General features: G+C 63.4%; 49 protein-coding genes (2 of these 49 running past the window's edge). 31 read left to right on the top strand and 18 right to left on the bottom strand.

Features of this window, described 5'->3' with window-relative positions:
• From F753_RS35290 to F753_RS35255, 8 genes are all read left to right on the top strand, one after another.
• Window positions 1-204, top strand: partial view of an OprD family porin gene (locus tag F753_RS35290; protein WP_023445191.1) — the 3' portion only. 1,065 nt of this gene lie to the left of the window's left edge; the window shows 204 of its 1,269 coding nt (coding positions 1,066-1,269); its start codon lies beyond the left edge, outside the window; it ends in the stop codon at window positions 202-204.
• Between the two features lie 48 nt (window positions 205-252).
• Window positions 253-612 (top strand): IS66 family insertion sequence element accessory protein TnpB, encoded by a 360-nt coding sequence (gene tnpB, locus F753_RS35285; RefSeq protein ID WP_023445190.1) that lies wholly within the window; start codon window positions 253-255, stop codon window positions 610-612.
• Between the two features lie 18 nt (window positions 613-630).
• The gene (gene tnpC, locus F753_RS35280; RefSeq protein WP_023445189.1) at window positions 631-2,208 is read left to right on the top strand and encodes an IS66 family transposase; all 1,578 of its coding nucleotides are present in this window, start codon (window positions 631-633) and stop codon (window positions 2,206-2,208) included.
• 265 nt (window positions 2,209-2,473) lie between these two features.
• The gene (locus F753_RS35275) at window positions 2,474-2,875 is read left to right on the top strand and encodes an ElaB/YgaM/YqjD family protein (protein ID WP_003298345.1); all 402 of its coding nucleotides are present in this window, start codon (window positions 2,474-2,476) and stop codon (window positions 2,873-2,875) included.
• Window positions 2,876-2,889: 14 nt separating this feature from the next.
• A complete protein-coding gene (locus F753_RS35270; protein WP_003298343.1) occupies window positions 2,890-3,270 on the top strand; it encodes a phage holin family protein in 381 nt (126 codons plus the stop codon).
• The gene (locus F753_RS35265) at window positions 3,267-3,587 is read left to right on the top strand and encodes a hypothetical protein (RefSeq protein ID WP_023445188.1); all 321 of its coding nucleotides are present in this window, start codon (window positions 3,267-3,269) and stop codon (window positions 3,585-3,587) included. Before F753_RS35270 ends, F753_RS35265 begins: the two co-directional genes overlap by 4 nt.
• A 164-nt stretch (window positions 3,588-3,751) precedes the next feature.
• Window positions 3,752-5,083: a deoxyguanosinetriphosphate triphosphohydrolase gene (locus F753_RS35260; protein ID WP_023445187.1), complete on the top strand. Its 1,332-nt coding sequence runs from the start codon at window positions 3,752-3,754 to the stop codon at window positions 5,081-5,083.
• A gap of 5 nt (window positions 5,084-5,088) precedes the next feature.
• Entirely contained in the window at window positions 5,089-6,183 is a 1,095-nt protein-coding gene (locus F753_RS35255) for an FUSC family protein (protein WP_023445186.1), read from the top strand.
• On the opposite strand, the gene F753_RS35250 is transcribed toward F753_RS35255, so the two are convergent.
• Window positions 6,167-6,511 (bottom strand): YggL family protein, encoded by a 345-nt coding sequence (locus F753_RS35250; RefSeq protein ID WP_014820690.1) that lies wholly within the window; start codon window positions 6,509-6,511, stop codon window positions 6,167-6,169. The genes F753_RS35255 and F753_RS35250 overlap by 17 nt on opposite strands.
• Before the next feature lie 276 nt (window positions 6,512-6,787).
• Between F753_RS35250 and dacB the strand changes: the two genes are divergently transcribed.
• Entirely contained in the window at window positions 6,788-8,245 is a 1,458-nt protein-coding gene (gene dacB, locus F753_RS35245; RefSeq protein ID WP_023445185.1) for a D-alanyl-D-alanine carboxypeptidase/D-alanyl-D-alanine endopeptidase, read from the top strand.
• Window positions 8,246-8,280: 35 nt separating this feature from the next.
• Here the strand turns inward: dacB and rlmKL are convergent, their stop codons facing one another.
• A complete protein-coding gene (gene rlmKL, locus F753_RS35240) occupies window positions 8,281-10,461 on the bottom strand; it encodes a bifunctional 23S rRNA (guanine(2069)-N(7))-methyltransferase RlmK/23S rRNA (guanine(2445)-N(2))-methyltransferase RlmL (RefSeq protein ID WP_023445184.1) in 2,181 nt (726 codons plus the stop codon).
• Window positions 10,462-10,820: 359 nt separating this feature from the next.
• On the opposite strand from rlmKL, the gene rmf reads away from it, so the two are divergent.
• The gene (gene rmf, locus F753_RS49080; RefSeq protein ID WP_003280740.1) at window positions 10,821-11,036 is read left to right on the top strand and encodes a ribosome modulation factor; all 216 of its coding nucleotides are present in this window, start codon (window positions 10,821-10,823) and stop codon (window positions 11,034-11,036) included.
• 92 nt (window positions 11,037-11,128) lie between these two features.
• Here the strand turns inward: rmf and F753_RS35230 are convergent, their stop codons facing one another.
• Window positions 11,129-12,160, bottom strand: coding sequence for a quinone-dependent dihydroorotate dehydrogenase (locus F753_RS35230; RefSeq protein ID WP_023445182.1), 1,032 nt, complete (start codon window positions 12,158-12,160; stop codon window positions 11,129-11,131).
• 111 nt (window positions 12,161-12,271) lie between these two features.
• Window positions 12,272-12,493 (bottom strand): DUF2835 domain-containing protein, encoded by a 222-nt coding sequence (locus tag F753_RS35225; RefSeq protein WP_003298332.1) that lies wholly within the window; start codon window positions 12,491-12,493, stop codon window positions 12,272-12,274.
• Window positions 12,494-12,651: 158 nt separating this feature from the next.
• Here F753_RS35225 and F753_RS35220 point away from each other — a divergent pair, with 158 nt between their 5' ends.
• Window positions 12,652-13,566: a DUF6685 family protein gene (locus F753_RS35220; RefSeq protein ID WP_023445181.1), complete on the top strand. Its 915-nt coding sequence runs from the start codon at window positions 12,652-12,654 to the stop codon at window positions 13,564-13,566.
• A gap of 152 nt (window positions 13,567-13,718) precedes the next feature.
• Here the strand turns inward: F753_RS35220 and F753_RS35215 are convergent, their stop codons facing one another.
• Entirely contained in the window at window positions 13,719-18,569 is a 4,851-nt protein-coding gene (locus tag F753_RS35215; RefSeq protein WP_023445180.1) for an NAD-glutamate dehydrogenase, read from the bottom strand.
• Between the two features lie 210 nt (window positions 18,570-18,779).
• On the opposite strand from F753_RS35215, the gene F753_RS35210 reads away from it, so the two are divergent.
• The 10 genes from F753_RS35210 (at window position 18,780) to F753_RS35165 (ending at window position 29,234) form a co-directional block, all read left to right on the top strand.
• Window positions 18,780-19,739 (top strand): AAA family ATPase, encoded by a 960-nt coding sequence (locus F753_RS35210; protein WP_003298329.1) that lies wholly within the window; start codon window positions 18,780-18,782, stop codon window positions 19,737-19,739.
• Window positions 19,739-20,701: a DUF58 domain-containing protein gene (locus tag F753_RS35205; protein WP_023445179.1), complete on the top strand. Its 963-nt coding sequence runs from the start codon at window positions 19,739-19,741 to the stop codon at window positions 20,699-20,701. The genes F753_RS35210 and F753_RS35205 overlap by 1 nt, the downstream gene beginning before the upstream one ends.
• Window positions 20,698-21,192 (top strand): DUF4381 domain-containing protein, encoded by a 495-nt coding sequence (locus F753_RS35200; RefSeq protein WP_023445178.1) that lies wholly within the window; start codon window positions 20,698-20,700, stop codon window positions 21,190-21,192. The genes F753_RS35205 and F753_RS35200 overlap by 4 nt, the downstream gene beginning before the upstream one ends.
• Window positions 21,185-22,204 carry a vWA domain-containing protein gene (locus F753_RS35195; RefSeq protein WP_023445177.1) on the top strand — a complete coding sequence of 340 codons (1,020 nt, stop codon included), beginning with the start codon at window positions 21,185-21,187 and terminating at the stop codon, window positions 22,202-22,204. The genes F753_RS35200 and F753_RS35195 overlap by 8 nt, the downstream gene beginning before the upstream one ends.
• Window positions 22,201-23,925, top strand: a complete 1,725-nt coding sequence (locus F753_RS35190; RefSeq protein WP_023445176.1) for a VWA domain-containing protein — start codon at window positions 22,201-22,203, stop codon at window positions 23,923-23,925. Before F753_RS35195 ends, F753_RS35190 begins: the two co-directional genes overlap by 4 nt.
• On the top strand, window positions 23,922-25,550 hold the full coding sequence (locus F753_RS35185) for a BatD family protein (protein ID WP_023445175.1): 1,629 nt from the start codon (window positions 23,922-23,924) through the stop codon (window positions 25,548-25,550). Before F753_RS35190 ends, F753_RS35185 begins: the two co-directional genes overlap by 4 nt.
• A gap of 177 nt (window positions 25,551-25,727) precedes the next feature.
• Entirely contained in the window at window positions 25,728-26,948 is a 1,221-nt protein-coding gene (locus F753_RS35180) for a CmpA/NrtA family ABC transporter substrate-binding protein (protein ID WP_023445174.1), read from the top strand.
• A gap of 14 nt (window positions 26,949-26,962) precedes the next feature.
• A complete protein-coding gene (locus F753_RS35175; protein WP_023445173.1) occupies window positions 26,963-27,541 on the top strand; it encodes an ANTAR domain-containing response regulator in 579 nt (192 codons plus the stop codon).
• Window positions 27,542-27,841: 300 nt separating this feature from the next.
• Complete coding sequence (locus tag F753_RS35170; RefSeq protein WP_023445172.1) at window positions 27,842-28,564, top strand: hypothetical protein; 723 nt, start codon at window positions 27,842-27,844, stop codon at window positions 28,562-28,564.
• 226 nt (window positions 28,565-28,790) lie between these two features.
• Entirely contained in the window at window positions 28,791-29,234 is a 444-nt protein-coding gene (locus F753_RS35165) for a thioesterase family protein (RefSeq protein WP_003280718.1), read from the top strand.
• Here F753_RS35165 and F753_RS35160 read toward each other — a convergent pair.
• A complete protein-coding gene (locus F753_RS35160) occupies window positions 29,218-30,168 on the bottom strand; it encodes a 1-phosphofructokinase family hexose kinase (protein WP_023445171.1) in 951 nt (316 codons plus the stop codon). The genes F753_RS35165 and F753_RS35160 overlap by 17 nt on opposite strands.
• Before the next feature lie 357 nt (window positions 30,169-30,525).
• On the opposite strand from F753_RS35160, the gene F753_RS35155 reads away from it, so the two are divergent.
• On the top strand, window positions 30,526-31,737 hold the full coding sequence (locus F753_RS35155; protein WP_023445170.1) for a NarK family nitrate/nitrite MFS transporter: 1,212 nt from the start codon (window positions 30,526-30,528) through the stop codon (window positions 31,735-31,737).
• 67 nt (window positions 31,738-31,804) lie between these two features.
• Window positions 31,805-33,478 carry a bifunctional protein-serine/threonine kinase/phosphatase gene (locus tag F753_RS35150; RefSeq protein WP_014820707.1) on the top strand — a complete coding sequence of 558 codons (1,674 nt, stop codon included), beginning with the start codon at window positions 31,805-31,807 and terminating at the stop codon, window positions 33,476-33,478.
• A gap of 3 nt (window positions 33,479-33,481) precedes the next feature.
• Here F753_RS35150 and F753_RS35145 read toward each other — a convergent pair whose 3' ends face one another.
• Window positions 33,482-33,790, bottom strand: coding sequence for a hypothetical protein (locus F753_RS35145; RefSeq protein ID WP_023445169.1), 309 nt, complete (start codon window positions 33,788-33,790; stop codon window positions 33,482-33,484).
• 484 nt (window positions 33,791-34,274) lie between these two features.
• Between F753_RS35145 and nirB the strand changes: the two genes are divergently transcribed.
• The 4 genes from nirB to cobA are packed head-to-tail and all read left to right on the top strand — an operon-like array spanning window position 34,275 to window position 40,591.
• Window positions 34,275-36,725 (top strand): nitrite reductase large subunit NirB, encoded by a 2,451-nt coding sequence (nirB, locus tag F753_RS35140; RefSeq protein ID WP_023445168.1) that lies wholly within the window; start codon window positions 34,275-34,277, stop codon window positions 36,723-36,725.
• 24 nt (window positions 36,726-36,749) lie between these two features.
• Entirely contained in the window at window positions 36,750-37,079 is a 330-nt protein-coding gene (gene nirD, locus F753_RS35135; RefSeq protein WP_014820710.1) for a nitrite reductase small subunit NirD, read from the top strand.
• 43 nt (window positions 37,080-37,122) lie between these two features.
• Window positions 37,123-39,828, top strand: coding sequence for a nitrate reductase (locus tag F753_RS35130; RefSeq protein WP_023445167.1), 2,706 nt, complete (start codon window positions 37,123-37,125; stop codon window positions 39,826-39,828).
• Between the two features lie 25 nt (window positions 39,829-39,853).
• Complete coding sequence (cobA, locus tag F753_RS35125; protein WP_023445166.1) at window positions 39,854-40,591, top strand: uroporphyrinogen-III C-methyltransferase; 738 nt, start codon at window positions 39,854-39,856, stop codon at window positions 40,589-40,591.
• Window positions 40,592-40,669: 78 nt separating this feature from the next.
• Here cobA and F753_RS35120 read toward each other — a convergent pair whose 3' ends face one another.
• From F753_RS35120 to F753_RS35085, 8 genes are all read right to left on the bottom strand, one after another.
• Entirely contained in the window at window positions 40,670-43,036 is a 2,367-nt protein-coding gene (locus F753_RS35120; RefSeq protein WP_023445165.1) for an efflux RND transporter permease subunit, read from the bottom strand.
• Between the two features lie 16 nt (window positions 43,037-43,052).
• The gene (locus F753_RS35115) at window positions 43,053-44,051 is read right to left on the bottom strand and encodes a WD40/YVTN/BNR-like repeat-containing protein (RefSeq protein ID WP_023445164.1); all 999 of its coding nucleotides are present in this window, start codon (window positions 44,049-44,051) and stop codon (window positions 43,053-43,055) included.
• Window positions 44,052-44,461: 410 nt separating this feature from the next.
• Window positions 44,462-47,122 (bottom strand): aminopeptidase N, encoded by a 2,661-nt coding sequence (gene pepN / locus F753_RS35110; protein WP_023445163.1) that lies wholly within the window; start codon window positions 47,120-47,122, stop codon window positions 44,462-44,464.
• Window positions 47,123-47,342: 220 nt separating this feature from the next.
• Window positions 47,343-48,176, bottom strand: coding sequence for a DUF2797 domain-containing protein (locus tag F753_RS35105; RefSeq protein ID WP_014820716.1), 834 nt, complete (start codon window positions 48,174-48,176; stop codon window positions 47,343-47,345).
• A complete protein-coding gene (locus F753_RS35100; RefSeq protein ID WP_003298300.1) occupies window positions 48,176-48,454 on the bottom strand; it encodes a YeaC family protein in 279 nt (92 codons plus the stop codon). The genes F753_RS35105 and F753_RS35100 overlap by 1 nt, the downstream gene beginning before the upstream one ends.
• Window positions 48,455-48,515: 61 nt before the next feature.
• Complete coding sequence (locus F753_RS35095) at window positions 48,516-49,385, bottom strand: rhomboid family intramembrane serine protease (protein WP_031297604.1); 870 nt, start codon at window positions 49,383-49,385, stop codon at window positions 48,516-48,518.
• Window positions 49,382-50,353 carry a metallophosphoesterase gene (locus tag F753_RS35090; RefSeq protein WP_023445161.1) on the bottom strand — a complete coding sequence of 324 codons (972 nt, stop codon included), beginning with the start codon at window positions 50,351-50,353 and terminating at the stop codon, window positions 49,382-49,384. Before F753_RS35090 ends, F753_RS35095 begins: the two co-directional genes overlap by 4 nt.
• The gene (locus F753_RS35085) at window positions 50,353-51,240 is read right to left on the bottom strand and encodes an NAD(+) kinase (RefSeq protein WP_003280695.1); all 888 of its coding nucleotides are present in this window, start codon (window positions 51,238-51,240) and stop codon (window positions 50,353-50,355) included. Before F753_RS35085 ends, F753_RS35090 begins: the two co-directional genes overlap by 1 nt.
• 212 nt (window positions 51,241-51,452) lie before the next feature.
• Between F753_RS35085 and F753_RS35080 the strand changes: the two genes are divergently transcribed.
• The gene (locus F753_RS35080; RefSeq protein ID WP_023445160.1) at window positions 51,453-52,418 is read left to right on the top strand and encodes a DUF1853 family protein; all 966 of its coding nucleotides are present in this window, start codon (window positions 51,453-51,455) and stop codon (window positions 52,416-52,418) included.
• Between the two features lie 63 nt (window positions 52,419-52,481).
• Window positions 52,482-53,699 (top strand): chromate efflux transporter, encoded by a 1,218-nt coding sequence (gene chrA, locus F753_RS35075; protein ID WP_023445159.1) that lies wholly within the window; start codon window positions 52,482-52,484, stop codon window positions 53,697-53,699.
• Window positions 53,700-53,721: 22 nt separating this feature from the next.
• Here the strand turns inward: chrA and F753_RS35070 are convergent, their stop codons facing one another.
• Entirely contained in the window at window positions 53,722-54,474 is a 753-nt protein-coding gene (locus tag F753_RS35070) for a sulfite exporter TauE/SafE family protein (RefSeq protein ID WP_023445158.1), read from the bottom strand.
• 109 nt (window positions 54,475-54,583) lie between these two features.
• Here F753_RS35070 and F753_RS35065 point away from each other — a divergent pair, with 109 nt between their 5' ends.
• Entirely contained in the window at window positions 54,584-55,540 is a 957-nt protein-coding gene (locus tag F753_RS35065; RefSeq protein ID WP_023445157.1) for a LysR family transcriptional regulator, read from the top strand.
• A gap of 11 nt (window positions 55,541-55,551) precedes the next feature.
• Here the strand turns inward: F753_RS35065 and F753_RS35060 are convergent, their stop codons facing one another.
• Together F753_RS35060 and speE are read right to left on the bottom strand one after the other, a co-directional pair.
• Window positions 55,552-55,893, bottom strand: coding sequence for a ribonuclease E inhibitor RraB (locus tag F753_RS35060; protein WP_023445156.1), 342 nt, complete (start codon window positions 55,891-55,893; stop codon window positions 55,552-55,554).
• A 330-nt stretch (window positions 55,894-56,223) separates the two neighbouring features.
• The gene (gene speE / locus F753_RS35055) at window positions 56,224-57,084 is read right to left on the bottom strand and encodes a polyamine aminopropyltransferase (protein WP_023445155.1); all 861 of its coding nucleotides are present in this window, start codon (window positions 57,082-57,084) and stop codon (window positions 56,224-56,226) included.
• A 188-nt stretch (window positions 57,085-57,272) separates the two neighbouring features.
• On the opposite strand from speE, the gene F753_RS35050 reads away from it, so the two are divergent.
• A protein-coding gene (locus F753_RS35050) for a DNA-3-methyladenine glycosylase family protein (protein ID WP_023445154.1) crosses the window boundary here: on the top strand, window positions 57,273-57,671 show its beginning. Its footprint extends 486 nt past the window's final position; only the first 399 of its 885 coding nucleotides appear in the window; its start codon is at window positions 57,273-57,275; the stop codon falls past the right edge of the window.

Genomic DNA, 57,671 nt, shown 5'->3' with positions numbered 1-57,671 from the left:
TTCGATAGAACTGACGGCTCCAACGGTGGTAAAGAGTGGGAGCGCGACACCGATATCACCTACGTATTCCAAGAAGGCGCCTTGAAGAATCTCGGTGTTAAATGGCGTAACGGTACATATCGCAGCACCAACACCCGCGATATTAATGAGAACCGTCTGATCGTCAGCTACGTAACCGCTCCACAAACCACACCTTCAAGTTAAGTGAAGGCCCACAGATGCTGTGCTCCCGATTTTCCTGGAGCCCAGCCCATGATGCGTCCCGACCCCAAGGTCAAAGCCGTTTACCTTTACCCCAAGCCGGTCGATTTCCGCAAATCCATCAACGGTCTGGCCGCCTTGGTCGAGTTGGATATCAAGGTGGCGGTGTTCGACCCGGCGTTGTTCGTTTTTCTCAACCGCACGCGCAACCAAGTGAAAATTCTGTATTGGCATCGTAACGGTTTCTGTTTGTGGCTCAAGCGCTTGGAGGCCGAGCGGTTCAAGACCAAACCGGATGCCGGTGACGAAGCGATCGAGCTGACGGTGCGGGAATTGAATCAGTTGCTGGAGGGCATCGACCTCTGGGGCAATCAACCGCACAAGGTGCTGACACCACGTTTCGTGACTTGAGCCGGTATAATCCATGGCATGATTTCCGTGCCTGAACCCCTTCCTGACGACCCCGCAGCGCTCAAGCAATTGCTCGCTGAGGTGCTGTCTTCTGCACAGAAATTGGCCAAGGACAAGGACGGGCAGATCGAGCACCTGCGCGAACAAAACGCACTGCTGATCCAACGCCTGTTCGGTCGCAAATCCGAGCAGACGGCCGATCCTGACTCGCCGCAGTTGGAGATTTTCAACGAAGCCGAAAGCCTCACCGAAGCCGAAAGCCTCACCGAAGCCGCGCCCGAAACTACTGCCGAAGAGATCGAGGAAGACGTCGTCGCGCCGGTCAAACGTCGTGGCAAGCGTAAACCACTGCCGGCTGAGTTGCCGCGCGTTGAGGTTATCCATGAGCTGCCCGAGCACGAGCTGACCTGTGCCTGCGGTGCTTGCAAGCAAGTGATCGGTGAGGAAACCAGCGAACAGCTGGAAATCATCCCGATGCAGGTGCGGGTCATCCGCCATATCCGTAAGACCTACGCCTGCAAAGCCTGCGAAGCCGCCCCGATCACCGCGGACAAGCCCGCGCAACTGATTGAGAAAAGCCTGGCTACGCCCAGCGTGTTGGCGATGCTGCTGACCACCAAGTACGCCGACGGCATCCCGCTGTACCGCTTCGAGAAAGTCCTCCATCGCCATGGCATCGACATCCCGCGGCAGACCCTGGCTCGCTGGGTGATCCAATGCGGTGACTATCTGCAACCCTTGCTCAACTTGATGCGCGACACGCTGCTGGATTATCCGGTGTTGCACTGCGACGAAACCCGGGTGCAGGTGCTCAAAGAACCGGGGCGCGGCCCGAGCAGCCAATCCTGGATGTGGGTGCAAACCGGCGGCCCGCCAGACAGGCCGGTGATCCTCTTCGACTACACAACCAGTCGTGCGCAGGACGTACCCTTGCGCCTGCTCACCGGCTATTGCGGTTATTTAATGACCGACGACTACTCCGGCTACAACGCCGTGGCCGCGCAAGCGGGCATCGAGCGGCTGGCCTGCTGGGCCCATGCGAGGCGCAAATTTATCGAGGCGCAGAAGGTGCAGCCTAAAGGCAAAACTGGGCGAGCCGACATGGCCCTGAACCTGATCAACAAACTCTACGGTATCGAGCGCGAGCTGAAAGACGCCAGCGACGCTGAACGCCTGAGTGCCCGCCAACAGCGCAGTCAACCAGTGCTCGACCAGCTCAAAGCCTGGCTCGACAAAGCTCAGCCGCAGGTCGCCGGACAGACCTCCCTGGGCAAGGCGGTGAACTACTTGGAGAACAACTGGAGCCGCCTGGAGCGCTACATCGAAGGCGGAAACCTGCCCATCGACAACAACCGCGCCGAGAACGCCATCCGCCCGTTCGTCATCGGCCGCAAAAACTGGCTGTTCAGCGACACACCCAAAGGCGCCACGGCCAGCGCACAGATCTATAGTCTGATCGAAACCGCCAAAGCCAATGGCCAGGAGCCCTACGCCTACCTGCGCCACATCCTTGAGCGCCTGCCTCAGGTCAACAGCGTCGAAGGCTACGAAGCGCTGTTGCCGTGGAACTGCTCGCCAGCGCCAGCTGCTTCCTGAAAACAACCCCGTCCGCTAGGACGGGGTTTATGGAGCGCTTACTCAGCTACACCATCCCGCTGATGTAATAGCGGCTACTGCACTCTCTGCTGTAGACAGGAAAACCCGCTTCGGCGGGTTTTCTTTTTTACCAACAGCAGTGATTCCAACGCAGTTGCATATGCGTCTACACGGCTCAACGAAGCGGGGAACCTTTAACGAGGCGCAATGCTCGAAACTTGAGGCAACGGGGCCTTTTGCCCCGAAGAATCAAGAGGAGCTGCGCATGTCTACCGAGTCCACTTTCGGCACCAGCGATAACACCCCGATTCCCGAAGGTCCCGCTGGGAGCACCCGCCCCCTGATCGATACATCTGCCCATCGTCGCAACCTGCAAGCTGCGCAGAACGCACTGATTGAAGAGTTTCATACTCTGATCGGCGACACTGAGCGTCTGCTCAAGCACACTCAGGAAACCGCAGGCGGCCAAACCGAAGAGCTGCGCAGCAAGATCAACGCAAACATTGCCAAGGCTCGTGAAATGCTCAAGGAGCGGGAAGGCTCGATGCGCGAGCAGGGTCAGGCTGCCATCCAGTGCACCGAGGAATATGTACACACCCATCCCTGGCAATCGATCGGCATCGCTGCCGGGGTCGGCTTTCTGCTCGGTCTGATTTCACGCCGCTGATGGGAGAGCCAGCAATGGAAGCGAAGCCCGGCACCGAAGCCCCCAAGCCATCGCTTAAGAAGCTGGGCGGCGCATTCGTCGGCCTGCTCCAGGGGCACCTGGAACTTGTAGGCATAGAGGTCCAGGAAGAGAAAGCCCGAACCTTTCGGCTATTTCTCCTGGCCGGCGTCAGCCTGATTCTCGGCCTGCTGATCCTGGTTGGGCTTTCCGCGGCTATCGTCATCGCCTTCTGGGAAACTCATCGCATCGCGGCGATTCTTACGCTATGCGCGATCTACGCAGTGGTGATGATCATCTGCGTGAGCCGGGCCGCTTCGCTCGCCAAACAATGTGCCGCACCGTTCCAGGCCACGCTTGAAGAACTGGAGCGCAACCGGGAGCGATTACTGCCATGAGCCAACCGTTGAGCACATCGAATGATCTGAGCATGCGCAAGGATCTGGTGCGACTGCGCATGGAAATGCACCGTCAACAGATGCTCTACCACGCGCAACCCCTTTCACATCCACTGCAGCAGATGAAGAGTTTCGTAAGTTCGCGTCGAACATCCAGCGAACACAGTTCAGGCAAGGGACCGATGATGATCGCTGCGACGGTCGTACTCGCGCTGTTCGGACGCAGGATGGGGAAAATGGGAAAGCTGGCTCGCGTGGCGCTGACGCTATATCCGCTAATCAAGGGTCAGCAAAAGCTGCGGGAAAAGCTGCACTAGCCCAGCCGCCTACCCTGGCTGAATAACACTGTACCCGCGGCCAACCGCGGGTAGCCTGCCACGCCTCTGAACTGGTTATCCTTCTAATACGCCAGCACCGATCAGCGATTCGGCAGTTGTGGTAGCTTTGCACCAGCCCGCTAATGGCAATACGGAGATGGTCCTTGGACTGGCACACACTGCTTACCCGCGAACGACTCGGCAAATCCGCCCACAGTAGCGACGAGTTGGGCCGCAGCCCTTTTCACAAGGATCATGATCGGATCATTTTTTCGGGCGCCTTTCGCCGGCTCGGGCGCAAGACTCAGGTTCATCCAGTTTCCAGCAACGATCACATCCATACCCGCCTCACCCACTCGCTGGAGGTGAGCTGCGTAGGCCGCTCACTCGGTATGCGTGTCGGTGAAGTATTGCGCGATGACATGCCAGAATGGTGCAGCCCGGCCGACCTTGGCATGATCGTCCAGTCGGCCTGCTTGGCCCACGACATTGGCAATCCGCCCTTTGGCCACTCCGGCGAGGATGCTATTCGCTGCTGGTTCCAGCAGGCCGCAGGGCGCGGATGGCTCGACGATATGAGCGACGCGCAACGCGCGGACTTTCTCAACTTCGAAGGCAACGCACAGGGATTTCGAGTGCTTACGCAACTCGAATACCACCAGTTCGACGGTGGAACGCGACTGACCTACGCCACCCTCGGCACGTATCTCAAGTACCCCTGGACTTCACGCCATGCAGAGGCGCTGGGGTACAAGAAGCACAAGTTCGGGTGCTATCAGAATGAGCAACCGCTGCTCGAGCAAATTGCACAGAAGCTGAACCTGCCCAACGTCGCAGAGCAACGCTGGGCCCGCCATCCTCTGGTCTACCTCATGGAGGCAGCAGACGACATCTGTTACGGCCTGATCGACCTGGAAGACGGCCTCGAGATGGAGCTGCTGGAATATTCGGAAGTCGAAGCGCTGTTACTGGCTCTGGTGGGCGATGACATTCCGGAAACCTATCGTCAGCTGGGCCCGAGGGATTCAAGGCGGCGCAAACTGGCCATTCTGCGCGGCAAGGCGATCGAACACCTGACCAATGCGGCCGCTGGTGCCTTCGTCGAGCAGCAGAGCAACCTGCTTCGTGGCGAGTTGCACGGTGACCTGGTCGAACATATGCATGGGCCGGCCAAAGAGTGCGTATTGCAGGCAAAGGCGATGGCGCGGCAGAAGATTTTTCAGGACAAGCGCAAAACCCTGCACGAGATAGGCGCCTATACCACGCTGGAAATACTGCTCAATGCATTTTGCGGCGCAGCACTGGAACAACATCGCGGCGGTACCCCCTCGTTCAAGAATCAGCGGATCCTCGACCTGCTCGGACGCAGCGCGCCCTCGCCCGAGCTACCGCTCTATCAGTCGTTCCTGCGCATGATCGACTTCATCGCAGGCATGACCGATAGCTACGCCACGGAGATGGCCGGCGAGATGACCGGCCGCTCCAGCCCGGTTTGACCCACATGAAGCGCCTGCTGCGGCAAAGCATCCACTGGCACCCCGTGCACCCCGCCTGGGGCGCTGCCATGGTGGCCGGCTTTGGTTGCGCCTTGCCGTTGCTGCTGGGGCTGTTCAGTGGCCATCCCGGCTTCCTCTGGGCAACGGTCGGCGCCTTTCAGGCGGCCAAGGCCAACCCACTTCATCGCTTCGGCATGCTGCGCATGCTGTTACTCATCGCGCTGGGCGCCGGGAGTGCCGGACTGGGCTTCTGGTCGGCGACTCATCCACTGATCAGTCTCGGCCTGTTCGCCTTCTACGGCCTGCTGCTGGCTTGGTTGCAGCGCTACGGCAGCGAAGCGGGAAAGCTCGGTATCGGTCTGGCCATCTGCCTCTGCCTTGGCCAAGGGCAGCACGGCATCGGTGAGTTCAACAACCCGTACGCGATAGCCTTTCTTTTCGCGCTCGGGGGACTCTGGGTTACCTTGCTCGCCTTCGGCCTGCGGGGGATGCATGGGCTGCGCATGTGGCCATATATGCCGCGGCTGATGAGCATCCTGCGGGTGCTGCGCAGGCATGCTCGCCGAACGCCGATCCGGCAATGGCGTGTGCACGCCCTGACCTACATCCTGGCCGGAGCATTGGGCGGGGTGATCGTGAATATGGCTGAACTGCCCAGAGGCTACTGGCTGACGCTGGCGGTGTTCACCACGCTGCAGATGGATTTGGAGCGGAGTCTGGTGCGGGCGCTACAGGCCAGCCTTGGAATATTGGCGGCCGCGACCATACTGATCTACATCGGCCACGGCCTGGCTGACCCGCCTCTGATGGTGATGATCCTGCTGCCGCTTATCGTGCTGGGCAGAGCGTTTCAGGCGAATCACTACGGGCTATTCGTCCTGCAGACCACGCTGCTGTTCCTGCTGCTGGCAGAGACGCTGGCCCAGGACTGGAACCTGCCGCAGATACGGCTCATCAATGCTGCCATTGGTGTAGGTGTGGCGCTATTCATCGCAACACTGATGCACGTGTTGCAGATGCTGCTGGCCAGGCGTTCGCGCAGGAAGGCCCAGCGGGCAGCATCGCAACGATCAGACGAAGAGACTACTTCTCAGCCCTGATCGGGTTTTCCGGATACCACACGTCCATCAGCGGGCTGACACTGTACTCAGCCAGCTCGCTGCGGCCTTTCAACCAGGCGTCGACCTTTGCACGCTGCTCTTCGCTGACCGAGCCACGGCGGCCAAGGCAGACAAAACCGTAGTCTTCACCACCGATATAGCCGAGTTCATTGGCTTCCATCGCTTCGCTGATAAAAGCTTCGAGGAAGTCGTCCACAGCCTTGCTTTCGATACCTTCGCGGTAGGTGAGATTGACCTCGAAGCCGAGCTCCTGGAACTCATCGACACAGAGTTTCTTACGCAGGCGACGCGAACGATTGGTAGCCATTTGGGGGCGATCCTTTTTCTACTTGATGACGGCGCGCACTCTAACAGCAACCCCGCGCCAAGGCGATGACCGACAGCAGCGGTTGAGCTCATCGCAGCCTGGTGCGCATCTGTCTTTGCAGTAACCTGTGTACCGCAGCTACGCTTATCGGATAGAGGCACGACGCCTCTACAGCACGGGCATAATGGCCCGCATTCGTTCCCTAAGAGCAGTGGGAAACACATGTCAAATCAAACCGCCAGCAGCCCCCTGTGTTTGCCCAGAGGCGCTCGTACGATGAGCTCCATCCTCCGCGGCATCACCTTAGCCATCTTCGCCCTGCCCTTGACTCTGCCAGCCCAGGCCGCCGGGGTGAACCAGACACTGCCACCGCGCGTCGAACAGGCACTGAAAGCCAACAAGATCAGCAGCGACGCACTGTCCGTAGTCATGCTGCCACTGACCGGTGACGCCGCGCCGACGTTCGTCAACGCCGACGTATCGGTCAACCCCGCCTCGACCATGAAGCTGGTTACCACCTACGCCGCCCTCGAACTGCTCGGCCCCAACCACCAGTGGAAGACCGAGTTCTATGCCGACGGCCCGCTGGTGGACGGCACCCTCAACGGCAATCTCTACCTCAAGGGCGGCGGCGACCCGAAACTGAACATGGAGAAGCTCTGGCTGCTGCTGCGAGATTTGCGTGCCAACGGAGTTACCAAGGTCACTGGCGACCTGGTGCTCGATCGCAGCCATTTCGTCCAGCCCGACCTGCCCGTCTTCGATGACGACGGCAATGACAAGAACAAACCCTTTCTAGTTGGTCCCGACTCACTACTGGTCAACCTCAAGGCGCTGCGTTTCATCGTCCGCAACGATGGCGGCAAGGTGAACATCGCAGTCGAGCCGCCGATCGCCAGCGTTCGTATCGACAACCGGGTCAAAACGCTGCCCGCGGGCAAATGCCCAGGCTGGCCGGACGTGCTCTACAACCCAGTGGCGGATGGCGATGGCGTCACCGTCGTGGTCACCGGCAAGCTCGCCGACGGCTGCAGCGCGCAGACCTACCTTTCACTGCTCGATCACGAGCGCTATGCCGCAGGCGCTGTACGCGCAATCTGGGCCGAGCTCGGCGGCAGCATCCTCGGCGCCGACCGTGTGGCCCAGGTACCGGGCAAAGCACGACTGCTGGCGAGGGCGTACTCGCCGGACCTCACCGAGATCATTCGGGACATCAACAAGTACAGTAACAACACCATGGCCAAGCAGCTGTTTCTGAGCCTGGGCGCGGAGTTCCGTAACGAAGCGGATGCCGATGACGCCAAAGCGGCGCAGCGGGTCATCCGCCAATGGCTGGCCAAGAAGGGACTTATCTCGCCGCATCTGGTGATCGAGAACGGCTCCGGGCTTTCACGCGCCGAACGCGTCAGCGCACGCGAACTGGGGAGCTTGCTGCAGGCCGCCTGGCGCAGCCCTTACTCGGCCGAATTCATTTCATCGATGCCGTTGGCCGCCGTGGACGGCACCATGCGCAAGCGCCTACGCAATACCCCTGTCGCCGGCAAGGCGCACCTCAAGACGGGAACCCTGAACACCGTACGCGCCATCGCCGGCTACAGCCGCGACGGCGACGGCAATGTCTGGGCGGTCGTGGCGATCCTGAACCCCCCCCGCCCCTGGGGCGCAGCCTCGATTCTCGATCAGGTGCTGGTCAGCCTCTACGGTCAGCGCAACCAGAACACCGCACAACGCTGACTCCGGCAGGCCGAGGGCCTGCCTACACCGGATGATCATCGCGCCTGGAGTTTCCAGGCGCGATGAATACGGGGGTTACGACGGAAGTCCTCGTCCAGCGTTTCGCTGCTGATTTCCTCTACCGCATAGCGCTCGCTCAGGCTGGCATCCAGCACGAACTTGCGGAAGTTGTTGGAGAAATACAGCGTCCCGCCCGCCGCCAACCGGGCCATCGCCAGATCAAGCAGCACCTGATGGTCCCGCTGCACGTCGAACACGCCTTCCATGCGCTTGGAGTTGGAGAACGTCGGCGGGTCGATGAAGATCAGGTCGTACTCACCACGGTCTTCTTCCAGCCAGGCCATCACATCGCCCTGTTCCAAGCGCTGGCGATCCGAAAGACCATTCAGCGAGAGATTGCGGCGTGCCCAGTCGAGATAGGTTTTCGACAGGTCGACGCTGGTGGTGCTGCGCGCACCGCCCTTGGCCGCGTGAACCGTGGCGGTTGCGGTATAGCAGAACAGGTTGAGAAAACGCTTGCCGGCCGCTTCACGCTGAATACGCAGGCGCAGAGGGCGATGATCGAGGAACAGGCCGGTATCCAGATAATCGGTGAGATTCACCAGCAGCTTGACGCCGCCCTCGGTCACTTCGAGAAACTCGCCCTGACTGGCCTGACGCTCGTACTGGCGCGAGCCCGTCTGGCGCTCGCGGCGCTTTACCACCACCTTCTCGCGCGGAATGCCCAGTGCTTGCGGTATGGCAGCCAATGCATCGAGCAGGCGCACCTGCGCCTTCTCCGGATCGATGGAGCGCGGCGGCGCATACTCCTGCACGTGCACCCAGTCACCGTACAGATCGATCGCCAAGGCGTACTCAGGCATGTCCGCGTCATAGAGCCGGTAGCATTCGATGCCCTCGCGACGCGCCCACTTGCCGAGCTGACGCAGATTCTTCTGCAGGCGATTGGCGAACATCTGCCCGCCTTCGCTGAGACGTGCCTGCTCGACTGGCGCCTGCTGCTGTGAGTGTTCCTCATGAGGGGTGGCGCGCTGACCGGTCACGAACTGATCCAGCTCGACCTTGATCAGCAGCAGCTTGCACGGCAGCGCACCGTTCCAGAACGCGTACTGCTTGTGACTGCGGATGCCCATGCGCTTGCCGAGATCCGGCGCGGCGGTGAATATCGCGGCTTCCCAGCCCAGGCAGGCCTGGCGCAGGCGTTCGCCGAGGTTCTGGTAGAGATAGAGAAGACTCGCCTCGTCGCCGAGGCGCTCGCCATAGGGCGGATTGCAGATCACCAAGCCCTTCTGATTCTGGTCCGGGCGCGGCTCGAAGTCGCCGACATCACCCTGGTAGACCTTGATCCAGCCGGCCAGCCCAGCGCGTTCGATGTTGTTGCGTCCCGGCTGGATCAGCCGAGGATCGGCTTCATAGCCGCGAATCCATAAGGGCGGCTTGGCCAAGCCAACCTCTGCCCGTGCCTGAGCTTCGGCGTGCAGTCGCGACCACAGCGCGGGTACGTGCCCCAGCCAGGCACTGAAACCCCAACGCTCGCGCTTGAGATTCGGCGCGATGTCCGCCGCCATCATCGCCCCTTCGACAAGAAAGGTGCCGACGCCGCACATGGGATCTGTCAACGCGCCACCAGCAGCGGCAATTCGTGGCCAGCCGGCACGCATCAGGATCGCGGCAGCAAGGTTTTCCTTGAGCGGCGCTGCACCCTGCTGCAGTCGATAGCCACGCTGGTGCAGGCTGTGCCCGGAGAGGTCGAGCGAAAGCACCGCTTGCCCCTTGTCGAGGCGCAGATGCACGCGCAGATCAGGATCGAACTTGTCGATGCTGGGTCTCTCGCCAGATGCGGTTCGCAGCCGATCCACGATGGCGTCCTTGACCTTGAGCGCACCGAAATGGGTGTTATCGATGCCCGAGCCACGACCACTGAACTCCACTGCCAGGCTGCCGGCAGGCTGCAGATGGTCAGCCCAGTCGACGGCGTGAACCCCTTGGTAAAGCGTCTCGGCGTCTACAGTGGGAAAACGGCTGATCACCAGCAGCACGCGATTGGCCAGGCGCGACCATAGGCAGAGCCGGTAGGCCACCTCCAGCGTACCGAAGCCGCGAATCGCGGATGTCTGCTCGCGACTCTCCTCCAGTCCAAGCGCGGTGGCTTCCTCGAGCAGCAGGCCTTCGAGTCCCTTGGGACAGGTCAGGATCAGTTCATGGCGGTCGGTCATGGAGTTTCCACAAAAGGTGCTTCGGACCGTCGCGACCCTTTCGTCGGAACAGGCCCAGCAAAGAAAATTAGAAAGAAGTTACAAACATCATGGTTGCAATCATGCAGAAGCGGCCAAGCAGTGCACTTCGCATCCCTTGCCCTTTCAGGCTTATGGGTAGAACCATAGATTCGTTACCTACTTATGACAAAACGATCATTCCAGCGTCTTCAGCATTGCGTTAGAACTCACCTCAGGCCGACATCGCAATGGTGCCGGCGAAGCGTGCCACGCCGGCAGCGCGCTTCATTGGCAGTCTATCTGCCCGGTCTCGCCATGAGGCCACAGGAACACCAGTCAACCACTGAGGGCAATACCCAATGAGAAGACTCAAGCGTGATCCGATGGAACGAGCATTTCTACGCGGTTATCAGCACGGCATACATGGCAAATCTCGCGATCTCTGTCCTTTTTCCCATCCCAATGTTCGCCAAGCCTGGATTAACGGCTGGCGGGAGGGTCGCGGCGACAACTGGGATGGTCTGACCGGCACGGCCGGTCTGCATAGACTCAACGAACTTCACGCGGTCGGCTAATTCACCGATCCACCCGACTTGATAGCGCGCCCCACCCGGGCGGCGGGCGAGAAGCCCAGGGGCTCCCAACAGGAGCCCCTTCCGGGCAATCATCAATGCGCTTTTGAACGCAGCGCCGCGATGGCATCCACCGCCTCGCGGATCAATGCCGGTCCCTTGTAGATGAAACCTGAATACAACTGAACCAGGCTGGCACCCGCCTCGATCTTCTCTGCCGCGTGCCTGCCCTCGGTGATGCCGCCCACAGCAATGATCGGCAGCCGTCCGCCTAACGTCTGTGCCAGCACCCTGACCGTGTGCGTGCTCTTCTCCCGAACGGGCGCACCAGACAGGCCACCAGCTTCGTCAGCATGAGCCAAGCCGGCAACGCCTTCTCGGCCAAGGGTAGTGTTGGTGGCGATGATCGCGTCCATCCCGGCCTGGAATACCGCCTCGCCCACCAGAGCGGTTTCTTCGTCGGTCATGTCCGGAGCGATCTTGATCGCAAGCGGCACGCGCTTGCCATGCATGATCTCCAGATCCTCACGGCGCAGTCGCAACGCATCGAGCAAATGCTTGAGCGAGTCGCCGAACTGCAGGCTGCGCAAGCCAGGCGTGTTCGGCGAACTGACGTTGACGGTGACGTAGCTTGCGTGGTGATAGACCTTGTCCAGGCAGAGCAGGTAGTCCTCCTCGGCGCGCTCGACAGGCGTATCGAAATTCTTGCCGATGTTGATACCGAGGACGCCCTTGAACCTGGCGGCCTCTACCCGAGCCAGCAGCGCATCTACACCATGGTTATTGAAACCCATGCGATTGATGATCGCCTCGGCCTCGGGCAGGCGGAATATCCGTGGCTTGGGGTTACCTGGCTGCGGGCGCGGCGTCACGGTTCCCACTTCGATGAAACCGAAGCCCAGCTGCGACATTCCGCGAATGGCTTCGCCGTTCTTGTCCAACCCTGCTGCCAGGCCGACCGGATTGGGGAAATCGAGCCCCATCACCTGAACAGGAAGACTTGCTGGCGCTTTGCCGAGCATTGCATTGAGCCCGAGACGGCCACCGGCGCCAATCAGCTCGAGGGAAAGTTCATGGGAAGTTTCCGGAGATAACTTGAACAATAGCTGGCGGGCCAGGTTATACATACGCAGCCTAAGGTCTCGGTAAATGTGGACGCGGAGTATAGCAGCCCGAGAGGGCTTCAGCCGCTGCCGCCAGCGAGGAAATAGGCCGGTCGAGCGCACCGACCGACGGGTCTATTGCAGACGCCGCAAACGCAGTAATTGTCCCTGCTCAGCGAATTCGAGCTCGAAGGAACCATATATCCCTTCGTGGGTCAGAAACGGGCGCAGATGATGCGCCGGCAAGCTGACTCGAGTGCCGTCGCGACTTCGAATCAGGACTCGATTCGCGTGGCCCTGGTAGACCGCCTTCATTCGTTCGGCGGACAGCGCGATATCCAGTACCAGATTTGGCATGGAGGCTCCTCAGTGATCTATTCAGCGATATTGCCACATCGACACGCGATCTTTGCCCAAGGCTGTGACGCAGGCCAGCGCTACGGGTGGCGCAAAGCCCGTGCGCAAATGACACAGGTCTGCCACACTTCGGCCGTAGCCCTGAGAGCTCAAGCATCATGATGAGCCTGCCCGAGCCAATGCCTTCACTGACTTCTCAAATCGCACGACTTGCGCAACGCCTCGGGCTGCGCTCCAAGGCTTCGCTTCCCATTCAGGATCGCGCCAGCAGCCTGCAGCTGCCCTTTTCCCGCCTACCCGAGCCTGAGCCCAGCATTTTCTGGAACGATGGCCCCTGCCTGCAACGCTTGCTGGAGCTGCCACGTGGTGCGCTCTCCGGTCCGGTGCAGGAAGACAAGGCCCGTGCCCATGCTTCGCTGACCCGCTTGATCAGCAAGGATTGCACCCGGTCACGGCTCGACCTGCGGCAGATCGACGGCTTCGGCGGGCAGCGCAAAAATGAACCGAGTTACCCGACCTTCGAAGCCTTTTCCAGCACGGCGGGTTGTCGACAGGTACGAATCATCAGCTACAAGGATTTTCTTCGAGCACTCGGTACCGCCTTGCCCGGCTTCGACAAGGGGGCAGCGATCGATGTTCGCCAGGCGAGCTGGCTCGGGGAGCGGCTTTATTGGGCCGGCGAACACCATCTGGAAGCCTTTGCCTGCGCCGTGGCCTACGCGCGCTTGCGCGGCCTGGAAGTCATGCTGCCGGCGGAGGTCACCGATTACCGCCTCGACCGCTCCGGTGTTCACGCGCTGGACGCTGACTACCACGCCGTGACGATGCCTGCTCAGGCCTGGAGCGACCGTGAATTCATGGCCATGCTGCTCGACAGCCAGGTTCCCTATGCCCGCTTGACACTACTGCGCGATGCCAGCAATTCCGAGTTGCTGTTGCTGGAGAAGCGTGACCCCACAGCCAATGCCATTGGCGAGGGGCTGAAGCTGGCAGGCGCACCTGACCTGATCCGCTACCTGCGCGATCTGCCGCAGATCACTCGCTTCAAGGTCGGACTGCCTGCGCAGGACTGAGCGTTTACCGCCACGCCCCCCCCTACGCAGCAAACACCCATCCGCAAAAAAAAACGCACCGCCCGAGGGCAGTGCGTTTTTCAGTTGCGCCGCATTAATGGCGCGGCCTCTGCCGCGGACGGATCGTCCACGGAGGAAGCCGCAAGACCTCGTCAGCCATGCCCTACCGACTGCGCCAGCCCCTGCAGCTCGCGGCTGGCGACTGCATAGATGGCGTAGTCGGTGCCGCTGGCGCCGCGCAGCTCGGCAAGCATCGAGCGCCAGCGCTCCATTAACACTGGTCGTTGAGACAACCAGGCGTCGACCCGCTCGCTGATCGCCTCCGGACCGTTCTCCATCTGCAGCACCGATACCGTGATGCTGCGCTGCTGTGAGTCGAGGTCGTCGCGGAAGCTTTCACGCGCCAGGGCCTGCCAGTTGTTGGCAACCGGCAGGTTGGTGAGCAGATGCAGATACCAGGGAAGCTCCAGCGCACCACCGACGGCGAAGTAGGTTGCCGCCACCTGCGCAGGCACCTGGCCAGTTTCGTCAGCGGCCTCCAGAATCGGCAACAGCGTGTACAGATGGCTGGTACCGGCCACCATGCGCGCCAGCAGCTCCGGCACCCCGGCTTCGGTATAACGCTTATAGCGCTCCTGCCAGCGGTCACGCGTCGAGCCTTGCAGCAGTTCATCGAGCTTCAGCCCCAGGGCCGCTACGCGTGGACCAAAATGAGCGACGTCGCGTGCGGCATCCAGCTCGCTACGACGATTGCGCAGGAACCAGCGCGTCGCGCGGCGGCCCAGGCGCATCAGCTCATCCATCAAGGCCAACTGCAGCTCCGCCGGTACCTTGTGATCCAGCGCCTCGATCTGCCGGAACCAGTGAGGCAGATGGAAGATGTCGCGCACGATCACGTAGGCTCCGGCGACATTCGCCGCACTCATGCCCGTCGCCTCATTCAGGCGCTGAACGAAAGTGATGCCCATGTTGTTGACCAGATCGTTGGCAATCTGGGTAGCAACGATTTCGCGCTTGAGGCGATGTTGCAGCATGGCATCGTGGAAACGCTCGCTCAGTTGCTGCGGGAAGGCACTTTCCATTTCGCGGGCGAGGTAGTCGTCGTCCGGCACGCGCGAATCCAGCAGCGCTTTCTTCAGTTCGATCTTGCTGTAGGAAATCAGAACCGACAGCTCCGGCCGGGTCAGCCCCTTGCCGATGCTGGCGCGCTCGGTCAGGGCGTCATCGCTGGGCAGGAACTCGAGCGCGCGGTCGAGCTGCCCCGCCGCCTCCAGCGCATTGATCAACCGAACATACTCGGCGGCCCGCTCCCGCGAGCGATGCTGTGCCTGGGACAGCGCCTGGGTCTGCTTGTAGTTGTTCTGCAGCACCAGCTCGGCCACCGCGTCGGTCATTTCGAACAGCAGTTGATCGCGCTGCTTGGCGGTCATGTCACCGGCGCTGACCACCTCATTGAGCAGGATCTTGATGTTCACTTCATGATCCGAGCAATCGACGCCGCCGGCATTGTCGATGAAGTCGGTATTGCTCGATCCGCCATGCAGCGCGTACTCGACGCGCCCCAGCTGGGTCATGCCGAGGTTGCCGCCCTCGCCCACCACCTTGGCGCGCAGATCGGCACCATTGACCCGCACCGCATCGTTGGCCTTGTCGCCGACTTCGGCGTGGCTTTCGCCTCCGCTCTTCACATAGGTACCGATACCGCCATTCCATAGCAGGTCCACCGGTGCCTTGAGCAGCGCGTGGATCAGCTCGGCTGGGGTCAGCTGATCCGCCTCGATGGCGAAGCGCTCTTTCATCTGTGACGTGATCGCGACTCGCTTGGCCGAACGCGGGAAGATGCCACCGCCTTCCGAAATCAGCGACACGTCGTAATCGGTCCATGACGAGCGCGGCAGGTCGAACAGGCGCTTGCGCTCGATGAAACTGCGCGCAGGATCGGGATTGGGGTCGATGAAAATATGCAGATGGTTGAACGCGGCCACCAGCTGCAGGGTTTCGGACATCAGCAGACCGTTGCCGAACACATCGCCAGCCATGTCGCCGATACCGATGACGCTGATCACGTCGGTCTGCACGTTGATGCCGCGCTCACGGAAGTGCCGCTGCACCGAAACCCAGGCGCCGCGCGCGGTGATGCCCATCTTCTTGTGGTCGTAGCCTGCCGAGCCGCCCGAGGCAAAGGCGTCGCCGAGCCAGAAGTCGTATTCGGCGGCGATGCCGTTGGCGATGTCCGAAAAGCTCGCTGTGCCCTTGTCCGCAGCGACCACCAGATAGGGATCGTCACCGTCATAGCGCAGTACATTGGCGGGCGGAACGACCTGGCCTTCATGCAGGTTATCGGTGATGTCGAGCAGGCCACTGATGAAAATGCGATAGCAGGCGATCGCTTCGGCCTGAATATCATCCCGCGTGCCACTGGTAGGCAGACGACGCGGCACGAAACCGCCTTTCGCGCCGCCGGGAACGATCACCGCATTCTTCACCTGCTGCGCCTTGACCAGGCCGAGCACTTCGGTGCGGTAGTCCTCTTCACGGTCGGACCAGCGCAACCCTCCACGCGCCACCTTGCCGCCGCGCAGGTGCACGCCCTCGACCCGTGGCGAATAGACGAAGATCTCGTACATCGGTGCCGGGCGCGGCATCTCCGGGATCGAGCGCGGATCGAGCTTGAAGCTGAAATACGACTTGGGTTTGCCGTTGGCATCCGGCTGATAGAAGTTGGTTCGCAGGGTGGCCTGAATCAGCGCCAGATAGCGCCGCAGAATCCGGTCCTCGTTGAGTACCGCCACCTCATCAAGCGCTGTGAGAATCGCCTGTTCCAGCCGTTGCTGCTTGTCTGCCAGATCCTCGTCACCGAGCTTGCGCGCCAGGTAGAAGCGCATCTTGAACAGCCGCACCAGCTCGCGGGCGATATCCGTGTGATTGAGCAGCGCGCTGGCGATATAGCCAAGGTCGAAGCCCATGCGAATCTGCTTGAGATAGCGCGCATAGGCGCGCAGCAGCGCCACTTCCCGCCAGGCCAACCCGGCGGTCAGCACCAGACGGTTGAATCCATCGTTCTCGGCAAAGCCGCCGTAGATATGGATGAACGCATCCTGCAGCGCCTCGTTGATTTCCAGCAGGTCGATTTCCAGACCTTCGGCATAGGTAAAGGCGAAGTCGTGTATCCAGTACTCGCGGCCGCTGCGGTCGCGCAACCGGAACGGAAACTCGCCGAGCACCCGCAGCCCCAGGTTCTCCATGATCGGCAGGATGTCCGACAGCGGCAGCGGTGTATTCAGGTGATACAACTTGCAGTGCAGACGGTTCTCTTCAGCCGTGATCGGCTGATAGAAACTCATCACCAGCGGACGCTCCTCGCTGAGGTCGAGCACATGCTGCATGTCGACGGTGGCCGATTGCGGCGAGAAGCGCTCACGGTAGCCCGCTGGGAAGCCTTTCGGAAACTCGTTGAGCAGATGGGTGCCCTTGGCTTCGCCGAAGCGCTCGACCACCAGGCTCTGGTAGTCGTCCTGCCAGGTGCGGCAGGCCTGCAGCACTTCCTGCTCGAGACGCGCCGGATCGACCTGCAGCGCGCGGCTGGGGTCCAGACGCAGAATGAACTGCACGCGCGTCAGCACCGATTCGGAGAAATAGGTGGAGAACTCGCAGTCGCTGGCTTCGAGCCGCTCCTGCAGCACCTGCTGGATTTTTAGCCGTGTCTCGGTGGAGTAACTGTCACGCGGCACGTACACCAGGCAGTAGCAGAAACGCCGATAGGGATCGAAACGCAGGAACAGCCGTAGCCGATTGCGTTCCTGGATCTGCACGATGGCGATGGCGTTTTCGAACAGCTCGTCGATCGGCGCCTGGAACAGCTCGTCACGCGGCAGCACCTCGAGAACCTGCACCAGCTCCTTGGCCAGATGCGCGGAGCTACCGAAATTGGCGCGCTGCACGACCGTCTCGACCTTGCTGCGGATGAACGGGATGCGTCGCACGCTCTGGGTGTAGACCGACGAGGTAAACAGGCCGAGGAAGCGGCATTCGCGAACCACCCGCCCTTCGTCATCGAACTCGCGCACCGAAACAAAATCAGGGTAAGCCGGGCGGTGCACGCGGCTGGGCATGGCCGCCTTGGCGAACGACAGCAGCAGTGGCTCACGCAGGTAGCTGACCGACTGACCGGTGAGCGACTGCTCCTCCTCGGAAAGCCCGGTGCGCATGCTGCGCGACAGACCCAGCAGCGAGCTTTCGTCATAGACGATGCGCCCGCCGTCGGCCTGTTCCTGCACGGAGAACTCTTCGTAGCCGAGGAAGGTGAAATGGTCGTCCGCCAGCCACCGCATGAAGTCGCGGATCTCTTCCAGCTCATCACCGTCGATGCTCAGGTTGACCTGCTCCAGACGCCCTTGCAGCTCGACCGCCTTGCCCTTCATCGCCGCAAAGTCACTCACCACCTGACGCACATCAGCCAGCACACCCAGCAGTGACTGCTCGAGCTCGCGCAGGGCCGTCGGGCTGGCGCAGCGATCAATCTCCACGAAGATCAACGATTCGGCATGGCTGTCAGCGGCGCGCTCATCCTTGGGCAGCAGCTCCAACAAGCTGCCATCGGCCCCGCGACGCACCTGCAGCACGCTGGTTTGCAGGGTATGGATGCTGTAGCCGCGGCGCGTCAGCTCCATGCGCACCGAATCGACCAGAAACGGCATGTCCGGATGCAGCACCTCGACCACGCTGTGGGTCGATTGCCAGCCATGCTTCTCGAAGTCGGGGTTGAATACCTGCACCTCGGGTTTGGCGGGATCGAAGCGCTCCAGCAGGCGCCAGCTGGCCAGTGTCGAGCCGACCAGATCGCTCATGCGCCGTTCGGTGAGTTCGGGCAGCGCGACGATGCCGAAGAACTGTTCGGCGAACAGGCTCAGTTGCGGCAGGATTTTCGGGTCTACGTGTTGCGCTAACGCTGTCTGCAATTGCTGCTGAAAGTCGGCCTTGCTGGCCGCTGAAAAGAACGCCATGTATGGCTCCGCTTGGCTTGCTGGGGAAAGAGACGTCGGTAGTGACTGACGGCACAGGACGAAGGTTCAAGGTTAGTCTAGTCGAGGGTTAATGCAGTAAAGTGGCGCTTCTCCTGCAGTCGCCTGCGACTGTCTGTAGCAGCCAATAGCAGCCGGCGTCTCTGCCCGCCGCGCCAGCCGATTTGCCGCCCACCTGGAAGACTCGAAAAGATGGATCACCGTGAATCGATAATCGCGCTGCGACAGTTCCTGTCCACCCAGATCCTGGGGCAGGAACGGCTGATCGAACGCCTGCTGATCGCCTTGCTCGCCGACGGCCACATGCTCGTCGAAGGGGCGCCGGGCCTGGCCAAGACCCGCGCCATCAAGGAGCTTGCCGAAGGCCTCGAGGCCGAGTTCCATCGCATCCAGTTCACCCCCGACCTACTGCCCGCCGACATCACCGGTACCGAAATCTATCGCCCGGAGACCGGCAGCTTCGTCTTCCAGCAGGGGCCGATCTTCCACAACCTGGTGCTCGCGGACGAAATCAACCGGGCACCGGCCAAGGTGCAATCGGCGCTGCTCGAAGCCATGGCCGAGCGCCAGGTCAGCGTCGGTCGCAGCACCTATGACCTGCCGCCGCTGTTTCTGGTGATGGCGACACAGAACCCGATCGAGCAGGAAGGCACCTACCCCCTGCCCGAAGCACAGCTCGACCGCTTCCTGCTGCACGTGAAGATCGGCTTCCCCGACGCCTCGGTGGAACGACGCATCCTGCAGCAGGCCCGTGGCGAGGCGATCAATGGCGAGGCGGCGCCGGAACATCGGGTCAGCCAGCAGGCGATCTTCGCTGCGCGCAAGGATATCCTCGGCCTGTACATGGCCGATGCGGTGGAGGAATACCTGGTGCAACTGGTCATGGCCACGCGCACGCCGGCCAAGTTCGATGCCGAACTGGCCGAATGGATCGCCTATGGCGCGAGTCCGCGGGGTTCGATCTCGCTGGATCGCTGCGCCCGTGCCCATGCCTGGCTGGCCGGGCGCGACTTCGTCAGCCCCGAGGACATACAGGCGATGCTTTTCGATGTACTGCGTCACCGCCTGATTCTCTCCTTCGAGGCAGAAGCCGCCGGCATTGATCAGGACCGGGTCATCCAGCGCATTCTCGACGTGGTCGCGGTGGCCTGATGCAACCGCAGGCTTCCGCCGCCGGGCAGCCAACCGAGCAGGGCTCCGGCATCCGTGTGAGCCTGGCCGAACTCATCGACATGCGTCATCGCGTCCGTGAAGTGCCACTGTTTTCCACACCGCATCGCCGCAGCCCGCTGGTCGGGCTGCATCATTCCAAGCTGCGCGGGCATGGCGTGGATTTCGACCAGGTTCGCATCTATCAGCCCGGTGACGACGTGCGCACCATCGACTGGCGCGTCACCGCACGCACCCAGGAGCCGCATACCAAGCTGTTCCACGAAGAACGCGAGCGGCCGATCTATATCGTCATCGAGCAGAGCCCGCGATTGTTCTTCGGCAGCGGCCGGCTGTTCAAGTCGGTGCTGGCGGCGCAGGCGGCGAGCCTGATCGGCTGGGCGGCGCTCAGCCACAATGATCGCGTCGGCGGGCTGGTGTTCGGCGATGAGCGTCAGGAAATCAAGCCACGGCGCAGCAAGCAGAGCCTGCTGCAGCTGCTGGATCGCGTCACCCGCGCCAACAATCGCCTGCAGCCAGACAACCCGATCGACCCCGACGCTTTCAGCATGGCCCTGCGCCGGGCACGGGAAGTGCTGCGTCCGGGCAGTCTGTCGGTGATTCTCTGCGACGAGCGCACCCTCACCGATGCCGCCGAGCAGCAGCTCAGCCTGCTCGCGCGCCATGTCGACCTGCTGTTGCTGCCGCTGTTCGATCCACTGGATCACGCCCTGCCCGCGGCCGGCCTGCTGCGCTTCAGCGAAGGCAATGCGCGGCTTGAACTGGATACCCAGGATGCGGATCTGCGTCGGCGCTACCGCGAGCAGGGCGAGGCGCGCAGCGCCCGCTGGCAGCGTCTGGCCGATCGCCTGCGGGTGCCGCTGATGCCGCTGGACACCCAGCACGATCTGGTCGAGCAGTTGCGCGAGCACCTGAGCGTCCGCCATCCGAGCGCACGGCGATGAATCCGCTCGATCAACTGGCTCCGCTGATCAGTCCCGAGCCGATCAGCTGGTGGCCTCCAGCGCCGGGCTGGTGGCTGCTCGGCCTGGTGCTGCTGATGGCGCTTGGCTTGCTCTGGCGACTTCGTCACCGGCTGCTCAGGCGCAAGCCCCATGTGCAGCCGGAGCCACCGTTGGAGCCGCAGCGTCAGGAGGCGCTCATCGAGCTTTCGCGCTTGAGCAAACCCTACGGCGGGCAACCGGCCAGCCAGTGGCTGCAACAACTCAATGGGCTGCTCAAGCGGCTCTGTCGCATTCGTTACCCCAACGACCACCCGCACACGCTCAGTGGGCGCGCGTGGCTGGCCTTTCTCGACAACCGCTGCCCGGCCGCCGGGCTGACCCGCTGGATGATTCTTGTCGAAGGTACCTACCGGGCCGAGTGCCGCCTCGACGACAAGGCAATCGACGGGCTCGAACAGGCCGTCGACATCTGGATCCGCAAGCATGTTTGAACTGGCCTGGCCCTGGGTCTTCCTGCTGCTACCGCTGCCCTGGCTGCTGCGCGCACTGCTGCCGCCTGCCGATAGCGGCGAAGCCGCGCTGAAGATCAGCTTCCTCGACGAACTGCAGCAGCTGTCCGGCCGGCGCGCGCGTGTCGCCCTGCCCGCCTGGCGCCAGCAACTGCCCTACCTGACCATCTGGCTGTTGCTGCTGTTCGCCGCAGCACGCCCCCAATGGCTCGGTGAACCATTGCCGCTGCCTACCAGCGGCCGCGATCTGCTGCTGGCAGTGGACGTCTCCGGCTCGATGGATTACCCCGACATGCAGTGGCAGGACGAGGAGCTGACGCGGCTGGAACTGGTCAAGGTACTGCTCGGCGACTTCATCGAGGAGCGTCGTGGCGATCGCGTCGGCCTGATTCTCTTCGGCAGCAAGGCCTATCTGCAGGCGCCACTGACCTTCGATCGCCACACCGTGCGAGTCTGGCTGGACGAAGCCCGGGTTGGCATCGCCGGCAGCAATACTGCGATTGGCGACGCCATCGGCCTGGCGGTTAAACGCCTCCGGGAGCGACCGGCGAACAGTCGTGTGCTGGTATTGATCACCGACGGTGCCAACAACGGTGGCGAAATCGAGCCGCTGCTGGCGGCCTCGCTAGCCGCCGAAGAAGGCGTGCGGGTCCACACCATCGGCATCGGCGCCGTGCCGGAAGAAGGTGGCGTGCTCAGCCGCTTCGGTTTCAACCCTGGCCTGGACCTCGACGAGCCGACTCTGCGCGCCATTTCCGAGCAAACCGGCGGTGAGTATTTCCGCGCCTCGTCGAGCGCAGAGCTGAAAGCGATCGGCGACACGCTGGATCGTCTCGAGCCGGCAGCGCAGCAACCAGCCCAGGCCCGTGTGGCCGAGGCCCTGTACATCTGGCCGCTGTCGGCGGCTTTGCTGATCAGCCTGCTGATGGTAGCGGCCAGCCTGTGGAGCGTACAGTTGCAGCGCCTGGCCTGGCGACGGGAGCAGCGCCGATGAGTGAGCTGCTACCCCATCTGTTGCGGCCATACTGGCTGCTCAGCCTGCCGCTACTGATCTGGCTGCTGTGGCGGCTCTGGCATCGGCAGTTGCAGGTCGGGCGCTGGCAGCGTCTTCTGCCGGAAGCCTTTCATGCCGCCTTGCTGACCCGTGGCCGACTGCGCCACAGTCGCCTGCCCTGGCTGGTGCTGGGCCTGGCCTGGCTGCTGGCGGTCATCGCATTGCTCGGGCCCAGCTGGCAACGCTTCGAACAGCCGAGCATGAAGCGCAGCGATCCCCTGGTGGTGCTGCTGGAACTCACGCCATCGATGCTCGCCAGCGACGCACCACCCACTCGCCTGGAACAGGCCAAGCGCAAGCTGCTGGATCTGCTCGAGCGCCGGCAGGACGTACAGACCGCCGTCGTGGTATTCGCCGGCAGCGCCCACACCGTGGTGCCGCTATCCGATGACCTGGCGACCACACGCAACCTGCTCGACGCCCTGCACCCGACGCTGATGCCCGAGCAGGGCCAGCGCGCGGACCTTGCCGTCGCCAAAGGCCTCACCCTGCTCGAACAGGCTGGCCTGGGGCGCGGGCGCTTGCTGCTGATCGGCAGTAGCCTGGACGAGCACGAGCGCAGCGCCATCGTCACGCTGATGGAAGGCAGAAACGAGCGGCTGCTGATCCTCGGCGTCGGCACCGAACAAGGCGCGCCCATCGCCGGCAAGAACGGCAGTTTCATCAAGGATGCCCAGGGCGCAATCCTCATCCCGCGCCTGGACAACGCCAGACTGCAACGCCTGGCCAACGAGCTGGGGGGACGCTATCAGCGCGCGCGGCTGGGTGACGACGACCTGACGGCCCTCGGTCTGTTCGATCAAGCTGGCACGTTGCGCCAGAACGATGAAATCACGCGGCTGGAAGCCTGGCTGGATCAGGGGCACTGGCTGCTGTTGCCACTGCTCTTGCTGGCCGCACTCGCCGGTCGCCGCGGCTGGTTGTTCTGCCTACCGCTATTGCTGCTGCAGCCGCAGCCTGCCAATGCCTTCGAGCTAGAGGACCTCTTGCTACGTCGCGATCAGCAGGGCCAACGCCTGCTGGACGCGGAGCGGCCGGCCGAGGCTGCCGAGCGCTTCACCGATCACCGCTGGCAGGCCACCGCCCGCTATCAGGCCGGCGACTATGCCGGCGCGGCAGAGCTGTTCGCCGAAGGCAACACGGCCGCCGATCACTACAACCGTGGCAATGCCCTGGCTCGCAGCGAAGCCTTCGAGGCCGCCATCGAAGCCTATGACCAAGCGCTGGACCTGCAGCCTGATCTTCAGGCGGCGCAGCGCAACAAGGCGCTGATCGAAGAGCTGCTGCGCCGCCAGCAGGAACAGCCCGAGCCCGAGCAGGAACAGAATCAGCAGGACGAGCAAACCGAAGAACCACTGCCGCAACCCAAGCAGCCGCAATCACAGGAAGCGGGCTCTGCCCGTTCCCCTTCGCCGGAGGATGCCCAGGGCGAGCCGTCCAGCGAAGCCAGCGGCGCCTCGCAGCCATCGACAACCGAAGCCACGCCCGAGACCGAAGAAATGGATGGCAGCGCGGCCCAGGCGCAACACGAGGCGCTCCCCGAGCAGGAGCGGCAACAGGCGATGGAGCAATGGTTGCGGCAGATTCCGGACGATCCCGGCGAGCTGCTGCGAAGAAAATTCCTCTACGAACAACGCAAGCACCAGGAAACCAATCGATGATGCGCCTGATGGCTTTTCTTCTGCTCGGCCTCCTTGCTGGTCAGGCCGCAGCCGCCGGCCTGTTCGCCCGGGTTGACCGCACCCAGCTGAGCATTGACGAAACCCTGGAGCTGAGCCTGGAAAGCCAGGGCAGCACGGTATTCGGCAAGCCCGACCTGCAGCCGCTGGAGCCATTGTTCGAGGTGTTCGACACCCGTCAGGTCAACCAGCTTTCCAGCAGCAACGGCGAAGCCCATGCGATCACACGCTGGCTGATCACCCTGCGACCGAAGCAGACCGGGTACGTGATCATCCCGCCGCTGCAACTGGGCGACTGGCGCAGCGAGCCGATCACATTGATGGTCCAGGAATCGCTGAAAAATACCGAAAGCGACCAGCTGGCCCCGATCTTCATCGATGCCAGCGTCGACCAGGAAAACGTTTACGTTCAGGCCCAGGTGATCCTCACCCTGCGCATCTATCATTCGGTTTCGCTGTACGACGACAGCACCCTCTCGCCGCTGCAGATGCCGGAAGCCCTGGTCGAACGGCTCGGTGAGCCACGCACCTACGAGAAGACCATCAACGGCATTCGCCACGGCGTCATCGAAGTGCGCTATGCGCTGTTCCCGCAGAAGTCCGGCGAGCTGACCATCCCTGCCCAACTGTTCAGCGCCACCACCGTGACCAATGGCAGCAACCCGCTGTTCGGCTCGCGTTCGGGCCGCTCGACGCAGGTCAGGTCACCAAGCATCCCGCTGACGGTCAAGCGCAAACCGGCGGACTACCCCGCCGCTGCGCCCTGGCTGCCGGCACGCAGCCTGACCCTGGTCGAAGCCTGGAGCCCGGAGCCCGATCAGGCACAGACCGGCGAATCACTCACCCGCAGCCTGTTGCTCAAGGCCGAAGGCCTGACCAGCACCCAGTTGCCCGCCATCGGTTCTGCCCAGAGCCCCGACCTGCGCCGCTACCCGGATCAACCGATCCTGGCCAACGAAGTCAGTGGTGCGGGTCTGGTCGGTAGCCGCGAGCAGCGCGAGGCGCTGATTCCCACGCGCAGCGGCGCGTTGCAGTTACCCGCCGTGGAAGTGGTCTGGTGGAACACCGTGGAAGACCGGCTGGAACGCACCACGCTGGACGAACGGACCCTGAATGTCGCCGATAATCCGAATCTCGCGCCGACGCCCGCCGAGCAACCGGCCGCAACGCCACTACCTGCCGAGCAGCAGCTACTGTGGCCCTGGCAGCTGAGTACCCTGCTCTTCGCCCTGTCCACCCTCGCCGGTTTCGGTCTGTGGCTACACGCGCGGCGGCAACCCGCAGTGCAGCGCGCACTGCAGCCTGGCCCGACCCCACGCAGCCTGCTCGACGACCTGCGTCGCGCCTGCCAGGCCAACGACTCGCAGGCCACTCGCCAGGCGCTGGATGCCTGGGCGCGGCAACAGCCGGAGACGCTGGCCGACATGGCTGCGCGCTTCGTGCCGCTGTCCGATGCGCTGGACGGACTCAACGGTGCGCTGTACAGCGAAGCCGGCCAGCGTTGGCAGGGAGAGGCGCTGTGGCAGGCGATTCAGACGCTCCCTCCAGCGACCAGCCCGAGTGTCGAGCAGGACCACAGCGCCCTGCCACCACTGTATCCACGCTGACCGGCAACGCTGCACCGCTTCACACCAGATGCGCCTGAACAACGCGGTGCACGGGCACCGCATGGCGCACCACTTTCTCGCTGGCATATCGCTTGCTTCAGGCTTGGCATAGACCACTCCTGATCCGTCGTGCACGGTTACCTGTGCCGCACGCTTCGCAATCGAAAGGCCCACAGCATGACCGAACCCTCCACGCCGCCCCGCCACGATGCACTGGCCTGGGTCGCCGGCAGCGATGCACCGGAAAAGAGCTCGCTCAACCTGGGCTTTCTGCCACTTACCGATGCCGCCTCGCTGATCGTCGCCGCCACCCAGGGCTTCGCCCAGCCCTTCGGCCTGACGCTCAACCTGCACCGCCAGAACTCCTGGTCGGGCCTGCGCGACAAGCTGATCGGCGGTGAACTGGACGCAGCGCACGGCCTGTACGGACTGATATATGCCGTGCACCTGGGAATCGGCGGCAGCCGCGCCGTGGATATGGCGGTGCTCATGGGGCTTGCGCAGAACGGCCAGAGCATCAACCTGTCGACCCCGCTCAAGGCTGCCGGCGTGACCGATCCCGAGGCATTGCGCAACAGCGTGCGCCAAAGCGGTGCACGCCTGACTCTCGCGCATACCTTCCCCACCGGCACCCACGCGCTGTGGCTCTATTACTGGCTGGCCGCCAATGGTATCCACCCGCTGCAGGATGTGCGGACGCTGGTGCTGCCGCCATCGCAGATGGTGGCGTACCTGCAGGCCGGGCGCATCGACGGTTTCTGCGCCGGCGAACCCTGGGGCGCGCAGGCGATCGCCGAGGGGGTCGGCTTCACCCTCGCGACCAGCCAGTCGATATGGCCGGATCATCCGGAAAAGGTGCTCGGCTGCACCCGCGCATTCGTCGAGCAGTACCCCAACACCGCGCGCGCACTGGTGATGGCGGTGCTCGAAGCGAGTCGCTTCATCGACCAGAGCCAGGAAAACCGCCGCAGCACCGCACATCTGATTGCCGGGAGCGAGTATGTCAACGCGCCGCTGGCAGCCATCGAATCACGCTTTCTCGGCTCGTATCAGGATGGGCTGGGCAACGCCTGGAATGACCAACACCCGCTGCGCTTCTTTGCCGATGGCGCGGCGAACATGCCCTACCTGTCCGACGGCCTCTGGTTCATGACCCAGCTGCGGCGCTGGGGCCTGTTGCGCCAGGACCCGGACTACCAGCTGGTTGCAAGCCAGGTGCAACAGATCGAGCTGTACAGACAGGCTGCGGAAGCGCTGGGTATCACCGTGCCGGAGTCGCCCATGCGCAGCGCCACGCTGATGGATGGCAAGACCTGGGACGGCAGCGATCCGGCAGCCTACGCCCGCAGCTTCCCACTGCACGCCATGGCCGATCAGGCCATGGTGGCTGCACTTTGAGCAGGAGATCAGGCATGTTGCGCATCCTGCTGATCGACGACACCCCACGCAAGATCGGGCGCCTGCGAAGCGCGCTGATCGAGGCCGGCTTCGAAGTCATCGATGAATCCGGCCTGACCATCGATCTGCCCGAGCGGGTCGAGACAATTCGCCCGGACGTGGTGCTGATCGACACCGACTCCCCGGGCCGCGATGTGCTGGAACAGGTGGTGCTGGTCAGCCGCGACCAACCACGACCCATCGTCATGTTCACCGACGACAGTGACCCGGACGCCATGCGTCAGGCCATCCGCGCCGGGGTCAGCGCCTATATCGTCGAGGGCATTCAGGCCCAGCGGCTCAAGCCGATCCTCGATGTGGCGATGGCGCGTTTCGAGACCGACCAGGCGATCCGCGCGCAATTGCAGGCCCGCGAGCAGCAACTCGCGGAACGCAAGCGCATCGAACTGGCCAAGGGCATGCTGATGAAGATGCGCGACTGCAAGGAGGAAGAGGCCTACACCCTGATGCGCCGCCAGGCGATGAGTCGCCAGCAGAAGCTGATCCAGGTCGCCGAGCAGATCATCGCCATGAACGAGCTGCTTGGGCAGTGAGCTGCACGCCCGCAGTGCAATCGCTCGACCAAACGCACCATCGGCGAGCGTGCTCTCGGCCCCTCGGCATGGACCGTGAGACAGCCGCAACGCCGCCATCCGCCACGACGCGGCGTTCAGCCGAAAGCCTGCAGCAAGCGGCAGGCTGGCAAGCAGCTTGCTAGATGGATTGGCCGAGCCAACGAAGGCGTCCGGCAAAGACGAAGGCGTCCCTGCACCGCATGTTACGACATGCCGGTCCGGACGCCTTTTTTGTTGCCCGCGCGGCAGTGCCGCGCGCTCACTTCAGGGATTTGCAGAATGACCATCACCGCGACCTTGGCGATCGCCTGTGCACTGTTGATGCTGGGCCACTATCTGAACGGCATGGCCAGCGCACAACATTCCCGACGCGTAGCGCAGTTGCGCCTGCTGGCAGTTCAGGAAGATCTGGAGATTCTCCGCCTGCTGCAACAGCATCGCGGTCTGGGCGTACAGAGCGAACCCACTGCGGTAGCGCTGCGCTGCGCGCTGGCGACAAGCCTCACGCAACGTCTGCAACAGCGCAGTGCCCTGCCCGATGCGTATTCGATAACCGAAGGCTGGCTGGTTCTGCGCAACAACCCTGCCGATTTCGACGGGCATTGCGCTCTGATCGAAACCCTTATCGATGCGCTTGAGAAGCGGGCGCCGATGTCGAGCAACGAACCCGCCGAAGCCGCTCGCGCCTGCCGCGAACTGGAAGACGTGGCACGCCTGCGCGGCCTCTGCGTCGTCGCCTCGAATCAAGGCGGCTGCACGCCGGCCTTGCAAAAGCGCCTGAAAGCACTCTGTCGGCGCATGGTTACAGACACCGATATGGAGCTGAAGCGGCTGGTCGGCAAGCTGGAGCGCAGCGTGATCCATGCAGCCCAACCGAGGCTGAGCCCGCCCGAGTGTTTTGCCCTTGTCACTCCCTTCATCGACGCGCGCCTGCAGTTGATCCGGCAGCGTCTGCAGCACAGTGGCGCACGAGCGCAGCATGGCTTGCATCGGGCGGGCTGACGGATAGAGGTTGCGGGGCCGGTCTCCGCTCCATTGACGGCCGGCAACGCATGGCTACGTGCAGGATCCGCTATACGCGGGTTTCCATTAGAAGCGCCTCGGCCGCAAATGAGCCTGCCCAATGCCAGCTCATTCGCGGTCAAGACTGCAGCCACGAGCGCGCATCTAACCCCGGCGAAGAACACAACGCTAGAATGCGCGCCTTCTACCGATTACCGAGCGACCCATGGCGCGTCTTACCCTGCATTTCCCGGAAGACCAGTACTGCTTTTCCACCCAGCTCACTGTACGAATCACCGACATCAACGCCGGCAACCATCTGGCCAACGACTCGATGATCTCGATGATTTCCGAGGCGCGGGCGCGCTTCCTGTTCGCCTACGGGGTTGCCGAGACCCGTCAGGACGGTGCTGGCATCATCGTGACCGACCTTGCCACGACCTACAAAGCCGAGGCCCATGCCCGTGATGCGCTGCTGTTCGAGGTCGGCGTAATGGATTTCAACAAGTACGGCGGCGATATCATCTTCCGCATCACCCGCCCTGCCGACGGCACACTGATCGCCATGGCCAAATCCGGTTTCGTCTTCTACGACTATGCCCAAAGCCGCGTCGTCGCCATGCCCGAGGCGTTCGCCGGCAAGTTTCCGCGGGTCAACCGGATCGACTAGGGGCGTCAGCCACAGATTGCAGCAACCGCTGGACATCCTCGCGATGACACAGCTCGGTGCCCGGACGCATCACCGTCGCGGCACCCGCGGCAATGCCCCGGCACACCGCATCCTGTAGCGAGCGCGCCTCGGCCAGCGCCAGCACCATGGCGCCGAGCATGCTGTCACCCGCACCCACCGCGCTGACCACCGGGACATCCGCCGAGGGCAGGCGCTGCAGCTCATCGCCACAGGCGTACAGCGCGCCCTGGGCTCCCAGCGACAACACGACCACTTCGGCGCAGCCCTGAGCGATCAGGCGGCGCAGCGCTGCCTCCTGTTCGGCCTCGCTGGAGATGGGGTAGCCCACAAGGCTGGACAGCTCGTCGAGGCTCGGCTTCATCAGGTATGCACCGCCCTGCCGGGCGGCGTGGCGTAATGGCTCGCCGGACAGATCAACGACCAGCCGCGCACCGATACCGCGCGTCAATGCCAGCAGCTCGTCGTAGAAACCCAGGTCGACGCCAGGTGGAAAGCTGCCGCTCAGCACCACATAGGCCGGCGCTGGCTGCAGCGCTGCGAGGCTGTCGAGGCAACGCTGAAGTTCCTGCGCGGATAGCGTCGGACCGGGCAGCACGAAGCGGTACTGCAGGCCTGAGCCCAGCTCATCGACAGTGAAACTCTCGCGGGTATCGCCAGTAATGGACACCGGACGATGCACCAGACCCAGTTCGTCGAGCGAACGCTGCAGGAGATCGCCAAAGGGCCCTCCAGCCGGATAGATGGCGATCGCCCTGCCCCCGAGCGTCTTCACCACCCGCGCCACGTTGATCCCGCCGCCACCCGGGTCGTGGCGCGGCAGCGAACACCGCAGCTTTTCGGTACTGATCACCCGGGCGGTGCTCACGGAAAGGTCCATCGCGGGGTTGAGGGTCAGGGTCGCAATCAGAGGCATCGCTCGCTCCTTGGCAAAAGCCGCTCAAGACTAACAGCAAGCGCGCCTGGGTTTTACGAGATGCCTTGCCCTGATTTGGCGCGCGGTTGCGCGCTATCTGTGCGCTTTGTCGTCGTACGGCATCTGCTTAGCCACGCCGAACGCACAGAATCGGCGGCCTCCGCAGGCTGGCACGCTAGATGCTAGTTCCGCTTCAGGCAGGCCAACGGCGGTCTGCAATATCACGACAAAGGCGTCGCACCACACCTGCTCTGGCAGGCGTGCTGCGGCGCCTTTTTGTTTTCCGCCTCGACGAGGGGGCGGTCTGAGCAGCCCTAGCGGCCAACGCCGCGTCACGAACGCCCTGGAGCCAATCCAATGAGCACGAGTTTCTGGAAAGCCGGCCATGCGCCGACCCTGTTTGCCTCCTTCCTCTACTTCGACCTGAGCTTCATGGTCTGGTACGTCCTCGGCCCGCTGGGCGTGCAGATCGCCGCCGATCTCGGCCTGACCACCCAGCAACGCGCCTTCATGGTCGCCACGCCGATCCTCGCCGGTGCCGTCCTACGTCTCGCGCTGGGCATCCTGGCGGATCGTACATCGCCGAAAACCGCGGGGCTGTTCGGCCAGATTGTCGTCATCGTCGCGCTGCTCGTCGCCTGGCTGCATGGCATCCACAGTTACGAGCAGGCACTGCTGCTCGGCCTGTTCCTCGGCATGGCCGGCGCATCCTTTGCCGTCGCGCTGCCGCTGGCCTCACAGTGGTATCCGGCAGAGCACCAGGGCAAGGCGATGGGCATCGCCGGTGCCGGTAACTCCGGCACTGTGCTGGCGGCCCTGTTCGCGCCGGTGCTGGCGGCGATCTTCGGCTGGAACAATGTATTCGGCCTCGCGCTGATCCCGCTGGTCCTCACCCTGATCATCTTCGCCAGCGTGGCGAAGAATGCCCCCAACCGCCCGGCACCGAAGTCGCTGGCCGATTACATGAAGGCGCTGGGCGACCGCGACAGCTGGTGGTTCATGTTCTTCTACAGCGTCACCTTTGGCGGCTTCCTCGGCCTGGCCAGTACTCTGCCCGGCTATTTCCACGACCAGTACGCCTTCGACCCGGTCAAGGCCGGCTACTACACCGCGGCCTGCGTCTTCGCCGGCAGCCTGCTGCGCCCGCTCGGCGGTGCACTGGCCGACCGCATCGGCGGCATCCGGGCGCTGCTGGTGATGTACACCGTCGCCGCCTTCTGTATCGCCGTGGTGGGGTTCAATCTGGCCAGTTCGACTGCAGCGTTGGCGCTGTTCGTGGTCGCCATGCTCAGCTTGGGTGCCGGCAACGGTGCGGTGTTCCAATTGGTGCCGCAGCGCTTCAACAAGGAGATCGGCGTGATGACCGGACTGGTCGGCATGGCCGGCGGTATCGGCGGCTTTCTACTCACCGCCGGGCTTGGCGCAGTCAAACAATCGACCGGTGACTACCAGTTCGGCCTATGGCTATTCGCCAGCCTCGGCGTGCTCGCCTGGTTCGGTCTCTATGGCGTCAAGCGTCGCTGGCGCACCACCTGGGGTTCTGCTGCGGTAACCGCGGCACGGGTGTGATGCCCTCGCAGATCCTGCAGGGCGCGAATATTGCTCTGCTGCAGTACGCAGTCAGTCGAGAACGACCATGCCCCTGCGATTGAGCTATGGCGAGGCCAGCGCTGCCGGACCGCGCCCGGAAAACCAGGATGCGATACGCATCGTCACCCCGGCGCCCGGGCTGGCAACCGGCAAGGGCTATCTGTTCGCGCTGGCCGATGGCGTCAGCCAGTGCGCCGATGGCGGCCTGGCTGCGCGAGCGACCTTGCAGGCGCTGGCTTTCGACTATTACGCGACGCCGGAGACCTGGGCCGTCGCGCAATCACTCGACCGCGTGCTGGTCGCGCACAACCGCTGGCTGCAGGCCAACGGCGGCAACCAGCCGCTGTTGACCACCCTCACCACACTGGTGCTGCGCGGTCGCCGCTTCACCCTGGCGCATGTTGGCGATTGCCGCGCCTACCGCTGGAACGGCTCCCAGCTCGAGCGACTCAGCGAAGACCATGTCTGGGAGCAGTCGGGCATGCAGCATGTGCTCAAGCGTGCGCTGGGACTGGATCAGCACCTGGTGATGGACTACCTCGACGGCGAGCTGCAAGAAGGCGAAAGCTACCTGCTGCTGAGCGACGGCGTCTGGTCCTGCGTCCCCGAACGCGACATCGCGCATATCCTGCACGATCAACCCGACCTAGGCGCCGCGGCACGGGCGCTGGTCAATCTGGCGCACCAGAGCGGCAGTCAGGACAACGCCAGTGCCTTGCTGTTGCGCGTCGAAGCCCTGCCCGAAGCGGTGCTGGCCGACGCCCTCGCCCAGCTCGATCATTGGCCGTTGCCGCCGAAGCTGCGCCCCGGCCAGCTGTTCGAGGGCTGGCAGGTGAATGCACTGCTGCACGAGTCGCGGCAGTCGCTGATCTACCGGGTGCAGGATGCTCAGGGCCAGGCCTGGCTGCTGAAGACGCTGCCACCCAGCCGGCAGGACGAGGCAGACGCAGGACCGGCGTTGCTCCAGGAAGAATGGTTCATGCGCCGGGTTGCCGGGCGCAACTTCGCCGAACTGCATCCGCTGCCAGAACGCCAACACCTCTATTACGTGCAGCGCGAGTACAGCGGGACGACCCTGGCGCAACGCTTCGAACGAGACGGCCCGCTGCCACTGGCCGATTTGCTGCAGGTCGCCTCCCGGCTGATCCGCGCGGTGGGCATGCTGCATCGGCGCAACATCCTTCATCGTGACATCAAGCCGGAAAACCTGCTGCTGGGTGAGGACGGCGAGCTGCGTATCCTGGATTTCGGCCTGGCGTTCTGCCCCGGGCTGACTCGCGATCTACCCAATCACCTGCCCGGAACCCCGAGTTTCATTGCCCCGGAGGCATTCACAGGGGCCGAACCCAGCGCAGCGCAGGATCTCTATGCGACCGGCGTGACCCTCTATTACCTGCTGACCGGGCACTACCCATACGGCGAGATCGAAGCCTTCCAGCATCCACGCTTCGGCAACCCGACACCGGCCAGCCGCTATCGCCCGGACGTGCCGACCTGGCTGGAGGAAAGTCTCGCCCGCGCGCTAGCGGTCGATCCACGACAGCGTTTCGAAACCGCCGAGCAATGGCTGCTTGAGCTGGAACAGGGCGAACAGCGCAGCGCCAGCCTTCGGCCGCGCCCGCTGCTCGAACGTGAGCCGCTGAAGGTATGGCGCGGCATGGCACTGCTTTCGCTGCTGCTCAACCTGCTGCTAGTGGTGTTGCTGATAAAAGGCGCGTGACGCTCAGCGACGGGTAATCAGCCCTTGGCGCGCCACCCGGGTCAGCTCGCGCACGCATTCCTCCAGGCGCTCAGCGGTCGGTGCCTGAATCACGGCCAGATCGAAGCTGTCGGTGGCAAAACGCGCCAGCGACTCGTCGGCCGTGGCGAACTGGATAAGCAGGGCGCGGGATTTGCGATGACGTCGCGGCCAACCTTCGAGGTAGCGCAACAGAGATGGCTGGTGAGTACCGCCGAGGAGGACTTTCGGATTGCTGGGGTGCAGGCCGCTGGTGATCGGGGCCAGGCGCAACTGGGCGTGCTTTGCGTTCATCGATTTCAACTTCCGCCTCGAGGATTCCGCTGGGCAGCGGTGGGAGGCGACACCGGAACCAGCGCTTTAGCGGTATTTCGAAGCCATCGGCTCCAGGCGCCCCGCAAGTAGCTGACTAAATCGGCGCATGGGCGAAACTTTAGAAAGCTGGCCGCAGCCTGTCAACGGCGTTTTTGGAGTCGCTTCGATGGCGATTCGCACCATCAGGGCGCAAGCCGCTGCATATCAGTGCAACGATGCTCCGCGGCCAACGCCCCATCAACCGCTCAAGCCCTTGAAAATTGGTGTATTTGCAAATTGGCATAACCTCTGCAAAGCAGAACCTCGAAGAATCATTACGACCTGACCCTCAACGTGGAGCGGCAGGTTTCCCGAGAGAGCGGGACACGGACAAAGGCGTCCTCACTGGGTAACCGGTGGGACGCCTTTTTTGTTGTTGAAAAATTTCGAGCAGGCCGGACGGCAGCTGGCACGGAGAACGGGCATGAAGAAACTCAAACTGGTAATGATCGGCAACGGCATGGCCGGCGTGCGGACCCTTGAGGAACTGCTCAAGCTCACCAACGAGCTCTATGACATCACGGTGTTCGGCGCCGAGCCACATCCCAACTACAACCGCATCCTGCTCTCCCCGGTGCTGGCCGGCGAACAGCAGTTCGAAGAGATCGTGCTCAACGACCTGAACTGGTACGCCGAGAACGATATCCACCTCAAGCTCAACCGCAAGGTGGTGAAGATTGACCGGGTCAAACGCCGGGTGATCGCCGATGACGGCAGCGAGGCGGAATACGACCGCCTGCTCATCGCCACCGGCTCCAACCCGTTCATCCTGCCGATTCCCGGCAAGGACCTGCAGGGCGTAATCGGCTACCGCGACATTGCCGACACCCAAGTGATGATGGAAACCGCCAAGACCCACAAACACGCGGTGGTCATCGGCGGCGGCCTGCTCGGCCTGGAAGCGGCCAACGGCCTAAAGCTGCGGGGCATGGACGTCACCGTGGTGCACATCGGTGACTGGCTGATGGAGCGCCAGCTCGACAAGACTGCCGGCACCCTGCTGCAGAGCGCGCTGGAAAGCCGTGGCCTGAAGTTTCTCCTGCCCAAGCACACCGCCGAACTGCTCGACAACGGCGAAGGCCGGGTATGCGCGGTCAAGTTCAAGGACGGTGAGGTGATCCCCGCCGACCTGGTGGTGATGGCCGCCGGCATCCGCCCCAACAGCGAGCTGGCGGAACAGGCCGGTATTCCGTGCAACCGCGGCATTCTGGTCAACGACACCCTGCAGACCTACGACCCGCGCATCTACGCCGTCGGCGAATGCGCCAACCATCGCGGCATCGCCTATGGCCTGGTCGCCCCGTTGTTCGAACAGGCCAAGGTCTGCGCCAATCACCTGGCCATGCTCGGCTTCTCCCGCTATCTGGGCTCGGTGACCTCGACCAAGCTCAAGGTCACCGGCATCGACCTGTTCTCGGCCGGCGATTTCATTGGCGGCGACGGCACCGAGACCATCACCCTCTCCGACCCCATCGGCGGCGTCTACAAGAAGCTGGTGATCAAGGACGACGTGCTGGTCGGCGCCTGCCTGTATGGCGACACCGCCGATGGCGGCTGGTACTTCCGCCAGGTCCGAGAGGGCCAGAACGTGGGCCAGATCCGCGACCACCTGATGTTTGGCGAGGGTGCGATCGGCGATGCCGGCCACCAGGGCCAGAGCAAGGCCATGTCGATGCCGGACGACATGGAAGTGTGCGGCTGCAATGGTGTGTGCAAGGGCACCATCGTCAAGGCGATTCAGGAACACGGGCTGTTCTCGGTGGACGAGGTGAAAAAGCACACCAAGGCCGCGAGTTCCTGCGGCTCCTGTGCCGGGCTGGTCGAACAGATTCTGATCAACACCGTGGGCGGCGCCGCCGACGTCAAGCCGAAGAGCGAGAAGGCCATCTGCGGCTGCAGCGACCTTAACCACGGCCAGGTACGCAAGGCCATTCGCGAGCACCACCTGACCAGCATTCCGGCGGCCATGGCCTTCATGGAATGGCGCACGCCGAACGGCTGCGCCACCTGCCGGCCGGCGCTGAACTACTACCTGATCTCCACCTGGCCGGGCGAAGCCAAGGACGACCCACAATCTCGCTTCATCAACGAGCGCGCCCACGCCAACATCCAGAAGGACGGCACCTACTCGGTCATCCCGCGGATGTGGGGCGGCGTCACCAATGCCGCCGAGCTGCGGCGCATCGCCGATGTGGCGGACAAGTATCAGGTGCCGATGGTCAAGGTCACCGGCGGCCAGCGCATCGACCTGCTGGGCATCCGCAAGGAAGACCTGCCAGGCGTCTGGAAAGACCTGGATATGCCCTCCGGCCACGCCTACGGCAAATCCATCCGCACCGTGAAGACCTGCGTCGGCAGCGAGTTCTGCCGCTTCGGCACGCAGAACTCGACGCAGATGGGCATCGACCTGGAACACGCCCTTTTCAACATGTGGTCGCCGCACAAGGTCAAGCTGGCCGTCTCCGGCTGCCCGCGCAACTGCGCCGAATCCGGTATCAAGGACGTCGGCATCATCGGCGTGGACTCCGGCTGGGAGCTGTACATCGGCGGCAACGGCGGCATCAAGACCGAGGCCGGCGAGTTCTTCGTCAAGGTGAAGACAGCCGAGGAGGTCATGGAATACAGCCTGGCGTTCCTCCAGCTCTACCGCGAAGAAGCCTTCTACCTCGAGCGCACCGTGCACTACCTGCAGCGCGTCGGCATGGATCACATCAAGAAGGCCGTGCTGGACGACGCCGAGCGACGCAAGGCGCTGCACCAGCGGCTGCTGTTCTCGCTTTCCTTCGAGCAGGACCCGTGGCAGGAGCAGCTCTCCAAGCCGCAGCTGAAGAAGGAATTCGACCGCATCGCCGTCAAGCAGCTGGAAAACGCCTGAGAACCCGATCTGGAGAGACACCGCATGAACTGGCTCGATATCTGCGCACTGGATGAAATCAACCCGCTCGGCTCGCGCATCATCGCCGGCCCCAAGGGCGATATCGCGATCTTCCGCACCTCCGACGATCAGGTCTTTGCCCTCGACGACCGCTGCCCACACAAGGGCGGACCGCTGTCGCAGGGGATCGTCTACGGCAAGCAGGTCGCCTGCCCGCTGCACAACTGGCAGATCGACCTGCAAAGCGGCGAAGCACTAGCGCCCGACGTCGGCTGCGCCCACCGCCACGAGGCGCGCGTCGAGAATGGTCGCGTGCAGCTTTCGCTTAACCAGCGCAAGGAATGCGCGGCCTGAACACACCGCAGTTGACCAGCACCTTTTCCCAGGAGACGACGCCATGCGTATGACAACCGCCTCGACCTGCTGCTACTGCGGTGTCGGCTGTGGCGTGCTGATCGAGCACGACGGCGAGCGCATCCTCGATGTGGCCGGCGACCCCAGCCATCCGGCCAACTTCGGCAAGCTGTGCAGCAAGGGCTCGACGTTGAACCTGACCGGCGATCTGGACGCTCGCGCGCTCTACCCCGAGCTGCGTCTGGGCAAGGGCCTGGCGCGCAGCCGTACCGACTGGGACAGTGCCCTGGAGCACGCGGCCAGCGTATTCACCGAGACCATCCGCGAGCACGGCCCGGACAGCATCGCCTTCTATGTCTCCGGCCAGCTGCTGACCGAGGACTACTACGCCTTCAACAAACTGGCCCGTGCCCTGGTCGGCACCAACAACCTGGATTCCAACTCGCGGCTGTGCATGTCCTCGGCGGTGGTCGGCTACAAGCGCAGCCTGGGCGCCGACGCCCCACCATGCAGCTACGAGGACATCGAGCAGGCCGACTGCCTGCTGATCGCCGGCAGCAACATGGCCTATGCGCATCCGGTGCTGTTCCGCCGTCTGGAGGAAGCCAAGACGAAGCGACCGGAGATGACCATCATCGTCGTCGACCCGCGGCGCACCGACACCAGCGAGCTGGCCGACCTGCACCTGCCGATCCTGCCGGGCACCGATGTCGCGCTGTTCCACGGGCTGCTGCATATTCTCATGTGGGAAGGCTGGATCGACCGCCGCTTCATCGACGCCCATACCGAAGGCTTCGATGCGCTGAAAAGCCTGGTGCGCGACTACACCCCGGCGATGGTCGCCGACCTCTGCGGCATCTCGGTAGATGATCTGCAAACCTGCGCACGGCTGATCGGAAGCGCGCCAGCCTTCCTCTCCCTGTGGTGCATGGGTCTGAATCAGTCTACCGCCGGCAGCGCCAAGAACAGTGCGCTGATCAACCTGCACCTGGCCACCGGACAGATCGGCAAGCCGGGTGCCGGCCCCTTCTCGCTCACCGGCCAACCGAACGCCATGGGCGGCCGTGAGACCGGCAGCCTGTCCAATCTGCTGCCCGGTCACCGCGACGCAACCAATGCCGAACACCGTGCCGAAGTCGCGGACTACTGGGGCGTCGAGCAGCTGCCAAAACAGCCTGGCCTGTCCGCCATCGAGCTGTTCGAGGCGGTGCGCGCCGGCAAAATCAAGGCGCTGTGGATCGCCTGCACCAACCCGGCTCAGTCGCTGCCGGACCAGCAGAAAGTCCATGAGGCCCTGGCCGCCTGTCCCTTCGTCGTAGTGCAGGAAGCCTTCTTCACCACCGAAACCTGCCGCTACGCCGACCTTCTGCTGCCGGCCGCGAACTGGGGCGAGAAGGAAGGCACGGTGACCAACTCCGAGCGCCGTATCAGCCACGTGCGCCGCGCCGTACCGGCCCCAGGTGAAGCCCGTGCGGACTGGGCGATCACCTGCAATTTCGCCCGGCGTCTGGAGCGTCACCTGCGCCCCGACCAGCCGAGCCTGTTCGCATTCGAGAATGCCGAAGCGCTGTTCGAGGAGTACAAGCCGCTCACCGTCGCCCGCGATCTGGACTACAGCGGCCTGAGCTACGCACTGATCGACACCCTCGGTCCGCAGCAATGGCCGTTTCCGCCAGGCAGCGAACAGGGCACCGCGCGGCTGTATGGCGACGGTGTGTTTCCCACTGCCAATGGCCACGCGCGCTTTATCGCTGAGCACTACCAGGCGCCGAAGGAAAAGCGCGAGGCGCGCTACCCGCTGACGCTCAATACCGGCCGGCTGCGCGACCAGTGGCACGGCATGAGCCGCACTGGCACTGCGGCGCGGCTGTTCGGCCATGTCGAAGAAGCGTTGCTCGGAATGAACGCTGATGACATGCGCCGCCGGCGTCTGCTGGACGGCCAGCTGGTGACGGTGAAAAGCCGTCGCGGCAGCCTGATCCTGCCTGTGCAGAAAGATGACAGCCTGCGTGCCGGCCAGACCTTCCTGCCGATGCACTGGGGCGATCGCTTTCTCAAGGGGCTGGGCAGCAACGTACTGACCCTGGCCAGCGTCGATCCGCTGTCGAAACAGCCGGAACTCAAGCATGCCGGCATCGAAGTGGAACGAGTCGAACTGCCGTGGCAGTTCTTTGCGCTGGTCGAGGGCGACGTGCAGCGACGTTTCGAGGCGCTGCGGCCATTGTTCGAGACGTTCGACTACGCCAGCTTCAGCCTCGGCGGTCGCGAGCGCTCGGCGCTGCTGATCCGCGGCGCCCGAGATGCGGCGCCAACGGCCGTCGAGCTGGATGCCATCGACCACCTGCTCGGCCTCGATGAAGGACCGGTGCTGGCCTATGACGACCCGCGTCGTGCAGTCGGCAAACGCGTACGCATCGACGAAGGCCGTATCGTCGCATTGCGCCTGGCCGGCGAGACCGTCGCCCGGCAGTGGCTGCGCGGACTCTGGGAAAGCGGCAGCGCCGACGCCGAGTTGCGTCGCTGGCTGCTGGCTCCACTCAGCGCGCCACCTGGCGGCGCGACGGTCAGCACCGACCGCACTCTGTGCAACTGCATGAACGTCAGCCAGAGCAAGGTCTGTGCAGGCATCGAGCGCGGTCTCGATCTGACCGGCCTCAAGCAGGAACTCGGCTGCGGCACCAGCTGTGGCTCCTGCGTTCCCGAAATCAAGCGTCTGCTGGCCAGCCAGCCGGAACGCGCACTTCTCTGATACCAACCATGACGAGGATTACCCAATGAGCGCAAAAGTCTGGCTGGTAGGCGCCGGCCCTGGCGACCCGGAACTGCTGACCCTCAAGGCCGTGCGCGCGCTGGGCGAAGCACAGGTGGTGATGATCGATGACCTGGTCAACCTCGCCGTGCTCGAACACTGCCCGAACGCTCGCATCATCCCGGTGGGCAAGCGCGGCGGCTGCCGCTCCACGCCGCAAGCCTTCATCCACCGTCTGATGCTGCGTTACGCCCGCCAGGGCAAGTGCGTGGTGCGCCTCAAGGGTGGCGATCCGTGCATCTTCGGCCGCGGTGGCGAAGAAGCCGAATGGCTGTCGGCACGCGGGATCGAGGTCGAGCTGGTCAACGGCATCACTGCCGGCCTGGCCGGTGCCACGCAATGCGGCATCTCGCTGACCCAGCGCGGCGTCGCCCGCGGCGTCACCCTGGTAACAGCGCACACGCTCGACGACAGCAGTCCGGAATGGCAGGCGCTGGCCAAAAGCGGCACCACGCTGGTGGTGTACATGGGTGTGAGCAAGCTGGAACAGGTGCAGGCCGGGCTGTTGGAGGGCGGACTTTCCGCCGATACACCAGTGGCGATGATCGAGAACGCTTCACTGCCGCAGCAACGCGAATGCCGTTCAAGCCTCGCCGGCATGTGCCGCGACGCCTTGGCCTTCAAGCTGAAGAGCCCGGCGATCCTGGTGATTGGCGAAGTGGCCGCACAGGCTGCGCTCCAGGCGGTAAGCCAGAGCGCCTGACCGTAGCTGACCGCCGTACCAAACACCCCTAAAAAAAACCGCGGCCAAAGGGCCGCGGTTTTCGTTACTGCGTGATCATCACGCTTTCTGACGCAGCTTCTCCGGTTTGATCAGGAAGCGGGCCAGGGCCGGCAGCAGCCAGATCGCGCCGACCATGTTCCAGAGGAACATGAAGGTCAGCATCAGACCCATGTCGGCCTGGAACTTGATCGCCGAGAACACCCAGGTCACCACACCAATCGCCAGGCAGACACCGGTGAAGATCACCGCCTTGCCGGTGGATTTCAGGGTCTGGTAGTAGGCTTCCTGAAGGGTCATGCCCTGGCGCAGGAACGACTCCAGACGGCTGTAGATATAGATCCCGTAGTCCACACCAATACCCACGCCCAGCGCGATCACCGGCAGCGTGGCGACCTTCACCCCGATGCCCATGAAGGCCATCAGCGCGTTACCGAGGATCGAAGTCAGCACCAGCGGCAGGATCACGCAAAGCGTGGCCGCCAGCGAGCGGAAGGTCAGCAGGCACATGATGCTCACGGCCAGGTAGACGGCGATCAGCATGGTGGTTTCCGACGCGGCGATGACCTCGTTGGTGGCCGCTTCGATACCGGCGTTACCTGCCGCCAGCACGAACTCCAGACCTTCGCGGTTGTTCTCCTCGGCAAACTCCTTCGCCGCGGCCACCACGTGTTCCAGCGTCTCGGCCTTATGGTCGTTAAGGAACACCAGTACCGGTGCCAGCGAGCAGTCGCTGTTGTACATGCCTTCGGCACGGGCGATGGAGTTGTTCAGCACATGCTGGTTACGCGAAAGCGTTTCCCATTTCAGGCTGCCCTCGTTCATGCCCTTGATGCCCTGGCGCGCCACCGACACCATCGACACCGCCGACTGCACGCCCTCGGTGTTCTGCATCTTCCACATCAGCTCGTCCATGGCGGCGAGCGTGTCGTAGTGCGAACAGCCTTCCGGCGCGGTCTTGATCATCACTACCAGCACGTCGGAACTGGTCGAGTAGTTGCGGATGACGAAGTCGTTGTCCAGGTTGTAGCGCGAATCCGGATGCAGCTCCGGCGCGCCCTGATCGAGGTCGCCGATCTTCAGGTTCTGGCCGTACCAGAGGCCATCCCAGAGCCCCCCCGCCAGCGCGACCACGGCGATAGTGATGGAGATCGGTGCCACCTTCGGGCTCGCGAAATTCGACAGCGCACGCCAGAACGGATGATCGCGCGAGGCTTCTTCGCGGGCCTGCTTGATCGCCCGCTGACTGATGCCCATGTAGGAAATCGCAACCGGCAGCAGGATCAGGTTGGTCAGGATGATGACCGCCACGCCCAGCGAAGCGCCGATGGCCAGCTCGCGGATCACGCCGATATCGATCAGCAGCAGGGTTACGAAACCCACCGCATCCGACAGCAACGCCACCATGCCCGGGATGAACAGCTGACGGAAAGCCATGCGCGCCGCCGTCACCGGATCTTCGGTATAGCCGGAGGCCATGGCGATGCCGTTGATCTTCTGTACGCCGTGGGAGATACCGATGGCGAAGACCAGGAACGGTACCAGCATCGAGTACGGATCGAGCCCGAAGCCCAGGGTGTGCAACAGGCCGAGCTGCCAGGTCACGGCGATCAGCGTGGTGATCAACACCGCAATGGTGCTCTTCAGGCAACGGGTGAACCACAGCAGCAGGACGAAGGTGATGCCGATGGCGACGATGAAGAACAACGCCACACCGACCAGCCCGTCGATCAGGTCACCGACCTTCTTGGCGAAGCCGATGATGTGAATCTCCACATTCGGGTTCTGCGTCTCGTACTTGTCGCGAATCTTCTCTTCCAGCTCGTGGGAGAACTTCTGGTAGTCCAGCTTGATCTGCTTGCTGCGATCTTCCGGATCCGAGTAGGACTCCATCAGCGGCACGTCGATGATGCTGGACTTGAAGTCATTGGCGACCAGACGCCCGACCTGACCGGACTTGAGAATGTTGCTGCGAAGGTCATCGAGACTTTCCGGCGACCCGTCATAGGTCTGCGGAATGACCTCACCGCCGGCGAAGCCTTGCTCTGTCACCTCGGTCCAGCGAACGCTGGGACTCCAAAGCGACTTCATGTTGGAGCGATCGACACCTTGGATATAGAACACTTCGTCATGAATCTGCCGCAGCGTTTCCATGTAGTCCTTGGCGAAGATGTCACCATCTTTTGCTGCCACGGAGATCCGCACCGTGTTGCCGAGGTTGGCCAGATCATTCTGGTGCTCGAGCATCTTCTGGATATACGGATGCCCCAGCGGAATCATCTTCTCGAAGCTGGTCTGCGGCCGAACCTGGGCCGCCTGATAGAAGAGAAATGCGCTGATCAGCAGGCAGAGTACGACGACTGCCGGCCGGTTGTTGAAGATCAGGCGCTCGAGGAACGACGCCGGCTTCTGGTGGTGCTTGGTCATGCAGACTCTCCCGGCTTTATTGTTGTGTGGCCAGATCCGCGCCCGATGGCGAGGCGATGCGAACACCACCCTGCCCTACCAGGATCAGGTTGCCTTGGGAATCGGAGGTGACACCCGACAGCGAACGGCGGTCGGGGCGATTGAACAGCTTGAAGCTACGGCCCTGATCGTCGCTGGTGAGTACCGCGCCGCCGTGACCGACCACCACGATGCGCCCATCGCGCAGCAGGTTGCCGTCGGCCAGCCCGGACTCCAGTACATTGCCGTTGCCGTTGACGAGCTCGATGCCTTCCCAGCTGTCGCCGAAGTCGATGGAGCGGAACAGGTGGCCGCGCAGCCCAAAGGCAACCACGACCCCCGGTTCCGAACCGCCGACTACCCCGAAGAACGACCCCTGATACGGCGACTCGACGCGCTCCCAGGTTTCGCCCATATCGGCAGAACGGAACATTCCGCCCAGTTCGCCTACGACGAACAGGCCCGAGCCCTGGATATGGGTGATGGCGTTCAGGTGATAACCGTCCTCGTTGTCGAGGCGCTCGCTGATGTCCTCCCAGCTCTGCCCGCCATCGATGGTTTCGAGCAGCGCGCCGTAGGCGCCTACCGCGATACCGTGCTGGGTGTCTTCGAACCAGACGTCCAACAAGGGTGCCTCACGTTCGCGATCCTCGTACTGCACCGTCCAGCTCTCACCGCCGTCGGCGGTAGCCAGGATCAGCGCGTCGTGACCCACCGCCCAGCCGTGCTTGTCATCGACGAAGTCGATGGCCGTCAGCAGCTGGCGCGTCGGCACCTTGGCCTGCATCCAGCTGGCGCCACCATCGTCGGAATAGAGAATGTGGCCTCGATCGCCCGCCGCAACGAGGCGTTCGCCGGCCTGGGTGATATCGAGCAGAAGATTGGATACCGCCTTGGCCGACTCGATCGAGTAGCGGGCCTGGCCATCGGTAGCGGCCTGGGCGGGTGCCGATGCTGCGAGCAGCAGGAGTGAGAAGGCGCCGCACAGCGAAAGCATGCCGGCAACCGATGAGTGAAGACGCGACGCCCTCGCCTGGCATGGAACCACGGCGCGGCCGGATAGTGTGCGCCGCTGAACGGGCTCACTCATACATACCCCCTTTATTCTTATTAGGTAAGGCCTGTAATGCAGGCTCGGCCATCCTAGCCAGCTTCCACAGACAGGCACAATTGGCCGGACGTTATGAATTGTTAACTCTCACGCAATGATTGACGCGTGATCACTCAGGCTGATTGGGCCAGTGGCCAGTATGTGCCGACCGCCCCTTTCGATCCCGCAGTGACGATCCGACGCGAGGCGCCAGAGGATGGTCACGATACGCAGGAAGGTTGTTTGCCGTGGATAGTGCCTGGAACGGGCCCTCGTAAAAGAAAGGCCGATCGCATTGCACGATCGGCCTTGTCGAGTCAGGCGAGGCTCTTGCTCACCACTTCGTAGACATCGCTGGACAGCTCTCCGGACGCAAGGATGCGCTCCAGCTCGGCCCTCATCAGCGCCTGCCGGGCGCTGTCGTACTTGCGCCAGCGGGTCAGCGGCGCCAGCAGGCGCGAGGCGATCTGCGGGTTCAGGGAGTTGAGGGTGATCACCTGATCGGCGAGGAAGTGGTAGCCGGCGCCATCGGCGCGGTGGAAGTTGACCAGGTTCTGGTTGGCGAAGGCGCCGATCAACGCACGCACCTTGTTCGGATTCTTCAGGGTGAATGCCGGGTGCTGCATCAGCGTCTGCACCCGTTCCAACCCGCCGGGCAAAGGGTTGCCGGCCTGGACGCTGAACCACTGGTCCATCACCAGCGGGTTGTCCTTGAAGTGCTCGGCGAAGGCCTGCAGCGCCTTGTCGCGCTCGGCCTCGAACGGCGAGTTGACCAGCACGGCCAGTGCGGTCAAGCGCTCGGTCATGTTGTCGGCCTGCTCGAACTGTTCCAGGCAGGCTTCCACGACTTCGGCTTTTTCGCTCAGCATCAGATACGACAATGCGATGTTCTGCAGGGCGCGACGGGCGAAATGTTCGGCCGAGGCGACATAGGGCGTGCTGCGCGAGGTTTCGCGATTGGCCTGGTAGCGCTGCCACAGCGGCTCGAACAACGCGTCCGCGATGCGCTTGCGGGCGAACTCGCGCGCGGCATGGATGGCATCCACGTCCGCCACTTCGCTGATTTCAGCCAGGTAGGCTTCGCCCGGCAGCGAGAGCATCTCGGCGACCATCGCTGCGTCCAGCGTCCCGTTCTGCAGCAAGGTGCGTAGCGCGGTGATCAGACGCTCCTCCAGCGCCAGTTCTTCACCACGCTGCTGCTGACCGATCAGCTCCTGCAGCACCTGCACCGACAGCTGCTGACCCGCTTCCCAGCGATTGAAGCCGTCGGAATCGTGCTGCATCAGGAACATCAGCTGGTCGCGGTCGTACGGGTAATCCAGCTTTACCGGCGCGGAGAAGCCGCGCAGCAGCGATGGCTGCGGACGCTCGGCGACGTCGACGAAGGTGAAGCTCTGTTCGGCTTCGGTCACCGCCAGCACGCGACTGGTTCCGACGGCGGAGGCTTCACCGTCCAGACGCAGCGGCATGTCCGAACCATCGGCGGCGAGCAGGCCCAGCGCCACCGGGATCACGAACGGCTCCTTGGTCGGCTGGCCCGGTGTCGGCGGACAGCTCTGGCGGAAGGTCAGGCGGTAGGTCTTCGCTGCCTCGTCGTATTGCTCGCTGACGGCCAGGCGCGGTGTACCGGACTGGCTGTACCAGCGCTTGAACTGGGTCAGGTCCGCACCGTTGGCGTCCTCCATCGCCTTGACGAAATCGTCGACCGTCACGGCCTGGCCGTCATGCCGCTCGAAATAGAGGTCGCTGCCCTTGCGGAAGCCCTCGTCGCCCAGCAGCGTCTGGATCATGCGCACCACCTCGGCGCCCTTCTCGTAGACGGTCAGGGTGTAGAAGTTGGAAATCTCGATGAAGGATTCCGGGCGCACCGAATGCGCCATCGGGCCGGCGTCCTCGGCGAACTGGTGGGTGCGCAGGTAGGCGACGTCCTCGATGCGCTTGACGGTCGGCGAGTTCATGTCGGCGCTGAACTGCGAATCGCGGAAGACGGTGAAGCCTTCCTTGAGCGACAGCTGGAACCAGTCGCGGCAGGTCACGCGATTGCCCGACCAGTTGTGGAAATATTCGTGGGCGACGATCGCCTCGACACGCTGGTGCGCGGCGTCGGTGGCGGTTTCGGCGCGGGCCAGCACTGCGCTGGAGTTGAAGATGTTGAGGCCCTTGTTCTCCATGGCGCCCATGTTGAAGTCGTTCACCGCGACGATCATGAAGATGTCCAGGTCGTACTCACGACCGTAGGCCTCTTCATCCCACTTCATCGACTTCTTCAGGCTGTCCATGGCGTGCTGGCACTTGTCGACGTTCTCCGGCTCGACATAGATGCGCAGCGCCACGTCGCGCCCGCTCATGGTGGTGAAGCTGTCTTCGATCGCCCAGAGGTCACCTGCAACCAGGGCGAACAGGTAGGCCGGCTTCTTGAACGGGTCTTCCCAGGTCGCCCAGTGGCGGCCGTCGTCCTCGCTGCCGCTGGCAATCGGGTTACCGTTGGAGAGCAGCACCGGATAAGCCTTTTGTTCGGCGCTCACGGTGGTGGTGAACTTGCTCATCACGTCCGGGCGGTCGAGGTAATAAGTGATCTTGCGGAAGCCCTCGGCCTCGCACTGGGTGCAGAACATGCTGCCGGACTTGTACAGCCCTTCCAGCGCGGTGTTGGTTTCCGGATGGATCACCACCGAAGTGTCGATGACGAAGCTTTCGCTGTCCGGCTGCAGGGTCAGACAGTCTTCGCTGATCTGGTAGTCGCCCAGGCCAAGCTCCCGGTCGTTCAGCGCGATGGCCTGCAGCTCGAGCTCCTGGCCGTGCAGCTCCAGCGGCGGCAGCTTGCCAGCCGGGCGCTCGGGATTGCGGCGCATCACCAGCTGGGCGTGCACCAGGGTGCGGTCCTCGTACAGTTCGAAGGTCAGGTGGGTTTCATCAATCAGGTATTCAGGCGCCTGGTAATCCTTCAGATGAATGACTTTCGGTTGTTCGGTACGCATGGAAACCTCGTCGACTGAGCTTCAAGCGGGTAGCTTCAAGCAGGAATTTGGCGATGGACTGCCAGCCCGGAAACCGGGCTGCGGATGAGTTCGAGCTTAGCGTCTGTCGCGACGGACTTGTAGGGTGGAAACGGAGAAGCCTTTTCCACAGGGTTGTTCCAGGCCGCTCATCCTTGAGCCCGCCGGCCGTAAGCGGTGGATAAGCGAAGCGTTATCCACCCTACGCGGTAGCGCTGGCGGCGACCTGATAAGCGGTGAACTTGCGAATGTTGATCACGCCGGTATCGAGAATCAGGTACTGGCCCTTGATGCCCCTGAGCGTACCTTCGACTACGGGCGTCTTCTCCAGATCGAGACTGACCACCTTGGTCGGATAGGCGTCGACCGGATAGCGAATCTCCAGCACCTCGGCGTCCGCCACCGGCTGGATCGCCTGCAGCCCGTAGCGCTGTTGCAACTCGCGCAACCCATCGGCACAGGCATCGAAGATCTGCTCGCGCATTTCGATCAGGTCGATGGGTTCGGCATCGCCCTTGAGCAGCGCGCGCCAATTGGTGCGATCCGCCACCTGGCTGCGCAGCAGGTCTTCGACCATTCCGGACTGCTGGCGCGTGGCGACGCGCATGATCGGCAGCGCCTGGCTGGCGCCCTGATCGAGCCAGCGCGTCGGCAGCTGCGTGGCACGGGTGATCCCGACCTTGATGCCCGACGAGTTGGCCAGGTAGACCACGTGGTCGGTCATGCAGAAGTCCATGCCCCACTGCGGGTCGCGGCAGGTGCCGAAATCGTGGTGGCACTTTTCCGGGCTCATGATGCAGACATCGCACTGCGGCAGCTTCTTGAAGCAGGGATAGCAATAACCCTGGCTGAAGCTCTTGTTGGTCTTGCGACCGCAATGGGTGCAGTTGATGGCGCCGAGGTATTCCAGACGCAGGGTCTTGCCGATCAGCGGATTGACCGGCACCAGCTCGTCGTTCAGACGGAAGGAATACTGCGCCGGTGCGCCGAGCTGGATCGACATCTTGCTCAGCGCACCGCGTCCCAATTCGAGCATCAGTGGCGGGTTCCCGAAGCGGGAGCGAACAGGCTGGTATCGATGGCCGGCTCAGCCTTCTTGCTCTTGGAAGCACATTCCTGACCGCCCATGAAGCCGGTGCGCTGTTCTTCCGGGAGGTTCTTCATCTCCCAGGCGATCACCGCCTGCATACAGGTTTCCTTCTGCTCGGGGGTCAGCTTGCGGCCGTCAGCCCATTTGCCGAGTTCAAGCGCCTGCTTGAGGTTCAGGTAGATTTCGGGGGTGATGTTTTCGGCGGTTTGGATAAAGGTCGACATGGCCAGCTCCGAGGGAAACGAGCGGCCATTCTACCGGGCAGCCGTGCTTTAGGGAAAAGCCTCAGAGCTGGCGCCGACGGCGCGCCAGGGTGCCGCCAATCACGCCGGTCACGCAGCCGGCGACCAACCCGCCGACATGAGCGGCATTGGCGATGGCCAACGCGCCGAAACTGAGCACCTCAATGACGCCGGTGAGGCAGATCACCAGCCACACCAGCATCAGCACCACCACGCCGGGCGGCAGTCGGTAGGCCTCGTTGGGCGCGAGCTTCTGATATAGCCAGCAGTGCCCGAGCAGCCCGTACAGCACGCCGGAAAGCCCACCAAAAATACCCGGGCCACCGAACAGGTACTGGGCGAAGTTGGACACCAGACCGAACAGCAGCGTCAGCGCCAGCAGCATCCAGGCGCGCTGAAGGGCTTCGATGCGCCGCCCCAGCTCCCAGAACCACATGCTGTTCATCGCCAGATGCAGAATGCCGAAATGCACGAAGATCGGCGTAATCAGCCTCCACCATTGTCCGGCAGCGAGTGTCTGCTCCAGCGAGGCGAAGTAGGCGTATTCACCGTCGACACGGAAGTCGACGAAGTTCAGCCAGCGGATCGTCGCGAAATTCTCACCAAGCATGGTGATAGCCGCGACAACCACGGTGATGACCAATACCGCCGCGGTCAGCGGGCTGGCGCGCAGAGCGGCGACGAAACCGCCGCGGCGACGCGGCTGTTCGATGACGACGCTGTCATCGCCATGGGGATGCCGCGCGTAAAGGTCACGAACCTGCTCGACAACCTCAACCGGCACGCGCAGTACCTGTTGATCGCCCTCCTCCGACACCCGGCACGGCACCCGCAGACGGCGCAGCAAGGCGATGAAACCGCTGAGGTCTTCCGACAGCGGCAGGCGCAGCGCTTCGCTCACCTCGACACTCATGTTCGGAACACCGCGCAGACATCGACCCAGACGAACTTCGCCGGGTCCAGCCGGACTTCCTGATCCAGTCGATAGGCCACCAGTTTGCCGTTCTTCACCGCGCTGTAGTCCAGGCAGGCCAGATTGTCGCGCAGCGGCCCCGGCTGGCCACGCCGCCAGTAGTGGCCGACGAACAACAGCGGCTCGTCCGGACCGTAGAGGAAGAGGCGATTCTTCTGTTGCGCAGATAGCGGCATGCGCGCCGCATGGTCCGGCAGGCCGTCGGGCTGGAACACCACGTCACCGTAGGTCTGTGGGTTCTCTTCCCAGAATTTGGTGCGGAAGAAGGTGCGCACGAAACCTTCCTCACTGGTCAGCGTCATGCCCTCGGGCAGCGGCATATCGGTGCCGCGCAGCAGCCGATCCAGCGCCTGGCAGATGAAGGTGCCCGGCAGGCCGGCTTCACGAAGGATTGCCGGATTGAGGCAGGCGTCGCTGAGAAACGGACGCAGGCGTGCGATCACCCAGCTGTCCCAGCAGGCATGCACCACGCGGAAGCGCTCGGATTCCAAGAACAGTGGCAACTCGTAGAACCATTCGCGGAACGCTCGCCACTCGTCCGGATACCGTTCGAACTGCTCGAACGTCTCCTGCAGCAGGCGGGCGAAGCGCGGCGTGCGGTCACGCACGAACTCCCGGCCGCTGCCCGGCGGTGCCGGCATGTACCAGCCCAGCGCATTGAACTCGTGGTTACCCATGATGCAGTAGGCTTGCCCACGATCGACCATGTCGTAGACCAGATGCAGCGCCTCGCGGATATGCGGGCCGCGGTCGATGATGTCGCCGAGGAAGATCACCTGTCGCCGCGAATGGCGCCAGACCCCGCCCTGCAGGCGGTAGCCCAGCTGATCCAGCAGCCGCGCAAGTGCACGACCGCAGCCATGCACATCACCGATAAGGTCGTAGCCGCGTTCGGGATCAAGCTGCATCAATCGCCCCCGCCGAGGCGACTGCCCCAGCCCAGCTTGGTCCGGCAAACTTCGTAGTAGTTGTGGTCCAGCGGATGGATCAGGTGCAGCTTCTGCGGCTTCTTGCGCACCGTCACGGTATCGCCCGGGGCACAGGTGAAGTGGTTCTGGCCGTCGCAGGACACTTGCGGATATATCTGCATGTTCGGCGACACCACGATCTTCAGCTCGCTGTTGCCATCGACCACGATCGGACGGCTCGACAGCGTGTGCGGGTACATGGGCACGACGACGATGGCGTCCAATCGCGGATGCATGATCGGCCCGCCCGCCGACAGCGAATAGGCAGTGGAGCCGGTGGGGGTCGCCACGATCAGACCGTCGGCCTTCTGGCTGCAGACGAACTGGCCGTCGATGTACAACTCGAATTCAATCATGCGCGTGGATTTGCCCGGATGCAGCACCACATCATTGAGCGCGTCGCCCTCGCCGATCGGCTCATCGAAGCGTCGCGCCTGGGCCTCCAGCAGAAAGCGATTTTCCAGGGTGTACTGGCCGTTGAGCACTTCGGCGACTTTCTCTTCCAGCTCATCCGGACGGATGTCGGTGAGAAAGCCGAGGCTGCCACGGTTGATGCCGAGTACCGGCACCCGGTGCTTGGCCATCGCCCGGGCGGCGCCCAGCAGGCTGCCGTCGCCGCCGACCACGATCACCAGGTCACAGGATTCGCCCAGCCGCTGCCGCGACGAGGTCTGCATGCCGTGTCCCGGCAGCACCTCGGCGATGTTCTCTTCAAGAATCACATGCAGATGGCGTTCGACGAGGAATCGCTTCAGCCGGCGGATGGTATCCAGCACCTGGGAGCTACCCAGGCGGCCGATGATGCCGATATTGCGGAATTGCTCCATTGACGTTCCCTGGTGTGGCTGGGCGGATGGTTGCGGGCAGTCGCAGCGCTCGAAAATAACACGCAGCACGCAGGCGACGACGCCGATACGAATCGGCTATTCGCCTGAAATCCAGCACAGGGGTTAGAGCCCCTGCTCGCCGCGGTGTTCAGCGGCAGCGGATTATCAGCGAAACGCCGGACCATCAGCAAACCGACAGCTATGCTGCATTCATGAGCCTGTGCAGTCTTTCCGCCCTCCCCAACCGCCTCCAGCATCCGCAGGTGCGCGATCTCGCCTGGACGATCCTCTCGCCGCCGCTGCTGAGCGAGGCACCGCAGTGTCAGCGTCACCCGCTGTCCGCGAGCTGCTGGAACAGCGAGCCGGAGCGGCTGGCCAACTGGTTGCGGCAACAGGATGCCGAGCCATCGATTCTCGAAGCCTGGCTGTCACTGCACCGCATTCGACGACTGGGCCTGTACTACGAGCGGCTGTGGCAATACGCGCTGTCCCACGCACCCGATATCCAGCTGCTCGCCGCCAATCTGCCGATCCGGCAGAACGGCAGCACACTCGGCGAGCTGGACCTGCTGTTCTGCGATGACCAGGGCGTGCATCACCTGGAGCTGGCCGTGAAGTTCTACCTGGGGCTCGCGCAGGGCGATGGCAGCCGGCACGCGCATTGGCTTGGTCCCGGCAGTCACGATCGACTCGATCTGAAACTCGACCATATGTGCCAGCGCCAGCTGCCGCTGTGTACCCAGCCAGCAACGCTGGCGGTGCTCGCTGAACTTACCGGCCGCCCGGTGCAAAGCAGCTTCTGGCTCAGCGGGTACCTGTTCCGCCCCTGGCCGCAGAGCTGCACGTCGCCGCTCGGCGCCAACCCGCACCACCTGCAGGGCAGATGGCTGCGCCAGGCCGACTGGCCGCGATTCCAGGCCGAGAATCCCGACGCAGTCTGGCAACCCATCGCTCGCTCGGCCTGGCTCGCGCCAGCACGTGTTACGCCAGCCGAACTGTGGACTGCAAACCGGTTCGCCGACTGGCAGGCCGCCAATCCGGCACAGGCGCGGGCGCAGCTGCTGGCGCGGCTCGAACCGGATGCATCGGGCGTCTGGCTGGAGCAGGAACGGCTGTTTCTGGTCGCCGATGATTGGCCCTGCAACGGCGCCGCAGCGCGTCCGCTGTCATCCACCTGACACCTTGAACAGCTAGACTGCCTGCCCGACTCGACCCTACAGATCGATAGCCGACGAACCCGCATGCCCACCGACGCGCAGCATCATTCGACACCCTCCCGACTCGACGCTTGGACCATTTTTCTGGTGTTCCTGCGCCTGGGCCTCACCTCCTTTGGCGGTCCCATCGCGCATCTCGGCTACTTCCGCGACGAGTTCGTCCAGCGTCGCCGCTGGCTGGACGAGCGCAGCTATGCCGATCTGGTCGCGCTCTGCCAGTTTCTTCCAGGCCCGGCCAGCAGCCAGGTAGGCCTGGCGATCGGTTTGCTGCGCGGCGGTTACCGTGGCTCGCTGGCGGCCTGGGCAGGCTTCACCCTGCCATCGGCGATCGCGCTGACGCTGTTCGCGCTGGGAATCGCCACATGGGGCGACGCGCTGCCTGCTGGCGTCCTTCAGGGTCTGAAGATCGTCGCCGTGGCCGTGGTTGCCCAGGCCGTCTGGGGCATGGCACGAACGCTGTGCACCGACGCGCCGCGAATCGCCATTGCGCTGGCGGCGGCGAGCACCGTGCTGCTCCCGTTCATCTGGAGTCAGGTTGCGGTCATCGCCACGGCGGGTCTGATCGGGCTGATTGTCTTTCGCCCAGTCTCCACGGAAGCACATGTCGCATTGCCCGTTGCGGTGAAGCGTCGGGCCGCGCTCACAGCACTGGCGCTGTTCTTTGCGCTGCTCATGCTGTTGCCGCTACTCGCCAGCGGCACGGACAACCCGTTGTTGGCGTTGCTCGATGCGTTCTACCGCGCTGGCGCGCTGGTGTTCGGTGGCGGCCACGTGGTGCTGCCGCTGCTGCAGGCCGAAGTGGTGCAGCCAGGCTGGGTAGACCGCGATACGTTCCTCGCTGGCTACGGCGCGGCCCAGGCGGTACCCGGCCCGCTGTTCACCTTTGCCGCGTTTCTCGGCGCCTCGATGAATGAATCGCCCAGCGGCTTGCTGGGAGCGGCGGTGTGCCTGGTTGCGGTATTCGTGCCGTCGTTTCTGCTGGTCATCGGCGTGCTGCCGTTCTGGGAGCGCCTGCGCAGCAACCGGCGCACGCAGGCAGCCCTGGCGGCGGTCAACGCGGCGGTGGTCGGGTTGCTGCTGGCTGCGCTGTACGATCCGGTATGGACCAGCGGCATCAAGGCCCCAGAGCATTTCGTCCTTGCCCTGCTCGCCCTCGCCGCACTGATGTACTGGAAACTACCGCCCTGGCTGGTGGTGATCGGTGGCGCTGTGGGTGGTGGCCTGATCGGCCTGACCGGCTAAACGACTGGCGAAATCGCGCCGATCAGCTTTCCATCGCCAGCAACACGGCGCTTGCCACCAAGAAAACGCTGAACAGCAGTCGCAGCAGACGTTCCGGCAAGGCATGCGCCAACCGCACGCCCAAACTGATGCTGAGCAATCCGCCTACCGCCAGCGGCAGGCCCAGCGACCAGTTGACCTGATGATGCAGCGCATAGGTCACCAGAGTGACGCCGGTGCTCGGCGCGGCCAGTGCCAGCGACAGGCCCTGAGCGACCACCTGCGAGGTGCCGAATACGCTGGTCAGTACCGGCGTGGCGATAACCGCTCCACCGACACCGAACAAACCTCCCATTGCTCCGGCACCCGCACCGAGCAGGCCCAGCCATGGCCAGTGATGACGCAGCTGTCCGTCGCCGGCGGCCGGGCGCAGAAACACCCGTAGCAATGTGTAGGCAGCCAGGGCCAGCAGGAAGCCGACGAACGCCATGCGCATGCGCCCGGCATCCAGCGACACGGCAACGGCCGCACCGGCGATGGCGAACACAAAACTGGCACTGCCCAGCGCGAGGGCATGCCGCCAGTCGATGCGATTGCGCTGGTGATAGCGCCAGATGGCAAGCAGCACGTTGGGCACGACCATCACCAACGCGGTGCCTTGCGCCAGCTGCTGGTCCAGGCCGAACAGCACGCCCAGCACGGGAATCGCAATCAGCCCGCCGCCGATACCGAACAAGCCGCCCAGCGTGCCTAACGCCAATCCGAGCAGTACGTTCAATCCGATATCCAGCAGCATTCCGACGCTCCAATATACAGGGGCGCTCATCGTACGCCGCCGCCGCTGGCTTCGGTACGCACAGCCACGCACAATGGCTTTGCATAGATCGCACAAGCAAGGAATTCGAATGCTGCCCGACGCCCTTTCCGCCCAGCTCAGCCTGTTCATCGATGTCCTCGACGCTGGCAGCTTCTCTGCCGCCGCGCGCCGCCACGGCCTGACACCTTCGGCGGTGGCGAGGCGCATCGATGCACTGGAACAGGCGCTGGGCTGCCAGCTGTTCAACCGCAGCACCCACGCGGTTCGCCCGATGCCCGCCGCATTGGCATTCGCCGAGCGTGCCCGGCGCATCGTGCAGGAACTGCACCTGGCGCGCGCCGAAGCGACGTCGCTGGACAGCGCACCGGAAGGCCGCATCCGAATCGACGCACCGGCCCCCTTCGGGCGCCGTCACCTGGCGCCGGCCCTGGCCGAATTTCTCCAGGCCTATCCGGGAGTCGATATCCAGCTGCGTCTGATCGACAGTTTCGTCGACCTGCACGGCGAGCACCTGGGTGAGGTCGATCTGGTGTTGCGCATCGGCCCGCTGGCCGACACCCGTCTGGTCGCCACACCGCTGGCGCCGATGGTGCGAGTAGTCTGCGCCAGCCCCGCCTATCTGGAACGCCGCGGCGTGCCACTACAACCGGAGGAATTGCCCGACCATGATGGGTTGGACTGGGATGCGCTGGCGCCGCCCCATGCGTGGCGCTTCGAGCGCGGCGGGCGACCGCAACTGCTGCGCCCGGGTCGCCTGCGCATGGTGGCGAACAATGCCGAAGCGCTGCTGGCAGGGGCATTGGCGGGACTTGGCATCGCCCACCTGCCAACCTGGCTGATCAGCGACCAGCTGCTGCGTGGCGAACTGCTGCCGCTGTTCTGCGAAGGGGGATTGCCGCAACCGGAAGCCAGCGGCATCTACGCGCTGCGATTGCGACGCGAGGCCGACTCGCGGAGCCGTCTGTTGCTGGAGTTTCTGAAAAACCGCTTCGGCCCGGTCCCTCCCTGGGACCAGGCACTTCAGAGCGGCTTCAAGAGGGAGTGAGGATAGAACGGTCAGGCACCCTGACCTTCGATCTCCTGGGTGACGCCCCAGCCATCAAGCACCCCACCTAGGGGTTCGACCAGGTATTCAAGATCCTGCTCGAAATCGCCGATGCCATCGAACGTCGCATACATCACCTTGCTTACCTGCAGATTCCAGCTTCCGTCCTCACGCGGAAACACCTGGGTATTGATGGTTTCGCCGCGAAAGTTCTGCGCGGCCCTCTGAGCGCGGTCCTGTTCGGAAAATACCGCATAGAACTCGATTGGATGGACTCGGGCGAAATCGAAACCGCCCTCCTTCATCCGGCGCAGAACGGTGCTGCTGACATCCTCGTGGAAGGTGGTGCTCATAAATCAACCTCCTCTCATACCTGGATGAAGTTGCCACGAGCTCAGCGGGAGATCGGCTCCGTCGTCAAGACATCGGGCAAACGGGAGTCGCAACAGCTAGTCGAAGTGACGCGGTGGACGCAGTCCACGCTGACAAGCTAGCAGGCCGCGGAGCCAACTGCGAGGGCTTAATTAACCCCCGGCCCAAGCGCGCGGCCTCGCTCCAGTAGAACCCGGAAAAGTCCCGGCAGTTCAACCCGGACGCTGGATGCAAAAACGGCCCGCACCGTTGCCGGGCGGGCCGTGGATCAAGCACAGCGCGTGTTACTGCGCCGCTATCACGGTCTGAAATCAGTCGTTGCTGGGCTTGGCGATCGCATGCAACACGTATTGCGGCAGTGCAAACGCGCCAATGTGCACATGCGGGTTGTAATACCGCGTAACGATGCCGCTGCCGGCGAAGCGCTGCATCAGAGCTTCCAGCGGCAGCTTGCGGCTCTCGCCACTGCACGCGCCCCAGGCAAAGGACATGGCCCCACCGATGTAGGTCGGCACGGCCGCCTGGTAGAAATGCCAGTCGGCGAACAGGCCCTGCATGCGTTTGGCAGTGGTCTGCAGTTCACCCAGTTGCATGAACGGCGTACCGTTCTGCGCAACGAGAATGCCGCCTTCGTTCAGGCGGCGGCGACAGGCCTGGTAGAAGTTCTCCGAGAACAACACTTCACCCGGGCCGATGGGATCGGTGGAGTCTGAAATGATGACGTCGAACTTCTCTTCGGTGGTCGCCACGAAGTGCATGCCGTCATCGATCACCAGATTCAGCCGCGGGTCCTCGAAGGTGCCGGCGGAATGATTCGGCAGGAACTCCCTGCACATCTCCACTACGGCGCCGTCGATCTCGACCATGGTTATGCTTTCGATATCGCGATGACGTGCCACTTCACGGAGGATGCCACCGTCGCCGCCACCGATGATCAGCACCCGGCGCGCCAGGCCATGAGCCAGGATCGGCACGTGGGCGAGCATCTCGTGGTAGATGAACTCGTCGGCTTCGCTGGTCTGGATCACGCCGTCCAAGGCCATCACCCGGCCCATGCGCGGGTTCTCGAAGATCACCAGATGCTGATGCTCGGTGCGCATCTCGTGCAGCAGCTTGTCGACCTGGAACCGCTGCCCGTATCCCTCGTAGAGAGTTTCCTGAAAGTCGCTCATGGGGTATCTCCCTTGACCGGCGACGAAGCAGCGCTCCGCCGCATGTTGGCAATCTGGCTTGACGGGCGATGCAGCCTGCCCACCGAAAAGAGGCGCATTCTACGTTGGCCAAGATGACAGCGGAAACCGCTGGCAGCAAAAGCACACTTCGGGACGACAAAGCCATTGGCAGCCCCTAAAGTCTGGTCATGAACGAAATCATCCAATTGCCCTACCTCGAACCCTGGGACTGGCAACAGTTCCACCGCCATTTCGCCTTGCGCCTGTTGCCCGGCGTGGAGCGGCTGGACGTTGACGGCTATGCGCGCACGCTGCGACTCGGCAAGGCCTGCGGTTGGCTCCGCGTGCGCGCACAGCCCGACTGCCCGGCGCTCGCACTGACGCTCAGCGACTCGCTGCAACAGGCTACCCAGCCACTCGTCGGGCAGGTTCGCAGGATGTTCGATCTGGATGCCGACCCGCAGGCCATCGCCACACACTTCGCTAGCGATCCCGCGCTCGGCCCGTTGATCGCCGCGAACCCCGGCCTGCGCCTGCCAGCCGCCTATGACCCGTTCGAACAGGCGGTGCGGGCGGTGGTCGGCCAG

Origin of the sequence: Stutzerimonas chloritidismutans AW-1 (assembly GCF_000495915.1) — a bacterium.
In the GTDB taxonomy this organism is placed as follows: domain Bacteria; phylum Pseudomonadota; class Gammaproteobacteria; order Pseudomonadales; family Pseudomonadaceae; genus Stutzerimonas; species Stutzerimonas chloritidismutans.
The sequence above is the reverse complement of the archived record's forward strand: the minus strand, read 5'-3'. Positions and strand labels throughout refer to the sequence as shown.

Coding starts and splice junctions, on each gene's coding strand:
- tnpB (WP_023445190.1), top strand. CDS start 253: ATGATGCGTCCCGACCCCAAGGTCAAAGCCGTTTACCTTTACCCCAAG.
- tnpC (WP_023445189.1), top strand. CDS start 631: ATGATTTCCGTGCCTGAACCCCTTCCTGACGACCCCGCAGCGCTCAAG.
- F753_RS35275 (WP_003298345.1), top strand. CDS start 2,474: ATGTCTACCGAGTCCACTTTCGGCACCAGCGATAACACCCCGATTCCC.
- F753_RS35270 (WP_003298343.1), top strand. CDS start 2,890: ATGGAAGCGAAGCCCGGCACCGAAGCCCCCAAGCCATCGCTTAAGAAG.
- F753_RS35265 (WP_023445188.1), top strand. CDS start 3,267: ATGAGCCAACCGTTGAGCACATCGAATGATCTGAGCATGCGCAAGGAT.
- F753_RS35255 (WP_023445186.1), top strand. CDS start 5,089: ATGAAGCGCCTGCTGCGGCAAAGCATCCACTGGCACCCCGTGCACCCC.
- F753_RS35250 (WP_014820690.1), bottom strand. CDS start 6,511: ATGGCTACCAATCGTTCGCGTCGCCTGCGTAAGAAACTCTGTGTCGAT.
- dacB (WP_023445185.1), top strand. CDS start 6,788: ATGAGCTCCATCCTCCGCGGCATCACCTTAGCCATCTTCGCCCTGCCC.
- rlmKL (WP_023445184.1), bottom strand. CDS start 10,461: ATGACCGACCGCCATGAACTGATCCTGACCTGTCCCAAGGGACTCGAA.
- rmf (WP_003280740.1), top strand. CDS start 10,821: ATGAGAAGACTCAAGCGTGATCCGATGGAACGAGCATTTCTACGCGGT.
- F753_RS35230 (WP_023445182.1), bottom strand. CDS start 12,160: ATGTATAACCTGGCCCGCCAGCTATTGTTCAAGTTATCTCCGGAAACT.
- F753_RS35225 (WP_003298332.1), bottom strand. CDS start 12,493: ATGCCAAATCTGGTACTGGATATCGCGCTGTCCGCCGAACGAATGAAG.
- F753_RS35220 (WP_023445181.1), top strand. CDS start 12,652: ATGATGAGCCTGCCCGAGCCAATGCCTTCACTGACTTCTCAAATCGCA.
- F753_RS35215 (WP_023445180.1), bottom strand. CDS start 18,569: ATGGCGTTCTTTTCAGCGGCCAGCAAGGCCGACTTTCAGCAGCAATTG.
- F753_RS35210 (WP_003298329.1), top strand. CDS start 18,780: ATGGATCACCGTGAATCGATAATCGCGCTGCGACAGTTCCTGTCCACC.
- F753_RS35205 (WP_023445179.1), top strand. CDS start 19,739: ATGCAACCGCAGGCTTCCGCCGCCGGGCAGCCAACCGAGCAGGGCTCC.
- F753_RS35200 (WP_023445178.1), top strand. CDS start 20,698: ATGAATCCGCTCGATCAACTGGCTCCGCTGATCAGTCCCGAGCCGATC.
- F753_RS35195 (WP_023445177.1), top strand. CDS start 21,185: ATGTTTGAACTGGCCTGGCCCTGGGTCTTCCTGCTGCTACCGCTGCCC.
- F753_RS35190 (WP_023445176.1), top strand. CDS start 22,201: ATGAGTGAGCTGCTACCCCATCTGTTGCGGCCATACTGGCTGCTCAGC.
- F753_RS35185 (WP_023445175.1), top strand. CDS start 23,922: ATGATGCGCCTGATGGCTTTTCTTCTGCTCGGCCTCCTTGCTGGTCAG.
- F753_RS35180 (WP_023445174.1), top strand. CDS start 25,728: ATGACCGAACCCTCCACGCCGCCCCGCCACGATGCACTGGCCTGGGTC.
- F753_RS35175 (WP_023445173.1), top strand. CDS start 26,963: ATGTTGCGCATCCTGCTGATCGACGACACCCCACGCAAGATCGGGCGC.
- F753_RS35170 (WP_023445172.1), top strand. CDS start 27,842: ATGACCATCACCGCGACCTTGGCGATCGCCTGTGCACTGTTGATGCTG.
- F753_RS35165 (WP_003280718.1), top strand. CDS start 28,791: ATGGCGCGTCTTACCCTGCATTTCCCGGAAGACCAGTACTGCTTTTCC.
- F753_RS35160 (WP_023445171.1), bottom strand. CDS start 30,168: ATGCCTCTGATTGCGACCCTGACCCTCAACCCCGCGATGGACCTTTCC.
- F753_RS35155 (WP_023445170.1), top strand. CDS start 30,526: ATGAGCACGAGTTTCTGGAAAGCCGGCCATGCGCCGACCCTGTTTGCC.
- F753_RS35150 (WP_014820707.1), top strand. CDS start 31,805: ATGCCCCTGCGATTGAGCTATGGCGAGGCCAGCGCTGCCGGACCGCGC.
- F753_RS35145 (WP_023445169.1), bottom strand. CDS start 33,790: ATGAACGCAAAGCACGCCCAGTTGCGCCTGGCCCCGATCACCAGCGGC.
- nirB (WP_023445168.1), top strand. CDS start 34,275: ATGAAGAAACTCAAACTGGTAATGATCGGCAACGGCATGGCCGGCGTG.
- nirD (WP_014820710.1), top strand. CDS start 36,750: ATGAACTGGCTCGATATCTGCGCACTGGATGAAATCAACCCGCTCGGC.
- F753_RS35130 (WP_023445167.1), top strand. CDS start 37,123: ATGCGTATGACAACCGCCTCGACCTGCTGCTACTGCGGTGTCGGCTGT.
- cobA (WP_023445166.1), top strand. CDS start 39,854: ATGAGCGCAAAAGTCTGGCTGGTAGGCGCCGGCCCTGGCGACCCGGAA.
- F753_RS35120 (WP_023445165.1), bottom strand. CDS start 43,036: ATGACCAAGCACCACCAGAAGCCGGCGTCGTTCCTCGAGCGCCTGATC.
- F753_RS35115 (WP_023445164.1), bottom strand. CDS start 44,051: ATGCTTTCGCTGTGCGGCGCCTTCTCACTCCTGCTGCTCGCAGCATCG.
- pepN (WP_023445163.1), bottom strand. CDS start 47,122: ATGCGTACCGAACAACCGAAAGTCATTCATCTGAAGGATTACCAGGCG.
- F753_RS35105 (WP_014820716.1), bottom strand. CDS start 48,176: ATGCTCGAATTGGGACGCGGTGCGCTGAGCAAGATGTCGATCCAGCTC.
- F753_RS35100 (WP_003298300.1), bottom strand. CDS start 48,454: ATGTCGACCTTTATCCAAACCGCCGAAAACATCACCCCCGAAATCTAC.
- F753_RS35095 (WP_031297604.1), bottom strand. CDS start 49,385: ATGAGTGTCGAGGTGAGCGAAGCGCTGCGCCTGCCGCTGTCGGAAGAC.
- F753_RS35090 (WP_023445161.1), bottom strand. CDS start 50,353: ATGCAGCTTGATCCCGAACGCGGCTACGACCTTATCGGTGATGTGCAT.
- F753_RS35085 (WP_003280695.1), bottom strand. CDS start 51,240: ATGGAGCAATTCCGCAATATCGGCATCATCGGCCGCCTGGGTAGCTCC.
- F753_RS35080 (WP_023445160.1), top strand. CDS start 51,453: ATGAGCCTGTGCAGTCTTTCCGCCCTCCCCAACCGCCTCCAGCATCCG.
- chrA (WP_023445159.1), top strand. CDS start 52,482: ATGCCCACCGACGCGCAGCATCATTCGACACCCTCCCGACTCGACGCT.
- F753_RS35070 (WP_023445158.1), bottom strand. CDS start 54,474: ATGCTGCTGGATATCGGATTGAACGTACTGCTCGGATTGGCGTTAGGC.
- F753_RS35065 (WP_023445157.1), top strand. CDS start 54,584: ATGCTGCCCGACGCCCTTTCCGCCCAGCTCAGCCTGTTCATCGATGTC.
- F753_RS35060 (WP_023445156.1), bottom strand. CDS start 55,893: ATGAGCACCACCTTCCACGAGGATGTCAGCAGCACCGTTCTGCGCCGG.
- speE (WP_023445155.1), bottom strand. CDS start 57,084: ATGAGCGACTTTCAGGAAACTCTCTACGAGGGATACGGGCAGCGGTTC.